The organism is Myxococcus sp. AM009 (assembly GCF_013372605.1).
GTDB classification, from domain to species: Bacteria; Myxococcota; Myxococcia; order Myxococcales; family Myxococcaceae; genus Myxococcus; species Myxococcus vastator.
On record NZ_JABXEP010000047.1, the window covers coordinates 1 to 51,785 of the forward strand.

Below are 51,785 nucleotides of genomic sequence, written 5' to 3' on the forward strand. Positions count from 1 at the left end.
CTCGCGCGCGACGTCCATCCCCCGCGCCGCACCCGCCCACACCGGGATGTGCACTGCTTCACGGCATGGCAACCCGGTGGCGGGATATCGCCGCGCCAGGCCACATCTCCTCCGGGCCAGGGGATGCGTGCGATACGCTGCGGGGCCACCGTCTTGCGGGAGGAGCAGGCGCCATGAGCTTCACCTTGAACGTCAACGGCCGCGAGCACGCCGTCGACGCGCCCGAGGACACGCCCCTCCTCTACATCCTGCGCGACGAGCTGGGACTTCACGGGGCCCGGTATGGCTGCGGCGTGGGCCAGTGCGGCGCATGTACGGTGCTGAGCAATGGCTCGCCGCTGCGCGCCTGCGTCGTGCCGGCGGCCACCCTGCGCGGCCGGAACCTCACCACCGTGGAGGGCTTGCGCGCGCCGGATGGGACACCGCATCCGCTCCACGACGCCTTCGTGGCCGAGCAGGCCGGCCAGTGCGCCTACTGCATCCCCGGCATGGTGGTGACGGCGGCGGCGCTGCTGAAGGAGAAGCCACGGCCCACCGAGGCGGAGATTCGCGCGGCGCTGGATGCCAACCTGTGCCGGTGCGGCTCACACAACCGCATCGTCCGAGCCATTCAGCGCGCCGCGGAGGCGCTGGCACGATGAGCCTCCGCCCGAGCCGCCGCGAGGTGCTCCAAGGCGCCCTGGTGCTGGCCTTCGCCTTCACGGGCCCACGCGCCCTGGGCGCGGCACCGGGAGGCGCCGGGCTCCCCGGGAGCCTGCGGCGCACCCGCGGCCTCGACGCGTGGCTGCGCATCGGCGCGGACGGCGTCGTCACGCTGAAGACGGGGAAGGTGGAGCTGGGCCAGGGCATCCTGACGGCGCTCGGGCAGCTCTGCGCGGACGAACTGGACGTCAGCGTCTCGCGGCTGACCTTCCTCTCCGGCGACACCGAGCTGTCCCCATACGAAGGCACCACCGCGGGCAGCAACTCCGTCTCCCAGAGCGGCACCGCGATACGCCATGCCGCCGCCGAGGTTCGCGCCATCCTGCTGGACCTGGCCAGCAAGCAGCTGGGCGTCCCAGCGGAGCAGCTTCGCGTCCGGGACGGCACCATCCGGGTTGGCGGCGGGAAGGGCGCCTCCATCACGTACTGGAGCCTCGTCGGCGGGAAGGCGCTGAACCGGGAGGCGACGGGCACGGTGAAGCCCAAGCCGCCCATCGAGCGCCATCATGCGGGCCGCTCGGTTCCGCGCGTGGACCTGCCGGGCAAGATTTCCGGTGAGGCGAGCTTCGTGCACGACCTCCGGCCCGCCAACCTGGTGCATGGCCGCATCATCCGCGCGCCGTCCCAGGGCGCCTCGCTCACGGAGGTGGATGCCGCCAAGGTGGAGCAGCTGCCGGGCGTGCGGAAGGTGGTGCGTGACGGCGACTTCCTGGGCGTCATCGCCACCAAGGAGTGGCAGGCCATCCAGGCCGCGGCGGCGCTCGCGCGCAGCGCCCGCTGGCGCGAACAGGCCACCCTGCCCCCGGACCCATACACCTGGCTGGTGGAGCAACCCAGCCAGGACAGCGTCATCGAGGAAAGGGTCCGGCCCACCGACGTCGCGCCCACGCACACCTTGGAGGCACGCTACCTGCGGCCATACCAGATGCACGGCGCGATTGGCCCGTCCTGCGCGGTGGCGGCGTGGGACGGCGAGCGCCTCACGCTGCACACCCACAGCCAGAGCGTCTTCGAGACCAGCGCGGCCATCGCCAGGATGCTCCGCCTCCCGGTGGGCCAGGTCCACGGCAAGCACCTGCCCGGCTCCGGCTGCTACGGCCACAACGGCGCGGACGACGTCGCCGCCGATGCCGCGCTGCTCGCGCGCGCCCTCCCCGGCCACGCCGTGCGCGTGCAGTGGTCCCGCGAGGACGAGCACGCCTGCGAGCCGTATGGCTCCGCGATGGTGATGCAGGCGCGCGCGGGCGTGGACGCGGAAGGCAACGTGCTGGACTGGGACTACGCGCTCTGGTCCACGCCCCACAGCACCCGGCCTGGAGGCCACCCAGGGAATCTGCTGGCGGGGCGTTCGCTCGCGGCGCCCTTCCGCATGCCCATGCCCGGGAATGGCGGGCCGCCGAACTACGCCGCGGACCGGAACGCCATTCCGCTCTACGACTTCCCGGGCCGGAAGGTGACGACCCACCTCGTCACCCGGATGCCCTTGCGCGTCTCCGCGCTTCGGGGCCTGGGGGCCTACGGGAACGTCTTCGCCATCGAGTCCTTCATGGATGAGCTGGCCCACGCCGCGAAGGTGGACCCGGTGGCCTTCCGGCTCCGGCAGCTCCACGACGCGCGCGCGAAGGCCGTCATCCAGAAAGCGGCGGAGCGCTTCGGCTGGACGTCCGCGCCCAGGGCCCAGGGCCATGGGCGCGGCATCGGCTTCGCGCGCTACAAGAACCTCGCGAGCTACTGCGCCGTCTGCCTGGAGGTGCGCGTCGACCCTGGAACTCACGCCATCCAGGTGCTGCGCGCGGTCCTGGCCGCCGACGCGGGCGAGGTCGTCAACCCGGATGGGCTCACCAATCAGCTCGAAGGCGGGCTCATCCAGTCGCTGAGCTGGAGCCTGAAGGAGGCGGTCCGCTACGACGCCCAGCGCGTCACCTCGCGAGACTGGGGCACGTACCCCATCCTCACCTTCTCCGAAGTCCCCCCCGTGGAGGTCGCGCTCATCGAGCGCCCTGGGGAGCCCCTCCTGGGCGTGGGCGAGGCCTCCCAGGGCCCCACTTCGGCGGCCCTGGCCAATGCCATCTTCGACGCCACGGGGGCCAGGCTGAGAGAGCTGCCGCTGACGCCAGAGCGGCTGGCGGCGGCGCTCCAAGCGCGCTGAGACGGCACCAAGGAGGCAAGCCCAAGCATGGTCCGCGCGCATGTCGACAACGCTCGACGGAGGCCGCGCGCCATGTGAATGTGCCGCCAAAGCTGAAGGGTGCGGCGATGCACGCCGCAGGAACATGGATGGTCGGGCCGCCATCCCAGCCGGCAACACCGCCGACAGGGTCCGCGTATGTCGACCGCCACGCCACCGGGGCAAGCCCCCCTTCCGCCCGAAGCCTGGGCCCCCCTGCATCGCCTCTCGCGGCTCGCGAGCCGGCCGCTGGAGCGCTTCCTCCACATCGAGGCGGCCAGCGGCATCCTGCTCCTCGTGGCGGCGGCCATCGCGCTCCTGTGGGCGAACTCGCCTTGGGCGGAGAGCTACGCGCACTTCTGGCACACGCCGCTCGGCATCCGAATGGGCGACTTCACGTTCGAGCGCAGCCTCGAATGGGTCGTCAACGACGGGTTGATGGCCATCTTCTTCTTCGTCGTGGGCATGGAGATTCGCCGCGAGGTCCATCAGGGCGAGCTGTCTGAGTTGCGGCGCGCCGCGCTCCCCGCCGCAGCGGCGCTGGGGGGCATGGTCGTGCCAGCGGGCCTGTACCTCCTCCTGGGGGGCGCCCCGGCCACCCGCTCCGGATGGGGCGTCCCCATGGCAACGGACATCGCGTTCGCGGTGGGCATCCTCACGCTCCTCGGAAGCCGAGTGCCCCCCGCCCTGCGCGTGCTCCTGCTCGCGCTCGCCGTCATCGACGACCTGGGCGCCATCATCGTCATCGCGCTGTTCTATTCATCGGGAGTGGCCATCACGGGCCTGCTCGTCGCGGCCCTGGGAGTCCTGGGGGTCTTCGCGATGCAGCGCCTGGGCGTGCGCTCGAAGTGGGCCTACGTCGTTCCGGCGTTCGTCGCCTGGGCGGGCGTCTACTCCGCGGGAATTCATCCGACCATCGCGGGCGTCATCGTCGGGCTCATCACGCCGGTGCGCGCCTGGCTCGGCACCGAGGGCTTCGTCACCGGTGCGCGGAGCGAAATCGAGCACATCGCCCAGGCGCAGCCGGGCACGCTCTCCTCCCATCACCTGTCCGCGACCTTGCGCCGCGTGGACGCCGCGCGACGCGAGGCCATGTCGCCTTCGGAGAGCCTGATTGCCACCCTGCATCCATGGGTGGCGTTCGGCATCATGCCGGTGTTCGCGCTCGCGAACGCGGGCGTGTCGATTTCGAGCGAGCCGCTCGATGCGGCCTCATGGACCGTGGTCGCCGCGGCGGCCACCGGGCTCCTGCTGGGCAAGCCCCTGGGAGTGATTGGGGCCTGCTGGCTGGCGCTGCGCTTGCGGCTGGCGACGTTGCCGCGCGGCCTGAGCATGCGCGACGTGCTGGTGCTGGGGTGCACCGCGGGCATCGGCTTCACCATGGCCCTGTTCATCGCGCAGCTGGCCTTCACGGACGCGAAGCTGCTCGCCGCCGCGAAGCTGGGCGTGCTGGGCGCGAGCGGCGCCGCGGCCATCCTGGCGCTCCTCCTGGGCCGGCTGCTCCTCAGTACCGCGTCGAGGCCCGGCGCCGCGACGTCCGTGGAGGAGGCGGAGCGCTCGACGGTGATGTGACAGGCTGCGCTGGTGACGGGCCCGTGCCGCCCAGCCGTTCACTCAAGAAGTCGACGAACACGCGCGTCTTCATCGGCAGGAAGCGCGCGTGTGGGTACACGGCCCAGACCCAGCTGTCCGCCACGCGCCACGACGCCAGCACCTCGACCAGGCGGCCCGCCTCCAGGTCCGCCCCCATCACGAAGTCCGCGAGCAGCGTGATGCCGCAACCGCCGAGCGCCGCCTGCCGGAGCGCCTCGGCGTTGTCGACGCGGAGGAGCGGCTCCACTGCCACCTGGGTCCGCCGTCCGCCCCGCGTCAGGACCCAGGGGACCTCCTTCATCTGCGGCGCGAACTGGAGGCAGTCATGTCCACGAAGGTCCGCCGGCGTGCGCGGCGCCCCGTTGCGTCGCAGGTATTCGGGTGACGCGCACAGGCGGCGACGGTTCAGCGTCAGGCGCCGCGCCACGTAGTCGCCGCTGCGCAGGTCGCCAATCCGAACGCCCACGTCGATGCGTTGTTCGACGAGGTCGATGTAGCGGTCCTCCATCGTCACTTCCAGGCGGAGCAACGGATAGCGGCGCATGAACTCCGGCAGCAAGGGCGCGACGCGAAGCTGGCCATAGAGGTTGGGCAGCGACACGCGCAGCAGGCCGCGAGGCTGCGCGGAGAACGCGGACACCGCCGCGTCGGCCTCATCGGCGCGAGCCAGCACATCCAGACAGCGCTCCAGGTACAACGCGCCAACCTCGGTGAGCGCGACACGCCGGGTGGTCCGCTGCAGCAGCCGGCAGCCCAGCGCCCGCTCCAGTTGCGCGATGCGGCGGCTGAGCGCGGAGGCGCTGAGGCCCAGCTCGTCCGCGGCGGCGACGAAGCTGTGCCGGGTGGCGACGGCGACGAAGGCGCGCATGCCGCCGAGGCGATCGGTATCGAGCATCGGCATTGCTGCACCGTACGCAACATCCTGGTGCGATTCATCCCGATTGTGCCGGAGCCCTCAGCGGGTCAGCTTTCCGTTTTCGGTTCCAACGAGGAGCTTCGCACCATGCCCGACTCGCCCCTTCCCCCTCGTGACAACGCCCGGCACCGCCTGCGCGCCTCGGGGCTCGCCCTCCTCCTGTGCTCGACCCTGGCGCAGGCCGCACGGCCCGCGAACGAGGACACGGTTCACCAGCTCGCCCCCGCGGCCGGCTTCATGGCGGGCGTGCATGAAGGCCCGACACGCTTCGGCGACCTGCTCCGGCTCGGGGACTTCGGCACGGGCGCGCTCAGCCCCACGGATGGAGAGGTCATCATCCTCGACGGCGTCGTGTGGCACGCCGACGTCACCGGGAAGCTGCGGCGCCTGCCCGACGATGCGCGAACGTCCTTCGCCACCCTCAAGCGGTTCGTCCCGGACAGGCGGCTCACACTCCCCGCCGTCGCGGACTTCAGCGCCTTCGCGCGGGAGCTCGATGCACGGCTCGGTTCGCGCAACCACTTCCATGCCGTGTGCATCGACGGCCGCTTCCAGCGCGTGAAGCTGCGCAGTGTGCCGCGCCAGAAGCCGCCCTACCCCAGCATGAAGGCCTTGCTTGCACAGCAGCGCGTCTACGACGCCCGTGACGTCACGGGCACGCTGGTGGGTTTCCGATTTCCCACCTATGTCGCTGGGGTCATCATCCCCGGCTGGCACTTCCACTTCGTGGACGCGGACCGGAAGCTGGGGGGCCATGTCCTGGACGTGCGCGCCAGCGCGCTCACCGCCCAGCTCGACAGCAGCCGGTCCCTGTCGCTGGTGTTGCCAGACGACCCGCTGTTCAACGCGGCCCCCATTGACGACGCGAAGAACGCGCCCGCGGCGGCAGGCCCCGGAGCCCCCTGACGCCTCCTGGCGACGCCTCCAGGGCTCGGGCACTATCCCGGCCACGAGCCGCTTTGGCTCGTCGAACCCTGCGGGAGCAAGTGATGCGGACATCGATGACGTGCGTGGGGCTGCTGTTGCTCGTCCTGGGGGGCGCGTGCGCGAGCACCCGGCCCGCCGTGGCCGAGCCCGTGCCGCCCCATCAGACCTTCACCATCGACTCCGCGAAGCTGAAGGAGCCACGCCGCATCACCGTCTACCTTCCGCCGGGCTACGCCACGTCGGCGGAGGACCGCTTCCCGGTGCTCTACATGCCCGATGGCGGCCTGAAGGAAGACTTCCCGCACCTGGCCACCACCGTCGACATGGCCATCCGCGCGGGCGAACTGCGGCCCCTCATCATCGTGGGCATCGAAAACACCGTGCGACGGCGGGACATGACAGGCCCGACCACGGTGGCGACGGACCTGGAGGTCGCCCCTGTCACGGGAGGCTCGGCGACGTTCCGTGCCTTCATCCACGAAGAGCTGATGCCGGAGGTGGAGCGCCGCTACCGGGCGACGCGGGAGCGAGCCATCATCGGCGAGTCGCTCGCGGGCTACTTCATCGTGGAGACCTTCTTCCTCCAGCCGGACCTGTTCGACACCTACCTCGCGCTGAGCCCCAGCCTGTGGTGGAACGCGGAGTCGTTGGTGAAGGGGGCGGGTGAATGGTTCGCGGCACGGCCGGACCTGCGCGCGGGGCTCTATCTGTCCTCCGCGGATGAGACGGACATCGGCCCCGCCGTGGCGAGGCTCCAGGAAGTCCTCCGCACCAGCGCTCCCCCGGGACTCAAGTGGGAAGTCGAACCCCGGCCCGACTTGCGCCACGACAACATCTACCGGAAGAGCTCGCCCAGCGTGCTGCGCAAGTGGCTGCCCCCCGTGGTGGCCGCCGAAAACGCGCCCTGACACAGCGCCCGCGCGCCGCGCGGAAGCCCAGGGCCTCCCCGCGGCACGCTACGTCCGCTGGCTACTGCGGAGGCATCTGGTTCGGATCCATCCAGGCCACCTCCCAGTGGTGGCCGTCCGGGTCGTAGAAGCTCCCGCCGTACATGAAGCCCAGGTCCATGGCCTCCCCCGCGGGGGAGCCACCCGATGCCAGCGCGGTCTTCACCAGCTCATCGACCTCCTCGCGGCTGTTGGCGGACAGCGCATAGGTGCCGGCGGTGCTCTGCGTCGCGTCGTGCAGGGGCTTCTTGATGAAGTCCTTGAAGCGGGTATGCGTGAGGAGCATCACGAACGCGTCCTCGCCCACCACCATGCAGGTGGCGTGCTCGTCGGTGAAGTCCTTGTTGAACTCGAAGCCCAGCTTCGTGAAGAAGTCCACCGACCGCTTCAAGTCGGCCACCGGCAGGTTGAGGAAGAGCTTACGGGGACGGCTGACCTTCATGTTCGCCTCCAGGGCGGGTGGGTTACGAAGGCTTTGACTCCAGCGGCGGACCGAAATCATCGGCCCTTTTTCAGAAAGATTTTCCGCGCCCCGCCTACCGAGGGAGCTCCTGGGGAAGACCGAACCGCGGGAACAACGCCTCCGTATCGAGGAAGTGGGTCATCGCCGCGATGCGCCCACCGGACAGCTCCAGGACGATGAGCGACCACGGCTTGAAGGGCCCGCCGTCACTGCTCGCGTGGTACTGGCCATAGGCCGGTGCGCCACAGGCCTCGGTCCGCACCAGCCGGGAGTCCCTGCAGACCGCCCCCCGCCCGAGGAACCAGCCGCGGATGGACGCGTGCCCCTGGAGCCACAGCGTGTAGGGGGGCATGGACAGGGTGACCTCCTCGTGAAGCAGCGCGGTGAAGGCGTCCATGTCGTAGCGCTCGAACGCGTCCACGTAACGATTCAGCAACAGGGCCTGCGCGTCGGACTGAGGCACCCGGAACTCGGAGTCCTCCAGCCCCAGGTCCGACACGGTCGCCCGGGCACGCTGGAGCGCGCTGTTGACCGAGGCCACCGACGTCTCCAGCGTCTGGGCAATCTCCGTGGCCGGCCAGCCCAGGACCTCGGCCAGCAGCAGCACCGCGCGCTGCTTGGGGGGCAGGTGCTGGAGCGCCGCGAGGAACGCGAGCCGGATGCTCTGGCGCAGCGACACCTGCTCGGAGGGGTCCAGGTCCGAGGGCACGGCCAGCGCGTCCGGAATGGGCTCAATCCAGCTGTTCGCCGGCAGCGGCGTCAGCGGCCCGTCAATGGAGTACGCGGGCCCCAGCTCCATCGGCCGCGCGCGGCGCCCGCTCGCCGACAAGGCGTCCAGGCACACGCGGGTGGCGATGGAGTACAGCCAGGTCCGTGGAGACGCACGGCCCTCGAACCGGTCCATCGCGCGCCAGGCGCGCACCATCGTCTCCTGGACGGCGTCGTCCGCCTCCGCGACAGAACCCAGCATGCGATAGCAATGGCCGATGAGCGCCGAGCGGTGCTCCTCGAAGCCGAATGCCTGCTTCCCAGAATCCGGAAGGTCCCTCATCAATGGGCTGTCTATCAGGCCCATCAGGTCGTGTCAGGGGCTCGGGCAGGCGGCCCCCGTGTCAATCCATGCGCGGATGAGCTCACCGAACGCACGCTGAGTGCCTGGCACGGGCTCCAAGCCAGGGCCCGGGTCCCAACCCCACCCCACCAGGACGTCCTCGGCCATGTGGTGATGCAGCGCCTCCAGGGACTTCCCGCCGTTTCGCGCGGGGTCCTTGAGCTGCTCGCAAATCTTCCCCAGGGGCACGCCCACCCACGCCATCTCCGCTGGCGCCAGGGCCCACTTCGGATTGCCGGGCACGCTCCGCAGCGTCGTGCCCACCAGCGGCGTGTTGCGCGCCTGGTGGCACGAGGTGCAGGGCAGCCCGGGAGTGCCATGTCCCGCGGGCCCGCCCGTCACGGCGGGCACGTGCCGACGCTGGTCCATGCCCTGCAGGGGCACGCCATCGGCCGGGTGGCAGTTGACGCAGCGCGGGTGCGCTATCACACGCCCCGCCTCGACGAAGAGCGCGGCGGAGCGCTGCTTCTCATCCGTGATGGCGGCGAACGCGGACACGGGCTGGAGTGACGGCCCCGCATCCCGCGCCTGCGCCGCCTGCGGTCCCGAGACCTCCGGTGCGCTCTTGGTGGACTTGCAGGCCGCCGCCGAGAGGACGGCGCCCAACACGATGACGGAGCGCCCCGGGTGTCTCATTCGCGCTCCAACTCTCTCATGACAGCCTCCGCGGCGCGGCGGCCCGACACCAGCGCGCCGTCGATGGAGGCATTGTCACGGTGGTCTCCACACACGAACAGTCCCGGTGACAGCCGCACCGGCCGGTGAGGCGGCTCCAGCACCTCCGGAGGCTGCGCGGGCAGCGCAAGCGGAAGCGCGTAGGTGCGCAGGTGCCGCCAGGCGGACACGGCCGGACCGAACCAGTCCGTCAGCTCCGCGAGCACCTCGGCGCGCAGCGTGTCCAGGTCCGGCGTGGCGCCGACCACGGACACGGACACGAGCGCCTGTCCCCGCGGCGCATACGCCGGTGACACCTCGCTCATCACCGCCACGTTGTTCACCCGGCCCCGGCCCTCGCCATTGAGCAGCAGCCACGGCCCCTCCACGGGCGGCTCCGGCGCGGCGAAGTAGAGGCACGTCACCCGGTTCATCACCGGCGGCACCATGCCCGGCAGCAGCCCCACCGCGCTCGCCGGGTCCGTGGCCACCACCACCGCCCTGGCGCCAATCAGCTCTCCGTCCGCCAGCCGCACGCGGTGCCCCCACACGTCCGCCACCGGCGCGCGCATCCGCAGCACGCCCGGCGGAAGGCGCGCCGACAGCTGCTCCGGAATGGCGCCCATCCCCGCCTCCGGCACCGCCGCGTACCCGGACGAGAACATGCGGAAGACGAACTCCAGGAAGCGGCTGGACGTGGTCAGCTCCCGCTCCAGGAAGATGCCCGCGAAGAAGGGGCGCAGGAACGACTCCCGCAGCGCCTGCGTGAAGCCCAGCTCGTCCAGATAGCGCCGCGACGTGCGAGACGGCCGCTGCCACACGTCCTCCACTTCACCGGAGAGCGCCAACTGCCGCAGCTCCAGGATGCGCAGCTTGTCCCCGAACGTCCCCACGGGCGCGAACAGGTGCGCCAGCGCCTCCACGGGGCGGCGCAGCGGGTCCGCCACCGTGTGCAGCTTGCCACCCCGCCACACCTTGGCGCCGGGGATGAACCTGCGCAGCGACAGCGCCCCCAGGTCCAACGTGCGCCGGCCTTCCGGATAGGCAGACAGGTACACCTGGAAGCCTCTGTCTAGCAGGAAGCCCTCATGGACATCCGTGCGCACCCTGCCCCCTGGTGCGTCACTCCCCTCCAGCACCATCACCTTGACCCGTGAGGCGACGAGCGCCCGCGCGCACGCCAGCCCCGCGAGACCCGCACCGACGACGATGACCTCCGGAGTCGACACGCACGCGCCTCCACACTTCCTGCTCAAGAAAAGCGTCCACGCTCGCTTGATAAGCGTGGGAGGCGCAAGGGAGACTCGGAGGCGGTTGCGGGCAACCGACACTTGATGCAGAAACACCGGCTGTTGCCCGTCCCACCCGTCTAACCCGGCGCCGGAATGCTCCCGGCCCACCAACACCCCTCGGAGCGAGAGAAAGCAGGCAGCCCCATGTTGATCGTGATGCGACCCGACGCGACGGCCCAGGACATCGAGCGTGTGAACGACGAGATCCGCCGCCGTGGCTGGCAACCGCACGCGATTCCAGGGGGCACCCGCACGGCCGTTGGCATCACCGGGAACCCGGGCGCGGTGGAACCAGAGCCCTTCCGCGTGCTCCCTGGCGTCGCTGACGCCGTGGCCATCTCCCAGCCGTTCAAGCTCGTCAGCCGCGAGGTGAAGCCGGACGACACGCAGCTGCGCATCGGCGACCTGACGGTTGGCGGCTCGGCCTTCCACGTCATCGCCGGTCCGTGCTCCGTGGAGTCGCGCGAGCAGATCCTCTCCACCGCCCACGCGGTGAAGAAGGCGGGCGCCACCATGCTGCGCGGCGGCGCGTTCAAGCCGCGCACCAGCCCCTATGAATTCCAGGGCCTCAAGGGTGACGGGCTGGCGCTGCTGGCCGAGGCGCGCCAGGAGACGGGCCTGCTCGTCACCACCGAGGTGAAGGACACCGCGACGCTCCAGGCCGTCGCCGACGCCACGGACATCCTCCAGATTGGCGCGCGCAACATGCAGAACTTCAGCCTGCTGGAGGCCGTGGGCGACCTGCGCAAGCCGGTGATGCTCAAGCGCGGCATGAGCGCCACCATCAAGGAGTTGCTGATGGCGGCCGAGTACATCGTCGCCCGCGGAAACACGCAGGTCATCCTCTGCGAGCGCGGCATCCGCACCTTCGAGACGATGACGCGCAACACGCTGGACCTCAACGCGGTGCCCATGCTCAAGGCGCTCTCGCACCTGCCCGTCTTCGTGGACCCGTCGCACGGCATCGGCGTGCGCAAGGCGGTGCCGGCGATGATGCGCGCGGCGACGGCCGTGGGGGCGGACGGCATCATCGTCGAGGTACACCCCGACCCGCCGCGCGCGAAGTCGGACGGTGCCCAGTCCCTGGACTTCTCCGAGTTCGAGAAGTCCATGAACGAGGTCCGCGCCATCGCCCAGGTGATGGGCCGCGAAGTCGTCCGTCTGGGATAGGCCATGACCCTCAAGGAAGCGCTGGGCAAGGTGGTGGGCCGGCGCGACCTCACCCGCGAGGAGATGACCCGCGTCATGGGTCTGATGCTCGCCGGGGAGGCTTCGCCTGCCCAGGTTGGCGCGCTGGCGACGGCGCTGAAGATGAAGGGTGAGACGGAGGATGAAATCCTCGGCGCGGCGGAGGCCATGCGGGCCTGCGCGGCGAAGCTGTCCCCGCGCGCCGACGTGGTGCTCGACACCTGCGGCACCGGCGGCGACGGCGCGCACACCTTCAACATCTCCACCGCGGTGGCCTTCGTGGCCGCCGGGGCGGGCGTGACGGTGGCCAAGCATGGCAACCGCGCGGTCTCCAGCCGCTGTGGCAGCGCGGACGTGCTGGCGGCGCTGGGCGTCTCCATGGAGCGTCCGCACGAGCGCGTGGCGCGGGACATCGACGAGCACGGCGTGGGCTTCCTCTTCGCGCCCTCCCACCACGGGGCCCTGCGGCACGTGGCGCAGGCGCGGCGGGACATGGGGTTCCACAGCGTGTTCAACCTGCTGGGGCCGCTGACGAACCCGGCGGGCGCGCGCTACCAGCTCCTGGGGACGTTCGACGGCAAGCGCGTGGAGCAGACGGCCCGCGTGCTGGGCCGGCTCGGCAGCCGCCGCGCGTGGGTGGTGCACGGCCATGACGGGCTGGATGAAGTCTCCCCGTGCAGCGCCACGGAGGTCGCGGAGCTGCGCGAGGACGGCACGGTCCACACCTTCACGGTGTCGCCCCAGGACGCGGGGCTGGACGTGGTGCCTCGCGAGGCCATCGCGGGGGGCGACGCGGCGGAGAACGCCCAGCGGCTGCGCGCGCTGCTGGATGGCGAGCGCTCCGGGCTGCGCACGGCGGTGCTGCTCAACGCGGCGGCGGCGCTCGTCGTCGTGGGACTGGCGGCGGACCTGCGTGACGGCGTGCGCAAGGCGGAGCACGCCATCGACTCGGGCGCGGCCCGGAACAAGCTGGCGGCCCTCATCGAGGGGGGCTTGTCATGAGCCAGGCAGGAACGTTGGACCGCATCATGGCGCGCAAACGCCAGGAGCTGGCGGCGCGGCCTCCCATGGCGCCTCGCGCCCGGCCCACCCCCCGCGACTTCGCGCAGGGGTTGGTGACGCACCGCTCCGGGCGGCCGCTGAGCGTCATCGCGGAGGTGAAGCGCAAGAGCCCTTCGGGCGGGGACTTCCCCCACGCCGACGTGGTGGCGGTGGCCCGGGCCTATGAGGCCGCGGGCGCCAGCGCCATCAGCGTGCTGACGGATGGGCCGGACTTCGGCGGCGGCCTGGAGGACCTCGTGGCCGTGCGGGCGGCGGTGTCGCTGCCCGTGCTGCGCAAGGACTTCCTCGTGGCGGCGCGCGAGGTGGAGGAGAGCGCGCTGTGGGGCGCGGACGCGGTGCTGCTCATCGCCGACGCGCTGGAGGACGGCGAGCTGCGGGAGATGGTCGCCACGGCGAGAGCGGTGGGCGTGGCCGCGCTGGTGGAGGCCCACACGGAGGCGCACGCCGAGCGCGCGCTGGCCGCGGGCGCGAAGCTGGTGGGCATCAACAACCGCGACCTCGCCACGCTGAAGACGGACACGGGCACGGCGCTGCGGGTGATGCCGAAGCTGCGCTCCCGGGCCCGCGTGCTGGTGGCGGAGAGTGGCCTCAAGTCCCTGGCGGACCTGGAGGCGGCGCGGGAAGCGGGCGCGGACGCTGTCCTGGTGGGCGAGTCCCTGCTTCGAGCGCCCGACCCTGGACACGCGCTGCGGCGGCTGCTCGGGGTGGAGGACGCGGCGCCATGAGCGTCCGCGTGAAGGTGTGCGGCGTCACGCGCCTGTCCGACGCGCGGGCCGCGTGGGAGGCGGGCGTGGACGCGCTGGGCCTCAACTTCTACCCGAAGTCCCCCCGCTACCTGGACCTCCCCACGGCGGCGGCCCTGGCGCGCACGCGGCCGCCCCTGGGCACGGTGCTGGGGGTGTTCGTCAACGCGGCGCCAGACACCATCCGGGAGGCGGTGCGCGCCTGTGGCCTGACGGCCGTGCAGCTCCATGGGGACGAGCCCCCGGAGGCCTGCTCGGGGTACGGCGTGCCCGTCATCAAGGCGCTGCGAGTCACGGGTCCGGAAGACGTGGCCCGGGCCCGGACGTATGTGGGCGTAGGAGACGTCGCGGGGCTGCTGCTGGACGGCGCGGCCCCGGGCTATGGCGGCGGCGGCGTGGGCTTTGACTGGTCGCTCGTCGCGGGGCTGGCGGGGAGCGGCGTGCCCGTGCTGGTGGCGGGAGGCCTGCGGCCCTCCAACGTGGCCGAGGCGGTGCGCGCGACGCGGCCGTACGGCGTGGATGTGGCCAGCGGCGTGGAGTCCGCCCCTGGCATCAAGGACGTGGAAGCGGTGCGCGCCTTCGTGCGCGCCGCGAAGTCCATCAACCTCTGGGAGTGACAGACATGACGACGGAGACTGTCGCCGGCCGCTTCGGGCGCTACGGCGGACGCTACGTTCCGGAGACGCTGGTCCCCGCGCTGCAGGAGCTGGAAGAGGCCTACGCCGCGGCGAGCGCGGACCCGGCCTTCGGCGAGGAGGTCGCCCGCGTGCTGCGCGAGTACGTGGGCCGCCCCACCACGCTGACGCCCGCCCGGCGCCTCACGGAGGCCTGGGGCGGCGCGAACGTGTGGCTCAAGCGCGAGGACCTGGCGCACACCGGCGCGCACAAAATCAACAACACCGTGGGGCAGGTGCTGCTCGCGAAGCGGATGGGCAAGCAGCGCATCATCGCGGAGACGGGCGCGGGCCAGCACGGCGTGGCCACCGCCACCGCGTGCGCCCTCTTCGGCCTGCCCTGCGAGGTGTACATGGGCGCGCTGGACGTGGAGCGGCAGGCGCTCAACGTCTTCCGCATGCGCGCGCTGGGCGCGGTGGTGCGGCCCGTGGAGTCCGGCTCGCGCACGCTGAAGGACGCGATGAACGAGGCCATGCGCACCTGGGTGTCGCAGGTGTCGGACACGCACTACGTCATCGGCAGCGCGGCGGGGCCGCATCCCTATCCCACGGTGGTGCGCGACTTCCAGGCCGTCATCGGCCGCGAGCTGCGGACGCAGGCCCAGGCGGCCTTTGGCGGCCTGCCGGACGCCATCATCGCGTGCGTGGGCGGCGGCTCGAATGCCATTGGCGTGCTGCACCCGTTCATCGGTGACGCCAGCGTGCGGCTGGTGGGCGTGGAGGCGGGAGGCCACGGCCTGGAGACGAAGCAGCACGGCGCGTCGCTGACGCTGGGGACGGAGGGCGTGCTGCACGGCTCGCGCTCGCTGGTGCTCCAGGACGAGGACGGCCAGATTCAGGAGGCGCACAGCATCTCCGCGGGCCTGGACTATCCGGGCGTGGGCCCGGAGCTGGCGCACCTGGCGAAGACGGGGCGCATGGAGGTCCGCGTCGCCACGGACGACGAGGCGCTGGCGGCCTTCTACGAGGTGGCGCGCCTGGAGGGCATCCTCCCCGCGCTGGAGACGTCCCACGCCTTCGCGCGCGGCCGGGAGCTGGCGCGGGAGCTGGGGGCGGGCAAGCACCTGGTCATCAACTGCTCGGGCCGCGGAGACAAGGACGTGGCCACGATTTCCGCGCGGGGCGTGCCTCCGCCGGTGGGGGTGAAGGCGTGAGCGGCGAGATTGCACAAGCCTTCGCCCAGGCGAAGGCGCGAGGTGAAGGCGTGCTGGTGGCCTACGCCATGGCGGGCGACCCGGACCTGCCCCGCTCGGTGGACGTGTTCGCCGCGCTGGTGGAGGGCGGCGCGGACGTGCTGGAGCTGGGCGTGGCGTTCAGCGACCCCATCGCCGACGGCCCCGTCATCCAGGGCGCGGCGGAGCGGGCGCTCAAGGCCGGCTCCACGCTCAAGCGAGTGCTGGACCAGGTGGTGCCCGCGGTGCGCCAGCGCTGCCCCCAGACGCCGCTGGTCATCATGACGTACGTCAACGTCATCATGGCCATGGGCGAGGCGCGCTACGCGAAGCTCGCCCGCGAGCGCGGCGTGTCGGGGACCATCCTCCCGGACCTGCCCCCCGAGGAGAGCGCCAGCCTGCGCGCCACGTTCGACGCGGAGGGCCTCGACTTGATTCCCCTGTGCGCGCCCACCACGCCCCCAGCGCGGGCGCGGGCCATCGCGAAGGAAGGCCGTGGCTTTGTCTATTGTGTGTCCGTGTCCGGCGTGACGGGCATGCGCGCGGAGCTGCCGCCGGACCTGTCACAGCGGTTGGAGTTGGTGCGGAGGGCCGCGCCCGTCCCCGTGGTGGCGGGCTTTGGCATCTCCACGGCGGAGCAGGCACGCACCCTGTCTGCCCATGCGGATGGCGTCGTGGTGGGCAGCGCGCTGGTGCGTGCCGCGCACACAGAGGGCCCCGCCGCGGCGAAGGCGCTCTGCGCCGACATCAAGCGCGGGCTGCGCCGCTGAGGCCTGGCCGCTTCGCCCCAGCTTAATTCGATTTTCGGGAATAATTCGCCATCCCTATAAACACTCCGGAGCGCCCTGGACACCCGCATCGGGCGGGCTCGTCCGCGGCGCCATCCATCCGGAGGCAATATGTTGCAACGGCGAAGGCCGTCTTGGAGCGGTGCGTTCCTGCTGACAGCGGGGCTGCTGGCAGGGACGGGCTGTGGGGGCGACGCAGCTCCCACCGAGCCTGTCCCCACAAGAAGTCAGTCCCAGCGCCAGGGCTTTGGCCCCGACCTGGTGATACGAGAGCTACGGGGCCCCGCGAGCGTTCGGCTCGGAGAGACGTTCACCGCCACGGTGCGGGTCTGCAACGACGGGACAGCGCTCGCCCAGGGGCCCTTCGGCGCGCTCGAGCTGGGCCTCTATCTCTCCACGGACGACACCCTGTCCTGGCCCGACCCGGGCCTGCCGCCGCCCCTGGACCAGGTGCTCGTCGCCACGGTCCAGATGAACGCGCTGGAGGCGGGGCAGTGTGAGACGCGGGGCCTCACCGGGTACGCCACGCCGCCCGCGCAGGGCCAGGGGGACGGCGCCTACCACTTGGGCGCCATCATCGACGTGCAGCAGACCGTCGTCGAGCTGGACGAAGCCAACAACGTCGGCGTGACGGTGCTGGGCGTGGGGACGCGGCCGGACCTCGTCGTCACGGAGGTCCACGCGCCCGCCAGTGCCCGAAGCGGCCAGGGCATCACGACGACCGTCAAGGTGTGCAACCAGGGCACGGCGATGTCGGAGCAGGGGTCCGTGGACCTCTACCTCTCCTCGGATGACACCGTGTCCTGGCCCGTCCCGAACCCGCCGCCCACCTCGGGCCAGCTCCTGATTGGCTCGTTCCCCATGCCGGAGCTGTCCCAGGGCCGGTGCGCCCTCCGCGAGGTGTCCTCCCTGGTGACGCTGCCGCCCGGCGCCTCACCCGGGCAGCCGCTCTACCTGGGCGTCATCGCCGACGCCCAGCAGAGCACCCCGGAGCTGCGCGAGGACAACAACATCACCGTGAGCGCCCCCATCGGCGTGGGGGACGCGCCGGACCTCGTCGTCACGGAGGTCCACGCGCCCGCCAACACCGGGGGCAGCCACCCGCTCATGGCCACCGTGAGGGTTTGCAACCAGGGCACCCAGCCCGCGCCCACCAGCGCCGTCGAGCTGCACCTCTCCGTGGATGGCGCCTTCGCCATGCCCGGCGCTGGCACGCCGCCTCCACCGGGACAGACGATGGTGGGCCAGACGGGCCTGCCTCCGCTCGGCCCTGGCCACTGCGCCACACGCGACGTGCTGGCCGATGCGGCCCCGCCCCCCGGCGGCCCGCTCGACAGGGTCGTCTTCCTGGCGGCCCTCGTCGATGCCGCGCAGAACGTCCCGGAGCTGCGCGAGGACAACAACGTCTTCGTGAAGGGCCCCCTCGGCGTGGGGCAGGCGCCTGACCTCGTCGTCACCGCGATGACGGCCCCCCCGAGCCTGAGCCCCTGGGGCTCCGCCAACGCCTCCGTCACCGTCTGCAACGAGGGTACGGAGCCGACCTCGATGGTCGACGTCGAGCTGTTCCTCTCCATGGTGCCGACGCTGGACCTGCCGTCCTATGTGTACAGCCACCATGGGACCCAGGCCTCGATTGGCTTGCTGACCCTCCCCGGGCTGGACCCGGACCAATGCGTCACTGGCGACGTCGTCATCCACGCGGGCCGACCCCACGACGCGCCCCCCGGAATGGAGTCCTTCTACCTGGGCGCCATCGCCGGCACGGCGTCGAACGTCCCGGAGCTGCGCGAGGACAACAACACCTTCGTGAGCGGACTCATGGGCGTGGGCGAGCGCCCCGACCTGGTCATCACCGCGCTGAAGGGGCCCGCCAACGTCGGGACAGGCACCTTCCCCGTCACCGCGACGGTCTGCAACCAGGGCACCCAGAGCAGTTACTCCGACGTGCTGGAGCTCTATCTCTCCACGAGCACGTTCCTGAACGCGCCAACGCCGGAGGGTGGCCCCACTTTCGAGCCGTTCATGCGCACCCCCATTGGGATGCTCACGCTCCCACCGCTGGACCCCGGCGAGTGCAGGGCGCTCTCCGGGACCGCGGTGGCCCAGTCCCCAGGAGGGAACTGGAACACGGCCTACTTCCTCGGCGGCATCGTCGACCCGTGGTCGGCGGTGCAGGAGCTGCGCGAGGACAACAACACCTTCATCGGCGGCGTCATCGGCGTGGGTGACGGCCCCGACCTCGTCGTCACCGCCCTCACCGGCCCGGCCAGCGTGCGGAGGAACGAGCCGTTCTCATCGGCCCTCACCGTCTGCAATCAGGGCACCGCGCAGTCCAGCCCCAGCCAGGCACAAGTGTTCCTCTCCACCGAATCCAGCCTGCTCTTTCCGGACTGGACCAACCCGGGCGCCCCGCTCCCGGAGGGCCAGACGCCCGCCGGTGAGCTGAACATTCCCTCGTTGAGCGCCGGCCAATGCTTCACGGGCAACGCCTCCGGCTCTGCCTACCTCCCGCCCGCCGTTCCAGGCGAGGTCTTCCACCTGGGCGCCATCGTCGACGTGTGGAGAGACGTCGAAGAGCTTCGCGAGGAGAACAACACCTTCGTCAGTGGCCGCATCGGCGTGGGTGACGGCCCCGACCTGGTCGTCACCGCCCTCACCGGCCCCGCGAGCGTGCAGCCCAATGACGCCTTCACCGCCACCGTCACCGTCTGCAACCAGGGCACTGCTTCCTCGTACTCCTCGGACCTGGAGCTGTTCTTCTCCACGACGGCAGGCCTGGCGCTGCCTCGGTGGAATGGCCCCGGCGCCCCCTTCCCGGAGACGCAGGCGCCTGCCGGGATGTTGCCCGTCCCGTACCTGGAAGCCGGCCAGTGCGTCACGCTGGCGGTCCCGGGCCACGCGCAGCAGCCTCCCGCGGCGACGCCCGACCAGCCCCTCTACCTGGGCGCCATCGTCGACGGGTGGGGAGGCACGCTGGAGCTGCGCGAGGACAACAACACCTTCGTGAGCGACCTCGTGGGCGTAGGCTACGGGCCCGACCTCGTCGTCACCGCCATCCAGGCCCCCGCCAGCGTGTTGCCCAACGACACGTTCCACGCGACCGTCACGGTGTGCAACCAGGGCACGGCCCCCTCGGCCGGCAACGACGTGGAGGTGCACCTCGCCTCGGAGCCGGCGTTGGTCATGCCCCGGTGGAACAGCCCCGGCAATCCCCTGCCGGCCACGCAACAGCCTGTCGGCGGCATGAGCGTGCCCTCATTGAACCCCGGCAGGTGCTTCACGGGGAGCGCCAGCGCCACGGCCAGCCGGCCTCCCGCGGCGACGCCCGGCCAGCCGCTCTACCTGGGCGCCCTGGTCGACGCGAATCGCTTCGAGCAGGAGTTGCGTGAGGACAACAACGTCTTCGTCAGCGGCCAGCTCAGCGTGGGCGAAGGCCCCGACCTGGTCATCACCTCCGTCACCGGCCCCGCGAGCGTGGCGCGCTACGATGCGTTCACCGCCACCGTGTCGGTCTGCAATCAGGGCACGAGCGCGTCGTCCTCCACCCTGGTGGAGGTCTACCTCTCCACGGAGGACACCCTGCACCTGCCGTCGTGGAATGAGCCGGGCCCGCCCATGCCGGACACCCAGCAGGTGGTTGGCGAGCTGAGCCTCCCGTCGCTGCAAGTGGATGACTGCGTGACGTTGAACATCCCCTCCTGGGCGCAGCGCCCCCCGGCGGCGGTGGCGGACGGCCCGCTCTATCTGGGCGCCACCGTCGGCGCACATGCACCGCACGACGAGCTGCGCGGAGACAACAACACCTTCGTGGGCGGACTCATCGGCGTGGGGTACGGCCCGGACCTCGTCATCACCACCGTGAGCGCACCGGCGAGCGTGCCGTCCAACGGCACCTTCACCGCCACCGTGACAGTCTGTAATCAGGGGACGCAGTACTCGAACGGCACCTCCCTGGAGCTGTTCTTCTCCACGCAGGCGCGGGTGGTCATGCCCCAGTGGAATGGCTCGGGAATGCCCTACCCGAACACCCAGATGCCCCTTGGCTACGTCAACGTGCAGCCACTGAATCCAGGGCAGTGCGTCACGGAGCCCGCCTCAGCCTGGGTGACGCTGCCCCCCGAGGCGTCGCCCAATCACCCCCTGTACCTGGGCGCCGCTGTCGACACCTCTCAGATGGAGGCGGAGCTGCGCGAGGACAACAACACCTTCGTGAGCGGACTCATGGGCGTGGGCGACCGGCCCGACCTGGTCATCACCTCCCTCTCCGGCCCCACCTCCGTGAGGACAGGCAGCGCCTTCACCGCCACCGTGCGCGTGTGCAACCAGGGCACCACCACCGCCAGCAACACCGCCGTGGACCTGTATCTGTCGAGCAGCGACACACTCGAGCTCCCACCTCAAGGCGGACCGGGGGCCCCCCCCGAATCACAGACGGTCATCGGCGCCGTTCAGGTCAACACCCTGGACGCCGGGCAGTGCGTCACGCGCAATGCCTCGGTGACGGCCTACACGCCTCCGGACTCGGGCCCCACCGGGTTCTTCTACCTGGGCGGCATCGCCGACCCCTGGAATCACCAGGAGGAACTGCGCGAGGACAACAACGTCCGCGCGGACCGGCTCATCATCGTGACGCAGTAGTCACTGCCGGAGAACATGCCCGGCCGGGCGCACCGTCGTCCGGCCGGGCAGCCTGCAACCCTGAACGAATGCCAGCCGCCCTCTTGTAATTCCTACACAGCCGCGACCTGACGCTCCGCGCTGGCGTCAGCGCCTCCTGCCATCGAGTTCCACCCGGCGGACACAAACCTGACCTCCAGGCCATTCTCCCGCCGTCCCGAAGGCATTCACAGACAACGCGACTCAACATCCAAGCACCCTCCAAGGCACGCGCACCAATCTCCAAGAATCACAATAAACAAGAGAATAACTGGCACATCGACTGCAGCCCGCCGGCTCCCGTCCCCCTGCAATCACGGACGTGGAGACCTCCATGATGGATAGGAAGTGGCTCCGGCTCCTGTTCATTGGGGCCGTCTGGGCCTCGAACGCCTGGGCCAACAACCTCCGCTCCGAGCAGCTCGTGAACGGACGAAAGCAATACACGGTCGGCACCTACCCGGAGACGCTGCGCTTCACGCTCACCGTCGCCAACATCGACCTGGAGCGCCCCTCCGAGCTGCGCTCCGCGACCGCGCCCCTGCTGAAGGACTGCACGCGCTCGCCCACGCCCCCCCTCGTGGTCCCGGAGGGAGGACACGTCACGTACCAATGCGAACTCACGCTGGAGAGCTACGACGCGTGTCTCACGTTGGGGATACATGATGCGAATCCGGTGACGCCCAACCACGAGGTCTCCTTCACCAGCACCTTCAGCATCGGCTGGGACGCGGGCGCCAGCCAGGCGGGGACCAACGTGCTCTGCCTCCCTCGGCCCGACCTGTTCTGCGACGACACCGTCTACCTCTCCACGGCCTCGCGCTCTCCGGAAGGACGGCCCGCGGCCCCCTCGCGGCTCTACATCTTCGACCCCGCCACCGGCACGCTGACGCTGCAGGGTGAAGCAGCACTCCCCTACAACGCGCTGGCGTTCAACCCCTTCGACAACAGCCTGTACGCCATCGCGTCGGACGGCGTCAGCGCGCCCCGCTTCATCCGCGTCGACGCCACGGGCGCTTCGAGCGTCATCGCCCCGCTGGACACCGAGGCGCCTCAGTCGGCCATCTGGACCGCGGGCGCCGTCCTCAAGGATGGCGCCTACGCCGGCTTCGAGCCCAGCACCCATCGCCTCATCCGCGTCAACCCCAGCACCGGAGAGACGCTCTCCGAGCACGTGGTCAGCGCCCCGGGAGACTTCCAGGTGGCGGACTTCGCGATGAGCCCCCGGGACGGCCTGCTCTACGCCTTCAACAACGCCACCCAGCGGCTGACCACCATCGACCCGCGCACGGGCGTGGCCACGGACCATCCCTCGCCCGCGCGGATTGACGGCGAGCTCGCGGAGGACCCGCACATGAGCGCCGCCGTCTTCACACGCGACGGCGAGCTCTTCCTCCATGGGACCAGCGGCCCCGACACCCGCAGGGCCAGCGGCTTCCATGCCGTGGACGTGATGACGGGCAACCTGACCACCCTCCTCACGCGGGCGGTGCCGCAGCTCGCGAACGGCGCGATGTGTGGCTTCTACCTCTGGGGCTCGCCTCGCCCGCAGCCGACGACCCGGGGCCGCGGGTTCTTCGGCGCCAGCGAGAGCGCCCTCCTGGAGTGCCTGGCATACGGCCCCATCTCCCTCGGCGCCCTCGGCGAAGTCTCCACCCTCCCAGGTGCCCTGGGCATCCTCTGGGCCAACCCCGCCATCGCCTCGGACAACGCGCGCCGCACGGCCACGGAGTCCTTGAAGGTCCGCACGGCGCGCGAAGCGCTGACGGCGGTCTGCAACGAGCGCGTCTTCAACACGCGCGCGCCCACCCTGTCCGCGCTGGCGAGTCCGGCCCCGCTCGACCCTGGCCGGATGGAGCAGCTGCGACAGCGGCTGGAGCGGCACAACCATTCTGGCAAACGGACGGCGATTCCGCTGCGAAAGAGAATCTTCGCGGTGGACCCGCTGCGGGCCATGGAGCACGCCGAGGAGCCTCGGTTCTGAGAGGGAGCGCGGTCATGAAGATTCCATCCAAATCCAGGTGGGTTCCGGGCCTGCTCGTGGCGCTGGGGACAGGTGCCTGCGACAGCAGCGAAGACGATTTGATGCGAGCGTTGGGAGACCCCGTGCTGGACGCCTTCGAAATCCGCATGCGGGGCCAGGACGCGGCACAGTACGAGATGGTCCTGCTGGGCATGGGCCAGGTCGAGGTCACGTCCTTCGGCGAGCCCATCCGCTTCGAGCCCTCGCCCAACGCGCGCGCCATGGACCTGTCGAAGACGGACCAGGCCCACCTGATGGGGCGCTTCTTCCTGCCCAGGTACGTGAAGCAGGTGGACATCACCGTGCGCCTGGACGACGTGGGAGCGTTCAAGGAAGACCGCCTCGCGGGTCTCATCAACGCCCAAGCCGGAACCATCCAGTTCTCGACGACGCGCGGCGCCCTGGAGCAGCGCTCACGCGTCGTCATCCACCTGCACCTGAAGGACAGCCTCTTCGACGGCAGGGGCGGAAAGACGCTCCTACCGTCGACATACATCGCCCACTGAATGTCCCGGCACCCCGAGGCCCCTCGGGCTTTCGCCTGCGCGCGGGCCCGGGCCCTGCCAGAATGCGCGCCATGAAGACCCCCGGGAAACAGGTGGTACTCGTCCGGCACGGAGAGACGGAGTGGAGCCACAACGGCCGGCACACAGGGCGGACGGACATTCCGCTCCTGGACTCCGGAAGGGAGATGGGCCGCCTTCTGGGCGCGCCGCTGAAGGCCTGGCGCTTCGACGCCGTCTACACCAGCCCACTGAGCCGCGCGGCGGACACCTGCGCGCTCGCCGGTTACGACGACCTGGCCCAGCCGCGCGAGGACCTCATGGAGTGGGACTACGGCGACTACGAGGGGCGCACCGGCGCGGAGATTCGCGCGGAGCGGCCCGACTGGACCATCTGGAAGAACGGCGTCCCCAACGGCGAGACGGCGGCGCAGGTGGCCACGCGCGTGGACAGCGTCATCTCCGACGCGCTCCGGACGGACGGGGACGTGCTCATCTTCGCCCACGGGCACCTGCTCCGCGTGCTCGCGGCGCGGTGGCTGGGCCTGCCTCCGTGGGAAGGCCGCCTCTTCCTGCTGAGCACCGCGTCCATCAGCGTGCTCGGACACGACGGCGACAGGCGCCGCCCGGCCATCGTGTCGTGGAACGACACCACGCACCTGCGCGCTTGAGCTACAGCCGCCCCTCCAGGAAGTTGCGCACCAGCGCCGGCCCATCCGGTGTGAGCACGCTCTCTGGATGGAACTGAACGCCCACCACGGGCCGCTCGCGGTGGCGCAGCGCCATGATGAGGCCATCCTGGCTCCACGCGGTGGCCTCCAGCTCAGCGGGCAGGGACGGCGCCTCCACGATGAGCGAGTGGTAGCGCGCCGCCGCGAAGCCCGCGCTGAGCCCCGCGAAGAGGCCCGTGCCGCCATGCTGGATGTGCGCCGCCTTGCCGTGCACCGGCGCTGGCGCGCGCACCACCTTGCCGCCGAAGGCCGCGCCAATGGACTGGTGCCCCAGGCACACGCCCAGCACTGGCACGCGTGACTGGGCAATGGCCGCCACGCTGACGCCCGCCTCGTGCGGCGTGCAGGGCCCCGGCGAAATCACCAGGTGGGACGCGCCCGAGGCCGCCACGCCTTGAGCATCCAGGTCGTCGTTGCGCACCACCTTCACCTCGGCCCCCAACGTGTACAGGAGCTGCACGAGGTTGAAGGTGAAGGAGTCGTAGTTGTCGATGACCAGAATCACCGGCCACCTCCCTCGCGCGCCAGCCGCAGCGCGGCGGCCATGGCGCCCGCCTTGGCTTCCGTCTCGTCCGCCTCCTTCGACGGCACGGAGTCCGCGACCACTCCCGCGCCCGCGGTCCACATCGTCCGGTCTCCGTCCACGAAGAAGGTGCGCAAGGCAATCGCCACGTCCAGCGTGCCGCAGAAGGACAGGTAGCCCACCGCGCCCGAGTAGGGCCCGCGCCGCTGGACCTCCAGCTCGTCGATGATTTGCATCGCGCGAATCTTGGGCGCGCCCGACACCGTGCCCGCGGGGAAGGTGCTGGCCAGCGCGTCCAGCGCGTCGTACTTCGCGTCGAGCTTGCCGCGCACCTGCGACACGATGTGCATCACGTGGCTGTAGCGCTCGATGAGCATCATGTCCTCGACGCGCACCGAGCCAGGCGCCGCCACGCGGCCCACGTCGTTGCGCCCCAGGTCCACCAGCATGATGTGCTCGGCGCGCTCCTTCTCGTCCGCGAGCAGCTCCTTCTCCAGGGCCAGGTCCTCGGCCTCGGACGCGCCGCGCCGCCGGGTGCCGGCGATGGGCCGCACCACCACGTCCCCGTCACGCACCTGCACCAGCAGCTCCGGCGATGCGCCCACCAACGCGCGGGCCTCGCCCAGCGCCACCAGGAAGAGGTACGGCGACGGATTCACCCGCCGCAGCGCGCGGTAGAGCGACAGCGGCGGCGGCGCGCCCCGGGACTCGAAGCGGCGCGCGAGCACGACCTGGAAGATGTCTCCGGCGCGGATGTACTCCTGCGCCCGAGCCACCGCCGCCTCATACCCCGCGCGCTCCCAGCACGCGGTGGGCGCCACGTCCCCACGCATGCGCGGCGCCGGCGCGTAGGCCTCCGGAGGCAGCGGCTTCAGCAGCCGGTCCGCCATGGCCCGCGCGCGCGCCTCCGCGTCCTGCAGCGCGGCGGCCACGCTGCCGTGCAGCGACGGCCGGGCAATGGCGGTGGCCTTGAGCGTCCCGGTGCGGGTGTCGTGCGTGACGAAGTCCTCGCACACCAGCCACTCCGAGTCCGGGAAGGAGAGGTCGCTGGAGTGCCGGTCCGGCACCGTGGGCTCCAGCCACGAGAAGCAGTTGTAGCCCATGTACCCCACGAGCCCGCCCAGGAAGGGCGCTTCACCGGGGAGCCGCGCCACGGCCAGCTCGCGCCAGAGCTGGCGCAGCACGTCCAGGGGCTTGCCGTCCCGACGCTCCTCGTTCGAGCCCCGCCACAAGGTGGCGCCGCCGCGGTCCAGCCGCACGCGGCCCGCGGGCTCCGCGCCAATGTGGCTGTAGCGGCCGAACCGCTCGCCGCCGTAGCACGACTCGAGGATGAAGCCGCGCGAACCACCGCCCAGCTTCAGGTAGGCCGACAGCGGCGTGTCGAGGTCCGCCGGCAGCTCCACCGACACCGGCACCGCCTCGCCCTGCTCCGCGCGCCGTCGGTAGGCTGACTTCCGCTCCTGTGCATCCATCGTCGTTGACTCGCTTCCCACCGCGCATCACGGCAGGGGGGAACTGGGGTTATCCCCCGTCCAAGGGGAGTCCTCCAAGCGGTCCGATATTCCTCTGCATCCGTCGCGCAAGCCCCCCCGGCCAGCGGGTGCCCGAAGAGCAGCCCGGGGAGCTCCCGCCGGTGAGGCGAAGTCCCACCCCCGGTGGTCCGCCTCCGAGCCCCTCGCTATCTGAATGGGACTTTGCGTGCCGCGCCTTCCGCTCCATTGATGACGGTGACGCCTCAGGGGCTCTACTGCGCTCCCGGCGGCTTCCACGTCGACCCCTGGCGTCCGGTGGACCGGGCGCTCATCACCCACGCGCATGGTGACCACGCCCGCGGTGGCAGCCGCCACTATCTGGGCGCCCGGGCAGGCAAGGGGCTGCTGCACCGGAGATTGGGCGCGGACGCCACCATCGACACGCTCGACTACGGCGAACGGTTGAGCATCAACGGCGTCACCATCAGCTTCCATCCCGCGGGCCACGTGCTGGGCAGCGCGCAGCTGCGCGTGGAGCACGGCGGGGAGACGTGGGTCGTGTCCGGTGACTACAAGCGCGCGCCGGACCCCACGTGCGCGCCCTTCGAGGTCGTCCCCTGTCACACCTTCATCACCGAGGCGACGTTCGGCCTGCCCATCTTCCGCTGGGACGCGACGGAGCAGGTGGCCGAGGACATCCTGCGTTGGTGGGACGTCAACCGCGCGCTGGGCCGCGCGGCGGTGCTGTTCTGCTACGCGCTGGGCAAGGCGCAGCGGCTGCTCGCGGAGCTGGCGAAGCGGACGGACCGCACCGTGTTCGTCCACGGCGCGCTGCACGCCCTGGTGGACGTGTACCGGGACGCGGGCGTCCGCATGCTGCCCACGCAATGGGTGTCCGAGGTGGAGAAGGGCACCTCGTTCGCGGGAGCGCTGGTGCTGGCGCCGCCGAGCGCGAGCGGCTCCACGTGGATGCGCCGCTTCGGTGAGTACGAGACGGGCTTCGCGTCCGGCTGGATGCGCATTCGCGGCAACCGCCGCCGCCGGGGCTTCGACCGCGGCTTCGTGCTGTCGGACCACGCGGACTGGCCGGACCTGCTGCGCACGGTGAAGGACACCCAGGCGGAGCGCGTGCTGGTGACGCACGGCTACACCGAGCCGCTGGCCCATTACCTGCGCGAACAGGGCGTGGACGCCGCGCCCCTGGCCACGCCCTTCGAAGGCGAAGCGGAGGACTGACGCGTGCGGCGACTGGCGGACCTCTATGAAACGCTGGACCAGACCACCTCCACCAACGCCAAGGTGGAAGCGCTCGCGCGCTACTTCCAGGAAGCGCCCCCGGAGGACGCGGCGTGGGCGCTCTACTTCCTCACGGGCCAGAAGCTGAAGCGGCTGCTTCCCACGAAGCTGCTGGTGGGGTGGACGCAGGAGCTGACGGGCATCCCCGGCTGGCTCTTCGAGGAGGTCTACGCCTCCGTGGGCGACCTGGCGGAGGTGATTGCCCTGCTGCTGGACGCACGCGAGCGCCCGGCGCGGACCGAGGAGCTGCCCCTGTCCACGTGGCTGGAGCAACGCCTGTTGCCGCTGCGTCAACTGGATGCCGCCGGGCAACGCGAGCAGGTGGTCTCCTGGTGGCACGCCATGCCCCGGCGCGAGCTGTTCCTGCTCAACAAGCTGCTCACCGGCGAGCTGCGCGTGGGCGTGTCCTCCACGCTGGTGGTCCGCGCGGTGGCGCAGGTGGCGGGCCTGCCCGCGCCCAGCGTGGCGCACCGGCTGATGGGGACATGGACGCCCTCGCCCACCTTCTTCCGGCAGCTCGTGTCCCAGGACGAGTCGGACGGCGACAGCTCCCGGCCCTACCCCTTCTACCTCGCGTCACCGCTGGAGCAGCCACCCGGAGACCTGGGCGACCGGGCGGAGTGGCTGGTGGAGTGGAAGTGGGACGGCATCCGGGGCCAGCTCATCCGCCGCGAGGGCGGCGTGCACCTGTGGAGCCGGGGCGAGGAGCTCATCACCGAGCGCTTCCCTGAAATCGCGGACGCCTCGGCGGCGCTGCCCGAGGGCACGGTGCTGGACGGCGAGGTGCTGGCCTACGCGGACGGAGCGCCCCTGCCCTTCGCCCTGCTCCAGCGGCGCATCGGCCGGCAGAAGCTGACGCCCAAGGTGCTGGCCGAAGCCCCAGCGGCCTTCATCGCCTACGACGTGCTGGAGCTGGGAGGCGAGGACCTCCGGAGCCAGCCGCTGCGCGAGCGGCGCGCGAAGCTGGAGGCGCTGTTGAAGGACGTGCCGCGGCTGCCTGTCTCGCCCGTCGTGCCAGCGGCCACCTGGGAGGACCTGGCCACCGCGCGGGGCGAGGCGCGAGCGCGCAACGTCGAAGGCTTCATGCTCAAGCGCCTGGAGTCGCCGTACCTCACCGGACGCAAGCGGGGCGACTGGTGGAAGTGGAAGATTGACCCGTTCACGGTGGACGCGGTGTTGCTGTACGCGCATCCGGGCCACGGCCGGCGCGCGTCGCTGTACACCGACTACACCTTCGCGGTGTGGAACGGCACGGAGCTCCAGCCGGTGACGAAGGCGTACTCCGGCCTGACGGACGCGGAGATGGGCCGGCTGGACCGGTGGATTCGCGCGCACACGCGGGAGAAGTACGGCCCCGTGCGCTCGGTGGAGCCCGAACAGGTCTTCGAGCTGCACTTCGAGGGCATCCAGTCCTCGCCGCGTCACAAGTCGGGCGTCGCGCTGCGCTTCCCCCGAATCGCCCGCTGGCGGACGGACAAGAAGCCGCGGGACGCGGACACGCTGGACTCGCTCAAGGCGCTGCTCCATGCCAGCGGGTAGGCCTCGCTCGCCGCGGGCGCAGCTTGCCGCCAGTCGCAAGGCCCTGCGCGCCTGGTTCCGCGCGAAGGGATGGACGCCCTATCCGTTTCAAGAAGAGGCCTGGGCCGCCCACGCGCGCGGCGAAAGCGGACTCCTCCACGTCCCCACTGGCGCGGGCAAGACGTACGCGGCCTACCTGGGCCCGCTCGCGGACGTGGCGGCGCATCGACAGCCCGGGCTTCAGCTCCTCTATGTGACGCCGCTGCGCGCGGTGTCCCGGGACGTGGAGAAGGCGCTGCGGGAGCCCCTCACCGTGCTCGACGCGGACATCACCGTGGAGAGCCGCACCGGCGACACGTCCTCCTCGGTGCGCCAGCGTCAGCGGGAGCGGCTGCCGCAGGTGCTCATCACCACGCCGGAGTCGCTGTGCGTCCTGCTCACGCATGAGCGGGCCCCGGAGCTGTTCGCGTCGCTGCGCTCCGTCATCGTGGACGAGTGGCACGAGCTGCTCGGCTCGAAGCGGGGTTCGCAATTGGAGCTGGCGCTGGCCCGCCTGCGCCACTTCGCCCCGGGCCTGCGCACCTGGGCGCTGTCCGCCACGCTGGCCAACCTGGACGAGGCCGCGCGTCACGCCGTGGGCACCGGCCTGACGCCCACGATTGTGAGCGCGGCGCTGGAGCGGCCCGTCGTCGTGGAGACGCTGCTGCCCGAGTCCGTGGATGCGTTCCCCTGGGCGGGCCACCTGGGCTTCTCCATGCTCGCCCGCGTGGGCGCGTGGCTGGACCCGGAGCGCTCCACGCTCATCTTCACCAACACGCGCTCCCAGGCCGAGCGCTGGTTCGAGGGCCTGCGCTTCGTCCGTCCAGAGTGGGAGCACCTCATCGCGCTCCACCATGGCTCCATCGACCGCGAGGAGCGCGAGCGCGTGGAGAGCGGCCTCAAGGAAGGCTCGCTGCGCATCGTGGTGTGCACCTCGTCGCTGGATTTGGGCGTGGACTTCGGCCCGGTGGAGCGCGTGGTGCAGGTGGGCAGCCCCAAGGGCATTGGCCGGACGATGCAGCGCGCGGGCCGCGGCGCCCACCGTCCCGGCGCCACCTGCCACATCCTCTTCGTCCCCACGCACGCGCTGGAGCTGGTGGAGATGGCCGCCGCCAAGGACGCGCTCCTGCGCCGCGAGGTGGAGGCCCGCACGCCTCCGAGCAAGCCGCTGGACGTCCTGGCGCAGCACCTGGTGACGTGCGCCATGGGCGGCGGCTTCACGCCCGATGCCCTGCGTGACGAGGTGCGCACCGCGGCGGCCTTCGCCAGCCTCACTGACGAGGCGTTCGCGTGGACCCTGTCCCTGGTCCGCGAGGGCAGCCCCACGCTGCGCGCCTACCCGGAGTTCCGCCGCGTGGTGGAGCAGGAGGGACGCTGCGTCGTCGCGGACGCGCGCGTGGCCCGCATGCACCGCCTCAACATCGGCACCATCACCTCCGACGCCGTGGTGCAGCTGCGCTACTGGAGCGGCGGGCGCCTGGGCAGCGTGGAGGAGTCCTACGTCAGCCGCCTCAAGCCGGGCGACACCTTCATCTTCGCGGGGAAGAAGCTGGAGTTCAGCCGCCTCCAGGACATGACCGCCTACGTGCGGCCCGCGAAGACGAAGGTCACCCAGACGCCGCGCTGGGGCGGCAGCCGCCTGCCCTTGTCCAGCTCACTGGCCGCCGCCGTTCGGCGCACGCTGGACACCGCGCGCCATGGCGACGTCACCTCGGACGAGCTGGCCGCGGCCTGGCCCGTGCTGGACGCGCAGGCCCGCCTGTCCCGCATCCCCGCGGCGGACCTCCTGCTGGCGGAGGCGTGCCAGACGCGCGACGGGCACCACCTCTTCCTCTACCCCTTTGAAGGACGGCGGGTGCACGAGGGACTGGCGGCGCTGCTCGCGCTGCGGCTGACGCGCCTGCGCAAGGCCACCTTCACCCTGTCGGTGAATGACTACGGCCTGGAGCTGCTCACGCCCACGCCCTTCCCCTTCGAGGAGGCGCTGCGCCCCGCCCTCTTCACCCGCGAGCGGCTGGAGGCGGACGTCCTGGAGAGCGTCAACGTCGGCGAGCTGTCGAAGCGCCAGTTCCGAGACATCGCCCGCATCGCCGGGCTGGTGCCGCCGGGCCTGCCCGGCGCGCGCAAGTCCTCGCGACAGGTCCAGGCCAGCGCGTCGCTGCTGCACGACGTCTTCATCAAATACGACCCGGACAACCTCCTGCTCGTCCAGGCCCGCCGGGAGGTGCTGGAGCAACAGTTCGAGGAGGGGCGCCTGGCGCGGACCCTGGAGCGGCTTCAGGCCGCGCCCCTGGAGCTCATCCAGGTCCGCCGGCCCACGCCGTTGGGCTTCCCCCTCGTCGTCGAGCGCATCAGCGCGAGCCTGTCCAGCGAGTCCCTGCTGGAGCGGGTGGAGCGGTTGAAGGAGCGATGGACTCGCGAAGATGCCAGGTCCGCATAGCGGGCACCCTGCTGGAGCTGCTCCCGGAGCGCGCCCTGTACTGGCCCGACACCGGCACCCTGGCCGTGGCGGACCTCCACTGGGGCAAGACGGAGAGCTTCCAGCAGCACGGCATCCCCCTGCCCACGGGCGTGCTGGAGGACGACCTGACCCGCCTGTCCGCGGCGCTCACCTCCACCGGTGCCCGCCGCCTGCTCCTGCTGGGCGACCTCATCCACTCCCGCCAGGGGCTCACCCCCGCCGTGGTCGAGCGGCTGGCCGTGTGGCGGGAGTCCCACGCCTCCGTGGCGTGCGTCCTGGTGCGGGGCAACCATGACCGGCACATGAAGACGCTGCCCGAGCGCTGGCGCCTGGACGTCCGCGAGGCCGCCATCGACGAAGGCCCGTTCCACTTCGCCCACCATCCGGAGCCCGTGTCCGGCCGCTATGTATGGGCAGGTCACCTCCACCCCATGGTGCGGCTGGGTGGGAAGCGCGACACACTGCGACTTCCCTGCTTTCAGGTGGGACACGGCGTGGGCGTGCTCCCGGCCTTCAGTGCCTTCACCGGTGGACCCAACGTCTCCCGCCGCGCGGGCGATCGCATCTTCGCCGTCGCCGGCCCCGCAGTCGTCGAGGTGTAGGATGAGCTACGCCAAGCGTCGCAAGATACTGGGTATCATCGAAACGGATAATACCTTCGAGCGCGCCGACCACCGGGGCCGCGAGGCGTGGCTCGGCAAGTGCCTGCACTGCAACGCGCACTTATGGGTCGGCTTGGATGGCGAGCCGATCAGCCGCGCCACCATCGAGCACATCCTCCCGAAGACGGCCGGGGGCACCGAGGCGCTGACCAACCTGGGCCTGGCCTGCGCCCGGTGCAACCAAGGCAAGGGCTCCCGGCATGACGCCCGTTATCACCGGGACGCCCGCGCCCGGCAACGCCCACGCCTCGCCTTTCGTTCCCGTCACTGCTTCTGTCGAAGCCCCCTTGCCCATGGTCCTGGTATGAGCGGCCCTCTCTTCCCACGTTGGACGAACACGGTGTCGCGGCTGTCAGCCGCGGCGCTCCTTGCCGTGCCCGCCATCGGCATCGGCGGTCTCATGGCCTACGTGCGCTCGCCGTACGTCACTGGCCAGCAGCGGCCCGTTGAACAGCCGATCGAGTTCGATCACCGCCACCACGCGGGTGATGAGCAGATTGACTGTCGGTACTGCCATTGGACGGTCGAGGAGTCGCCCTCCGCGGGCATCCCCTCCACCACGGTGTGCATGTCCTGCCACGCACAGGTCTGGAACAAGAGCCCGTACCTCACCGAGGTCCGCAAGGCGTTCTTCTCCGACCAGCCAATCCCCTGGGTCCGCGTGCACAACCTGCCGGACTTCGTCTACTTCAACCACTCCATCCACGTGGCCAAGGGCGTCGGCTGCGCCACCTGCCACGGCCGCGTCGACCAGATGGCCGCCGTGGAGCAGGCCGCGCCGCTCACCATGGCCTGGTGCCTGGATTGCCACCGCAATCCGGAGCCCCACCTGCGTCCTGCGGAGTTCATCACGTCCATGACGTGGACCCCGCCCGAAGACAAGGCCAAGGCCGCTGAGCTTGGCCGCCAGTTGGCAGAAGCGTACGACGTCCACTCGCGCGAGAGCTGCTCCACATGCCACCGATGAACACGAAGCGCGACGGCGCCCCGTCGCAGGACACCCCCTCCTCCTTCGCGCTCCCGGTCGTCACGGACCGGCCCGCCGCCGCGTCCGACGTTGTCGGCGAGGCGCTCGAGCACGCGGCCGCCAATGCCTCCTCCTCCGAGCCCGGCTATGGCCAGACGTACTGGCGCAGCCTGGAGGAGAAGCTCGGCGCGCCCGACTACCTGGAAGAGACGCGGCCGGAGTTCCCCGCCGGCGCGGACCTGGCGCCCACCGGCTTCGCCCGCCGCGAGTTCATGCACCTGCTGGGTGCCTCGCTGGCCCTGGCCGGCGCCACCGCGTGCAGCACCCGTCCGGTGGATGAGCGCCTCCTGCCGTACACCAAGACGCCTCCCGAGCTCGTCCCGGGCAACCCGCTCCACTACGCGTCCGGCATGACGCTGGCCGGTCACACCTCCGGCCTGCTCATCACCGCCCGTGAGGGTCGCCCCGTGAAGATCGAGGGCAACCCGGACCACCCGGTCAACCAGGGCGCCGCGGGCCCCTGGGAGCAGGCGTTCCTGCTGTCCCTGTACGACCCGAGCCGCGCCCGCGTGCTCCGTCAGGGCAAGAGCCCCCGCGCCCTTCGCGTCCTGCGCGAGGAGCTGGCCAACCGCGCCAACAAGGCCTCCGCCGGTGACGGTGGCAGCCGCGTGCGCTTCCTGTCCGAGCCCGGCAACTCGCCGCTGACCGGCGACCTGCGCAACCGCATCCTGAAGAAGCTGCCGAACGCGCGCTTCCACAGCTACACCGCGCAGACGCACGACACGCAGGCAGAGGCGGCCCGCGCGCTCTTCGGCGGACAGCCCGTCACGGCCATCTACGACTTCGCCCAGGCGGACATCGTCCTGGCGCTGGACGCGGACTTCCTGGAGAGCCGCCCGGAGAACCTGGCCTACGCGCGCCAGTTCGCCAACCGCCGCGACCCGAACAACGGCCCGCTCAACCGGCTCTACGTGGCCGAGGCCCGCTTCTCCATCACCGGCGGCATGGCCGACCACCGCCTGCGCGTGAAGTCGCAGGAAGTGCTCGCGGTCGCCGCCGCGGTGGCGCAGGCCGTGGGGGGCCCCGCCGCTTCGCTGGCTGGCGCCGCCGCCAGCAAGGCGTCGCTGAAGGCGGACCACGACAAGTGGGTGCAGGCGGTCGTCGCGGACCTGCGCGGCGCGCGTCCTGGCCGCAGCCTGGTGGTCGCGGGTGAGCGTCAGCCGGCCGCGGTCCACGCGCTGGCCCACGCCATCAACGCCGCGCTGGGCAACACCGGCACCACGGTGAAGTACGTGCAGTCGTCCATCGCGGAGCAGGAGGGCCTGAGCCAGGTCCGTGCGCTGGTGGAGGACCTCACGGCCGGCCGCGTGGACACGCTGGTCATCACCAGCTGGAACCCGGTGTTCTCGGTTCCGGCGGACACGGGCCTGAAGGAGCTGCTGGACCCGGCGACCAACCCCAACCGTGGCAACCTCACCGTCCTCTACACGGGCCTCTACGAGGACGAGACCAGCCAGTACGTCGACTGGTTCGTCCCCGCGGCGCACCCGCTGGAGACGTGGAGCGACGGCCGTTCGTTCGACGGCACCGTGGCCATTGCCCAGCCGCTCATCCAGCCGCTCTACAACGGCGTGGCGGAGTCCGAGCTGCTGGCGATGTTCCTCGACGAGCCCTACCGCCCCGCGTACCAGATGCTGCGCGACTACTGGCAGGGTCAGGCCGAAGGACAGGGTGACTTCGAGGCCCGCTGGGAGAGCTGGGTGTCGGATGGCGCCATCCCCGGCACGCAGGCCGCCCCGGTGCAGGGCGCTCCGGACTTCGGCGCCGCCTCCGCGCTGGTGACGGGCTACTCGGCTCCCGCCGCGGGCGAGCTCGAGATCAACTTCGTCTACGACTACAAGATCTTCGACGGCCGCTTCGGCAACAACTCCTGGCTGCAGGAGCTCCCGGACCCCATCACCAAGATGACCTGGGACAACGCCGCGCTGCTGAGCCCGGAGACCGCCAAGGGCCTGGGCCTGGAGCCCGGTGACCTGGCGGAGCTGAGCTACGGCGGCCGCAAGCTGACCGTGCCGGTGTGGATTACGCCGGGCCACGCCAACGACACCGTGACGATGTCGCTGGGCTACGGCCGCGACGGCCTGCACGAGCAGGTGGCCAAGGCGGTGGGCTTCAACGCCAACGCCGTGCGCACCCTGAAGGCGCCCTGGTTCGACGGCGGCGCCACGCTCACCAAGGTGCGCGGCAGCTACAAGTTCAGCCTGACCCAGACGCACTGGCGGATGGAGAACCGCCCGCTGGCGCTGGACATGCCGCTGTCCGAGCTGAAGAACCCGTCCACCGCGACGGAGCACACGCTCCACCGCGTCAAGGGCGAGCTGAAGTTCGGCGTCCAGGACAACCTGCCGGCCTTCGACTACGACAAGGGCCCCAGCAACCCCCAGGGCTACAAGTGGGGCATGGCCATCGACCTGTCCCGCTGCACCGGGTGCAGCGCGTGTGTGATTGCCTGCCAGGCGGAGAACAACATCCCCGTCGTGGGCAAGCAGCAGGTCTCCGTCAGCCGTGAGATGCAGTGGCTGCGCATCGACCGCTACTTCGAGGGCAGCGAGAGCGACCCCCGGATGGTGATGCAGCCGGTGATGTGCGTGCACTGCGAGAAGGCCCCCTGCGAGTACGTCTGCCCGGTGAACGCCACCGTGCACTCGGACGAGGGCCTCAACGACATGGTGTACAACCGCTGCGTCGGCACCCGGTACTGCTCGAACAACTGCCCGTACAAGGTGCGCCGGTTCAACTACCTGCACTACACGGCGGACAAGACGGCCACCGAGAAGATGCTGATGAACCCGGACGTCACCGTCCGCAACCGCGGCGTGATGGAGAAGTGCACGTACTGCGTCCAGCGCATCGAGCGCGTGCGCATCGACGCCCGCGTGGAGAAGCGCGTCATCAACGAGAAGGAACTGCAGACCGCCTGCCAGCAGACCTGCCCGACGCAGGCCATCACCTTCGGTTCCCTCAACGACAAGCAGCAGCGCGTCACGCAGCTCCACGAAGATGAGCGCGCGTACAAGCTGCTCCACGAGCTGGGCACCCGCCCGCGCACCGCGCACCTCATCCGCGTCCGAAATCCCAACCCCGCCCTCGAGCCCGCCGCGTCCGCCGCCGCGAACCAAGGGAGCCACTGAGCCATGGCTGAAACCGCTGCCAACGCTGCCCTCGATCCGCTCGAGCCGCGGCCCCTCGTCGCGCCGCACCATGACGACGCGTCCCTGAACGAGACGCTGCTGGACCATGTCTGGCGCAAGCCGGGCAAGGGCTGGTTCATGCTCTTCGGCCTGTCGCTCAGCGCCCTGGGCCTGCTCGTCATCGGTGTCACCTACACGCTGGCCCGCGGTATCGGCGTGTGGGGCAACAACCAGCCCGTCGGCTGGGCGTTCGACATCATCAACTTCGTCTGGTGGGTCGGTATCGGCCACGCCGGTACGCTCATCTCCGCCATCCTCCTGCTCTTCCAGCAGAAGTGGCGCACGAGCATCAACCGGTTCGCCGAAGCCATGACGCTGTTCGCCGTCATGTGCGCCGGCCTGTTCCCCCTGCTGCACACCGGCCGCCCCTGGTTCGCCTTCTGGCTGTTCCCCTACCCCAGCACCCTGGGCGCGTGGCCGCAGTTCCGCTCGCCGCTGGTGTGGGACGTGTTCGCCATCTCCACGTACCTCACGGTGTCCGCGCTCTTCTGGTTCGTGGGCCTCATCCCGGACCTGGCGGCGCTGCGTGACTCGTCCAAGACGAAGCTGCAGCGGACCCTCTACGGCCTGTTCGCGCTCGGCTGGCGCGGCTCCGGTCGGCACTGGCACAACTACAAGATCGCGTACCTGCTGCTGGCCGGCCTCTCCACGCCGCTCGTGGTGTCCGTTCACACCATCGTTTCGTTCGACTTCGCCGTCTCCCTGCTGCCCGGCTGGCACACCACCGTCTTCCCGCCCTACTTCGTGGCTGGCGCCGTGTTCAGCGGCTTCGCGATGGTCATCACCCTCATCGTCCCCGCCCGCAAGTACCTGGGCCTGCGGGACGTGATTACGGACCGGCACCTGGAGAACATGAACAAGGTCATCCTGGCGACGGGCCTGCTCGTCTCCTACGGGTACCTGATGGAGCACTTCGTCGCCTGGTACTCGCAGAACCAGTACGAGATGTGGACCTTCTACGTGAACCGCGCCACCGGCCCCTACGCCGGGGTGTACTGGCTGATGATTGCATGCAACGTCATCACCCCGAACATCTTCTGGTTCAAGAAGGCCCGCACCAACATCGCCATCATGTGGGTCGCGTCCATCGCGGTGAACATCGGCATGTGGTGTGAGCGGTTCATCATCATCGTCACCTCACTGAGCCAGGACTTCCTGCCGTCTTCCTGGGGCATCTACACGCCGACGTGGGTCGACTGGTGCATCTACGTGGGCACCCTGGGCCTGTTCGGCACGTTGTTCCTCCTCTTCCTGAAGTTCGTGCCCGCGGTCGCCATCAGCGAGGTGAAGGAGCTGCAGTTGGAGCTCAAGCACGCCGCTCACGCCCACCACGGCGCCGACACCCACGGAGCGCACTAGAGCCATGGAAGCCACCGTTCTCGAATCCTGGGTCCTGGCCGAGTTCCCGACGCCGGACGCCCTCGTGGATGCCACCCGCCAGATGCGGGAGAAGGGCTTCGAGGGAATGGACACCTACTCTCCGTACCCGCTTCACGGCGGCTCGGAGGCCCTGGGTCTGCCGCCCTCGCGCGTGCCCTTCATCGCCCTGTGCGGCGGCCTGACGGGCGTGGCCACGGCGCTGGCCATGCAGACCTGGATGAACACCATCGACTACCCGCTCAACATCGGCGGCCGACCGCTGCTGTCGCTGCCGGCGTGGGTCCCCATCACGTTCGAGCTGGGGGTGCTGTTCGCCGCCTTCGGCATCTTCTTCGGTCTGCTGGGGCTCAGCCGCCTGCCCCAGCCGTACCACCCCGTCTTCGAGTCCGAGGACTTCCGCACCGCCTCCACGCACGGCTACTGGCTGAGCGTTCCCCAGGCGACGGGCACGGACGCGGCGCCGGTCATGAATCAGCTCAAGGCCCTGGGCGCGACCCAGGTGACCCTCGTCACGGGAGAGAAGGAATGAGGTGGCTCATCCCCGCCGCCGGACTCGCCGCGCTCACGGGCTGCAACGTCAGCTCGGAGTTCCTCCAGCGCATGGAGCACCAGGCGAAGTACGAGGTCTACGAAGCGTCCGACTTCTGGGCGGACGGCCGCGCCATGCGCACGCCTCCCGCGGGCACGGTTCCGCGTGAGCGCTTCGACAGGCTCCCCGAGCTCAAGGACCCCATGCAGCGCCAGGTGGCCCTCACCGGCCGCAGCGACGGCCAGCCGGTGGCCCACCTGCCCGTCACGGTGGACCAGAACCTGCTGACCCTGGGTCAGAAGAAGTACAACATCGTCTGCTCGCAGTGTCACGGCGTGCTCGGTGATGGAAACAGCATCGTCGCGGAGAACATGGCCCTGCGCCTGCCTCCCTCGCTGCTGGACCTGGAGAGCAAGCCGGACGGCCACTTCTACATGGCCATCAACGAGGGCTACGGCGTGATGCCGTCCTTCTCCGGTGAGCTCGACCTGCGCGAGCGCTGGGCCGTGGTCGCCTACGTCCGCGCGCTCCAGACGGCCCGCAATACCCGCACGGACGGCCAGCAGCCCGTTCCGCAGGAGAACCGATGAGTCCCCCCGTCACCAACTCGCACACGAGCTTCGAGCCCTACAACGGCACGCCGAAGCTGATGGTGCCCGCGTTCGCCGTGGGCGTGCTCGGCCTGCTGGCCACGCTGGGCGGCTTCTTCGCCACGGACGCCAAGGGTGAGACGGCCCACGCCTACCTGATTGGCTTCACCTACTGGGTGGGCATCAGCGTCGCCTTCCTCATCATGCAGGCCATCTTCCACACGGCGAAGGCCAAGTGGCTCATCGTGCTGCGCCGGACGATGGAGACGGCCTCCGCGGTGATTCCGGTGTTCTTCGTGCTGGCCCTGCCGCTGCTGGCCATGGCCGCCTACCTCTACCCCTGGTGGCCCGGCTCCGAGCTGACGAAGGGCTACTCCGGCCTGGAGCTGGAGCACCTGAGCCACAAGCAGCACGGCTACCTGAACAACCACCTGCCCATTGGCATCGGCGTCCGCCACATCATCTACTTCGGCCTGTGGACGTTCGCGGCCTGGCGGCTGCGGACCTGGAGCCTGAAGCAGGACACCCTGGGCGGGCTCGACTTCACGGTGAAGCAGCGCAAGTTCTCCCCGGGTGTGCTGCCTTTCCTTGCCCTCACCATCACGTTCGCTTCTTTCGACTGGCTGATGAGCCTCACGCCGCTCTGGCAGTCCACCATCTTCGGCGTCTATTACTTCGCCGGAAGCTTCCTGGCGGCCTTCTGCATCCTGACCATCGTCACGGTGAACGCTCAGGGCAAGGACCTCTACGGCAGCGTCGTGAAGCTGGACCACTTCCACAACCTCGGCAAGCTGATGCTCGCCTTCACCGCGTTCTGGGCCTACATCGCCTTCTCCCAGTTCATGCTGGTGTGGATCGCGAACATCCCGGAAGAGGCGCCCTGGTACGGCCTGCGCATCTTCGGCGCGTGGCGGCCGCTGTCCATCTCCCTGTTCTTCCTGCACTTCCTGTTGCCCTTCTTCATCCTGCTGTCGCGCAACCTGAAGCTGCAGCCCCGGAAGCTGGCGGTGGTGGCGGTGTACCTGCTCGTCATCCACGCGGTGGACCTGTACTGGCTGGTGTGGCCGGCCTTGACGGGTGACGCCGGCCCGACGTTCCACTGGTCGCTGCTCACGGCCTTCTTCGGGGTGGGCGGCATCGCGGTGGGCACGGCCCTCCTCCTGGCGCGTGGCCAGTACACGCTGACGGTGAAGGACCCCTACATCGCCGAGTCCTTGAGGTACGTGCAGCCATGAAGAAGACCCAGGTTGAGCTCGAGTCGCGCGTCATCGTCGGCGCGCACGGTGTGGCGGCCGAAGAAGACCACCTGGTCATGGGCAAGGTGGTGGGCATCGGCGTGGGTTCGCTCGTCATCTTCGCGGTGGGCATCGTCTGGGCCTATTACATCCAGGTCCGGACCATGGCCGACATCCAGCCGGACGGTCCGCCGCCGCGTCCCGCGGCCATGGGCCAGTACGAGGTGGGCATCGTCAACCAGCGCCTGTTCGAGCAGGACTGGCACGCCGAGGACAAGCTCAGCGGCCAGGACCAGGCGCTGCGCGCCGGCTGGGGTGACCAGCCGGGGGTGAAGCAGCACCCCGCCATCGACGCCGCGATGAAGACGGTCATCGAGCAGAAGCGCAACCCGCCCCCCGCGCCCGCTCCGGAGACGGCTCCCGCCCCGGAGCCCGCTCCCGGGCAGACGCCTCCGTCGCCGCAGCAGTAGCCATCACCGCTCCCCTGTCGTAAGAGCCGTCCTGCAATGATGTCCACCTGCTCCTACATCCTTCCGCGCGCCTGCCGCGCGGGCTTGCTCGCCGCGGCGGCGCTGGTGCTGGCCGTCTCGGTGCCGGCCTCCGCCATGCCGGGTGCCGGGAAGACGCCCCGGGCCATCCTGGAGGCGCAGCGGGACCTGCCGCCCCCCATCCAGGGTGTGGACGTACAGGAGCACCTGGGGGAGCTGGTGCCCATGGACACCCGCTTCCTCGACGCCTCCGGGCGCGAGGTGCGCCTGGGCGACGTGGTGCCGAAGTCGCTGCCCACCCTGCTCACGCTCGTCTATTACAACTGCCCCATGCTCTGTAACCTGGTGCTCAACGCCCAGGTGCAGTCCATGAAGGAGCTCGGGCTCGAGCTGGGCAAGGACTACGAAGCCGTCACCGTCAGCATCGACCCGGAAGACACCCCGGCCCAGAGCCTGGAGCGTCGGCGGCGGCACCTGCAGTCCATGGGCAAGCCGGAGACGGCCCCCTGGCACTTCTTGACGGGGACGGACGCGGAGGTTCGCCGGCTCGCGGACGCCCTGGGCTTCAAATACACCTACGACGAGAGCACGAAGCAGTACGCCCACGCGGCCGTGGTGCACGTGCTCACGCCGGAGGGCAGCATCTCCCGGTATCTCTACGGGACGACGTTTCCTCCCTCGGACATGAAGCTGGCGTTGCTGGAGGCGGCCAATGGCCGCGTGGGTACCAGCTTCGATCAGATCATCCTGTCCTGCTTCAAGTATGACACCGCCAGTCGGCGGTATGGCTTCTACATCTTCGGGTTCATCCGCCTGGGCGGCATTGCCGTGTTCTGCGCCCTGGCGACGATGCTGATCTTTTTCTGGAGGCGCGAGCTGAAGAAAGGCGCGGCGGCATGAGCGAGCTTCTCAACGATATCCTGTTCCTCCCGGAGGCCGCGTCCACGTTCGCGGAGCGCATCGACACGCTGCATCACTTCGTCGTGGGTACGACGATGGTGATGTCGACGGCGGTCGGTCTGGCGGCCCTGTTCTTCTTCTTCCGTTACCGCCGCCGCCTCCCGGCGCAGGCGACGGAGTACGTCGTCCCCACCCTGAAGACGGAGTTCCTCTTCGTCTCCGTTCCCCTCGTGTTCTTCCTGGCCTGGTTCGGTATCGGGTTCCGGGACTTCACGTGGGTCACCACGCCGCCCAAGGACGCGATGGACGTCTACGTCATGGGCAAGCAGTGGATGTGGAAGTTCTCCTACCCGGAGGGCCCCAACGGGGTGAACGTGCTGCACGTGCCGGCCAACCGCCCGGTGCGTCTGCTCATCACCTCGCGTGACGTGCTGCACTCCTTCTACGTGCCGGCCTTCCGCATCAAGATGGATGCGCTGCCGGGCCGCTACACGCAGATCTGGTTCGAGGCGACCAAGCCGGGCACGTACCAGGTGCTGTGCACCGAGTACTGCGGCCTGTCGCATTCGAAGATGCTGGCCGAGGTCGTCGTGCTCCCGCAGGAGGAGTACGAGAACTGGATCCAGGAGCAGCGCCGCGGCCGCCTGCAGGACCGTCAGGACGCGCTGGCGGACAACTCCCTGGTGCCGCCGGTGGCGCGCATGGTGGAGCAGGGCCAGGTGCTCGCGGGCACGCAGGGCTGCCTCAAGTGCCACTCGGTGGACGGCTCGCAGCACATCGGCCCCACCTTCCTGGGCATGTATGACCGCGTGGAGCAGCTCGAGGACGGCCAGAGCATCCGCGTGGACGAGGCCTATATCACCCAGTCGATGATGGACCCGGGCGCCCACCTGGTGGCGGGCTACCAGAACGTGATGCCGACCTACCAGGGCAAGCTGCAGGGCCCGGAGACGGCCGCCATCGTCGAGTACATCAAGTCGCTTCGCACTCCGAACGTCCGCGAGGGCGCCTCCGAGGGACCCGCCTATGACGCCATCCAGTAGCATCGCAGCCCCGGGCGCCACCCCCGCGCCCGAGGAGCATCACGACCATCACCCGAACTACCTGGTCGACGGCACCACCATCAAGTCGTGGCTGCTGACCGTTGACCACAAGCGTATCGGGCTCATGTTCTTGTTCTGGGTCCTGCTGTTCTTCCTGGTGGGCGGCATCTTCGCGCTGCTCATCCGGGTGGAGCTCTTGACGCCGGGCCCGACCATCATGGACGCGATGACGTACAACCGTACGTTCACGCTCCATGGCCTGGTCATGATCTTCCTGTTCATGATTCCGGCCATCCCCGCCGTCTTCGGCAACTTCATGTTGCCGTTGATGCTGGGCGCCAAGGACGTGGCCTTCCCCCGGCTGAACCTGCTGTCGCTCTACATCTACCTGGCCGGCGCGCTGTTGGCGCTGTGGGGCATGCTCAACGGCGGCCTGGACACGGGCTGGACGTTCTACACCCCGTACAGCGCGCACACGACGACCACGGTGGCGCCGGTGCTGTTCGGCGCGTTCATCATCGGGTTCAGCTCCATCGTCACGGGCATCAACTTCATCGTGACGTGCCACACCATGCGGGCGCCGGGCATCACCTGGTTCAAGATGCCGCTGTTCGTGTGGGCCATCTACGCCACCAGCTGCATCCAGGTGCTGGCCACGCCCGTCATCGGTCTGCTGCTGTGCCTGGTGACGGTGGAGAACCTGTTCGGGTTCGGCATGTTCGACCCGGCCCGCGGCGGTGACCCGGTGCTCTTCCAGCACCTGTTCTGGTTCTACAGCCACCCGGCCGTGTACATCATGGTGCTCCCCGCCTTCGGCGTGATGAGCGAGGTCGTCGCGACCTACAGCCGCAAGAACATCTTCGGCTACCGCGCGGTGGCGTACTCCAGCCTGGGCATCGCCTTCGTCGGCTTCTTCGCCTGGGGCCACCACATGTTCGTGTCCGGCCAGTCCACCTTCACGGGCGGTCTGTTCGGCGTGCTGACCATGCTGGTGGGTGTGTTCACCGCCATCAAGGTCTTCAACTGGGTGGGCACCGTCTACAAGGGCGCGGTCGACTTCAGGACGCCCTTCGCCTACTTCTGCGGCTTCCTGTTCTTCACCGTGTTCGGTGGCATGACGGGCATCGCGCTGGGCACGGTGTCGCTGGACGTCCCGTGGCACGACACCTACTTCGTGGTGGCGCACTTCCACTTCATCATGGTGGGCGCGACCATCATGGCCTTCCTGGCCGCCCTCCACTACTGGTTCCCGAAGATGTTCGGGCGCACGTACCACGAGGGTTGGGGCCTGGTGTCCGCGGCGCTCATCATCCTGGGCTTCAACGCCACGTTCATCCCCCAGTTCCTCCTGGGCAACAACGGCATGCCGCGCCGCTACTACGAGTACCCGGAGCGCTTCCAGGCGCTGAACGTGGCCTCCACGGCGGGCGCGTCCCTGCTGGCGTTCGGGTTCATCATCATCGCGATGTACCTGACGTACGCCCTGGTCTACGGCAAGGCGTCCGGCAAGAACCCGTGGCGCAGCAAGGGCTACGAGTGGATGTCCGAGTCGCCGCCGCCGACCCACAACTTCGTGGGGCCGCAGCCGGTGTTCCCGGAGGAGCCCCACTTCTACGTGGACCCCAAGAAGGCCGAGGTGCCCGATGCAGTCTAGCTCTCACGCCGCCGGGGGCGCCCTGCCCGTCCCCCGGCTCGCCGGCCACTTCGCGTCGCTGGAGGTGCAGAACCACGCCGCGCGCCTGGGCATGTGGCTGTTCCTGGCGACGGAAATCCTGCTCTTCGCTGGCCTCTTCATCTGCTACGGCGTCTACCGCTTCCTCTTCCCGGAGGCGTGGGCCGCCGCCAGCCGAAGCCTGGACCTGACGCTGGGCACCATCAACACGGTGGTGCTCATCACCTCCTCGCTCACCGCGGCGCTCGCGGTGCACTACGCGAAGGAGGGGAAGAACAAGATGGTCGCGGTGCAGATTGCCCTCACCCTGGTGATGGCCGTCGGCTTCCTCGTCATCAAGTACTTCGAGTACCACCACAAGTTCGAGATTGGCACGCTGCCGGGCCGCTTCTACTCGTATGAGGGCATCCAGCTTCCGGGCGTGCCCCTGTACTTCACGGTCTACTTCTGCTCGACGGCCCTGCACGGTCTGCACGTCGTCATCGGCATGATCGTGCTGGCCTTCTCCATGGTCCGCGCGCTGAAGAAGGCTGACTTCGGGCCGAACAACTACACGATGGTCGAGCTGGGCAGCATGTACTGGCATCTCGTCGACCTGGTGTGGATCTTCCTCTTCCCGATGCTGTACCTCGTTTGAAGGGTTCCTCCACCATGGGCATTGCCAACGAATCCCGGGAAGAAGAACAGAACATGCGCGAGGAGCACCACGGAGCGGGCCGTTACTGGCTCATCTGGGGCCTGCTGCTGGTGCTGACGGTCGTCACGGTCCTCACCGGCCGCATCCACATCCCCACGTGGGGCCTGGTGCTGGCGCTCGTCATCGCCTCCACCAAGGGCACGCTGGTGCTGCTGTACTTCATGCACCTGATTGACCACCGCGGCGCCAACCGGCTGGTCTTCGCCGTCTCCATCCTCTTCGTGCTGCTGATGCTCGCCATTCCGCTGGTGGACCTGGGCACCCGCTACCGCGGCGCCACGCCTCCGGGCTCGACGTACAGCGACCTGCAGGCAATCGACATCGGCGCGGACGCGGAGGAAGGCCGCTACGGCGGCGGCCTCCGCAAGGAAGGGAAGATGGGCGAGGAGTCCGGCGCGCCCAAGCAGTAAGGCAGCCGGGGCGGCCCACCGCCCCACGCCACCCGCACGCGGCGCCGAGGGACTCCCCCGGCGCCGCGTTGCTTTTGCGGGCTACAGCATCACTTCGAAGTTCAGCGCCAGCGCGGTGTCGGTGGACACCTTGCCCGGGGGCGGCGCGCTGTCGTGCTTCACCAGGAAGCTGGTGCCCAGCGACAGCTTCTTGGTGAGCCCCACGGACAGCTGCGTCTGGCTGTTGAAGAGCATGCGCGAGTCGCCGATGACGCTCACCAGCACCTCCACGTCCTCCTTGAAGGTGACGTTCTGCGCCAGGCCGTAGCGGAACACCGCGCCGAAGCGGGGGCCGCCCAGGTCGACGTCCGGCAGGTCCATCCGCGTGGGGTAGTACTGGAAGCGCGTCTCGTTGGCGTAGCGGAAGGCGGCGTCCGTGCGGAGGTAGGACTCGCGGCCCTTCTCCTTCTTCTCATCCCACCACAGCACGCCCAGGCCGCCTTCGCCGAAGGTGCGCGACTCCACGCTCTTCACGTGGTCCGTCTCCGCGCCCGCCAGCAGGTAGCCGCTGATGACCTCGGTGAAGCGCCGGTCGCCGCGCAGCTCCAGGCCCGCGTTGAACGCCACCACCTGGGACACGGCCTCCTCGCCCGTGACTTCGGGCGGACGGCTGCGGCCATAGGAGCCGTAGGACTTGATGGCGTAAATCCAGTTGTCCGTCGTGCGCTGGGCGCTGGCCAGGCCGCTCACCGTCAGGGTGGAGGCATTGCCCGTCAGCGAGATGAGGCCCAGGCCGACGGTGACGTCCCACTCGCCCTGCTTCTTGTCGGTGGCGGGCGCCGGGGCCGGGGCCGGGGCCGGGGGCGGCGCGGTGACGGCGGCGGCGCGCTCGGCGGCCTCGGCGGCGCGGACGCTGGCCTCGGCGGCGCGCTCAGCGGCGATGGCGGCGCGCTCGGCGGCGGCGGCGGCGCGCTCCTCCACGCTGAGGGGCGCGGCGGGCGCGGCCTCGGCGGCGGGAGCCGGCGGCGTGGAGGGAGCGGGCGCAGGCGTCTGGGCCTGCAGGGACGTGGCAATCAAGAAGGCAGCGGAAAGCATCGAATCTCCAGGTCAACGGCGCCGGCGAAAAGCCTGCCGCCTTCCTGCTTCAAAGGCCCTCCGCGCTTCAATGGCTTAATGGTCAAATTCGGACACGTCCCGCGCCGCCACACCGGGTGGGTCCGTTCCCACCGCCTCGCAGGTGGCGCTTGAAAGAAGAAGCCCCATGCCCCTGCGCCCCGCACCGCTCCTGCTGCTCTGCGCCCTGCTCGTCCCCGCCGCGGCCTCCGCCCAGCGCGTCACCGTCCCGGTGGACGTGGGGGTGGGGCCCGCGGCCTTTGCCTTCTTCGGCCCCGTGTTCGAAGACCAGCCCATCCACACCGGGCTGAAGCTCTCCGTGGAGGCGGTGCTGGACAAGGCGTGGCTGAAGAAGAACCAGCGCCGCGTGCCCCCGCGTTACCGCAAGTACGCCAAGAGCCTGGATGAAGTCCGCATCTCCCCGTCCATCCTCATCCCGGACGCGCTCATCATCTCCCCCAAGCTGCGCGACACCGGGATGTACGGCGCCACCTGGAAGCCGCTGTCACTGGGGGTGCCGCTGACGTCCAGTCCGGCGCGGCTGTCACTCGGCGCGGGGCTGCTGCTCACGTACGTCTACATGCACTCGGACACGCTGCCCGACACGCACTTCGTGCGGCCCGGCGCGGAGGTGGGCATCGACCTGGAGCTCCAGCTCTCCAAGAGCTTCCTGCTGGGCGTGGGCTGGGAGTCCGCGTTCTACGTCCCGCAGGAGCTGGGAGGCCTGGGCCTGCCCGAGCGCCTGCGCGATGGCATCTTCCACGTGGGACAGGCCTACCTTCAGCTCCACTTTCGCTTCCCCTACACGGTGCGCCTGTAATGCGGAGGGCAGGCAGGCCTCACGGGCCCTCCAGGGCTGCTGCGAAGCGCCGCGCGCGCGGCTACCCTGCCACGCCATGCATCTGGTCGTCGCCAACGAAGCACAGCAGGCCGAGAGAGACCGCCACACCTACGCCGCCTGGGGCTCGCCGCTCACCGTCGAGCAGTTCCTCGAACGGGAGCAGCGGCTGCGCGCCCACGCCTGGAGCCGGGACACCCTGCGCACCTGGCTGCTGTGCGACGACGCCGGCCGGGTGCTCACCTCGTGCGAGACGTTCCGCACCCCCAGCTACCTGCGCGGCCCCGACTGTCAGACGACGCGCGGCGACAGCTTCGTCATCGCCAGCGTCTTCACCGAGCCGGCCCTGCGCGGGCACGGCCATGCCACGCGGCTGATGGACCGGGTGGCCGCGGAGCTGGAGCGCACGGAGCCGGACGCCCAGGCCGCAGTGCTCTACTCCGACGTGGGCGCTCGCATCTACCGGCGCTCCGGCTACCAGGAGGTCCCCGCCTGGGACTGGCACCTGCCGGTGGGCAATGGGCCCGTGACGCGCAAGGTGGACGCGCTGCTGGAGGACGCGGACGTGCCCTCGGCGCTCGATCGGATGTGGCGGCCGGAGGTGCCCTTCTACCTGTGGCCGGACGCCACGCAGGTGGACTGGCACCTGGAGCGCGAGCGCATCTACGCGGAGCTGCTGCGCCGCCCTCGTCCCCGGGCCTGCGGCGCGGTGGTGGGCGCGTCCACGGCGCTGTGGGCGATGGTGGCCCGCCACGGAGAGCTGGTGGTGCTGATGTTGGACGCGCGCTCCGAGGACGACGCCGCCGCGCTACTGGAGGCCGCGGGGGCCCAGGCGCACAAGGCCGGGCTGTCCAAGGTGGTGCTGTGGGAGGAGCCGGGCACCATGCCGTGGGTGGCCCGGCTCCCCGAGGCCAGCCGCGAGGCCCGGGACGGCTCGCTGCCCATGGTGCGGCCCCTGCGCGAGGGACTGCCCGCCGCCGTGGACATCCCCTTCGCTCGCGCGCTGTGGGCATGAGCGTCCGGCTAGGATGCGCGAATGGCCCGCAGAACCCGCATCATCGAGGGCACGTGGAACTGCACCTCGTGTGACACGAAGTCGATTCGCGCCCGGCACAAGCGCTGCCCCCAGTGCAACAACCCGCGCGAGCTGACGGGCAAGGAGTCGGCGTTCGACTTCGGCGGCGTGGACGCGGCCAGCGGGAAGTCGCTGCGTGAGGGCGTCACCGACGCGTCGGCGTTGGCGCTGGCCCAGGCGGGAGAAGACTGGTTCTGCGCCTTCTGCGGCGCGGCCACGCGGGGCGACACGACGCGCTGCAAGCACTGCGGCGCCGAGCGCACCGACGACGCGAAGGCCGCCCCACGCCAGGCCTTCGACGAGCCACCACCGCCGCCGCCGCCACGTCCCGCGAAGCCGAAGCGCAAGGCGCGGCTGCTCCTGGCCTGGGGCTCGCTGTTCCTCTGCTGCCTGGGTGCCGGCGCCTTCGCGCTCTGGGCCAACACGACGCATGAGCTCCCCGGCGAGGTGACGGGCACGGCCTGGAAGCGCATCGTGGTGCAGGAGCGCTTCACCCGGGTGACGAAGCGGGGCTGGCGCGACGAGCTGCGCGCCGTCACGCCTCGCATGCCCGTCAACGGCACCGGCGAGGTGGCGGGCGTGGCCAACATCCGCGACTGCGTGTCCATCCAGCGAGGCACCCGCCGCGTCCCCGACGGCACGGAGCGGGTGTGCCGGACGAAGTCGCGCAAGGTGGCCTGCGGCTCGGAGGAGAAGTGCCGCCGCAGGGACATGGGCAACGGCTTCATGGAAGAGGTGTGCGAGGACGTGACGAGGTACTGCCGCGAGTCCTACGAGGACTGCCAGGACGAGACGCGCTACCGCCGGGAGCCCGTGTACGCCGACCAGTGCACCTACGACACCCATGAGTGGAAGCCGCTGACGCGCCGGGAGGCGTCCGGCACCGACGATGCGCCGCGCTGGCCCGAGCTGGCCGTGGGCGCCGCGGACCGGCTGCGCCGCGAGGAGACGTACACGGTGCGGCTGCGCTACGAGGACGACGGCGCCCATGAGCACGTGCTGAAGCCGCGGGGCGAGCGGGCGTTCCTCGCCTGGAAGAAGGGCCAGGGCGCGCGCCTCACCGTGACGAACCTGGGCACGGTGAAGACGGTCGTGCCCCTGTGAGTGACGCCACCCCCAAGCCCGTGGAGTGCACGCGCTGCGGCGCCTGCTGCGTGGCGCCCGACATCGCCGCGCTGGACAAGCCGCTGGGCCTGCGCTGCCCGCACCTGCGGGAAGACAACCTCTGCGACGTGTACGAGGAGCGGCCCGCCATCTGCCGCGACTACCGGGCGGATGAACTCTGCACCCTCATCGAGGCGCCCACGCTGGAGGAGCGCGTGGAGAAGTACCTGGGCCTCTTCGGGCTCCAGTCGGAGGCCCGGGCCTCGCGCGAGCAGGGCTGTGCTTCCATGCGCATGGCCCGCCGCGTGGCCAGCCTGCCCCGCCCCGGCGGCGCGAAGGACTAGCGCGACTGGTGGCAAGAGCGCTTGTCGTCCCCGCGCACGGGCGTTATCCCCCGGCCGTGCGATTCCAGCCCACCCAGCCCTTCGTGCCCGCGCCCGGCCTGGCGAATGAGCACGCGCAGACCATCTACGCCTCGCTCGTGCGCCCCACCCGCGTGCCCGCGCTGCGGCGCGAGCGCCTGGAGCTGCCGGACGGCGACTTCGTCGACCTGGACACCTTCGACGGCGCGGCGGGCGCGCCCCACGTCGTGGCGCTGCACGGCCTGGAGGGCTCGTCCCGCGCGGGCTACGTCACCGCCATCCTGCGAGGCGCGCGGACGCGCGGCTGGGGCGCCACCGCGCTCAACTTCCGCTCATGCAGCGGTGAGCCCAACCGGCTGGCGCGCTCGTACCACTCGGGCGACATCGATGACGCGCTCCGGGTGCTGAACGAGACGCGCGCCCGCGTCACCGGCCCGCTGTTCGCGGTGGGCTTCTCCCTGGGCGCCAATGTGCTGTGCCGGCTGCTGGAGTCGCTGGGCGACGACGCGCCCGTGGAGGCCGCCGCGTCCGTCAGCGCGCCGTATGACTTGAGCGCCTGCTGCCGCAAGCTCGACACGGGCGGCCCCTTCCACCGGCTGTACCGCGAGCGCTTCCTGCGGACGCTGAAGCAGAAGGCGCGCGACAAGCTGCGCCACTTCCCGAGCGCCTTCGACGGCCGGGCCATGGAGGCGGCGCGCACCATCCGCGCCTTCGACGACGCCGTCACCTCCGCGCTGCACGGCTTCCGCGACGCCGCCCACTATTACGCGGAGTCCTCCGCCGGTCCCCGGCTGCACGCCATCCGCAGGCCCACGCTGCTGCTGAGCGCCGCGGACGACCCGATGCTGGAGCTGCCCGTCATCCCGCCCGCCGCCGCCGACAATCCCCACCTGAGCGTCGTGGTGACGGCGCACGGTGGACACGTCGGCTTCGTCGGAGGCCAGGTGCATAGGCCCCACTTCTGGGCCGAGGCGCAGGTGCTGGCCTTCTTCGACGCGGTGCTGTCCTAAGCCGCGCGCGGGCTGAGGCAGCGGCCTCGGCTCAGCCGAAGGACCACAGGATGCCGAGCTTTGCGGTGGGCTCGATGTTGCTCAGGCTCCAGCCGTGGAAGTTCGCGGGCTCCAGCGCGGCGCGGAACTGCTCGTCCACGCCGACGATGCCAGGGCTGTAGAGCCGCATGATGCTGAAGCCGCCGCGCACGAAGAAGGTCAGCCGCTTCGGGGCCTGCCATTCGAAGCCCAGCAGGGCGCTCGCGTAGGAGTAGCCCACGCGCTCCAGTGAATGGATGGGCATCTGCGTGCGGTCCACGATGCGCCGCTCCAGGCCCGCACCATTCGCGGGCCGCGCATGCCCCGCCTCCAGCGTCAGCGCGGGCGTCAGGCTGCCCTTCCAGGGCAGCAACGTGAGCCCCACGCGCGCTCCGGGACGGACCCCATTGTGCGTGCCGCCCACGTGGAGCCGGAGCATTCGCATGGGCCGGAAGGAGAGCGACAGGCCCGCGCCCTCAGGGGCGCTGGCGTCCAGCATCAAGCCGAAAGGCGCCAGCCGCTCCGGGTCCTGGGTGCCGCGCCGCTGGAGCCCCGAAGCCGCCGCTGTCTGCGCCGTCAGCAGCACCCCGACCACTGCCAGCGCGGATACCACCCCCATGCACTGCCTCCCGTGACGCATGCCCCGTCCCGCCCGTCCTCCCACCCCGCCGCTGTGACGGGCCTCTCGGGTGAAGCTATTGCTCACTCGCCACCCTGCATCCACGTCCCTGGAGTGTCCTGACTGCCCGCCTGGCCAGCGCTGGGCGGGAGCCTTGCCCCACCGCCGCGCCGGGACCGCGAGCGAGCAAAAAAGCGCGACGGGCTCCGGGAGGCCCCCACC

The 51,785-nt window shown here is 70.3% G+C and carries 45 protein-coding genes and 1 pseudogene; 37 read left to right on the forward strand and 9 right to left on the reverse strand.

What is annotated here, in order from left to right:
• Nucleotides 1–173 precede the first annotated feature (173 nt).
• The 3 genes from HV824_RS14090 (at nt 174) to nhaA (ending at nt 4,441) form a co-directional block, all read left to right on the forward strand.
• Entirely contained in the window at nt 174–641 is a 468-nt protein-coding gene (locus HV824_RS14090; protein WP_176419360.1) for a (2Fe-2S)-binding protein, read from the forward strand.
• Nucleotides 638–2,851: a molybdopterin cofactor-binding domain-containing protein gene (locus tag HV824_RS14095; RefSeq protein ID WP_176419361.1), complete on the forward strand. Its 2,214-nt coding sequence runs from the start codon at nt 638–640 to the stop codon at nt 2,849–2,851. The genes HV824_RS14090 and HV824_RS14095 overlap by 4 nt, the downstream gene beginning before the upstream one ends.
• Before the next feature lie 177 nt (nt 2,852–3,028).
• The gene (gene nhaA, locus HV824_RS14100; RefSeq protein WP_176419362.1) at nt 3,029–4,441 is read left to right on the forward strand and encodes a Na+/H+ antiporter NhaA; all 1,413 of its coding nucleotides are present in this window, start codon (nt 3,029–3,031) and stop codon (nt 4,439–4,441) included.
• Here nhaA and HV824_RS14105 read toward each other — a convergent pair.
• Nucleotides 4,374–5,357: a LysR family transcriptional regulator gene (locus tag HV824_RS14105; RefSeq protein WP_255208024.1), complete on the reverse strand. Its 984-nt coding sequence runs from the start codon at nt 5,355–5,357 to the stop codon at nt 4,374–4,376. The genes nhaA and HV824_RS14105 overlap by 68 nt on opposite strands.
• 108 nt (nt 5,358–5,465) lie before the next feature.
• Between HV824_RS14105 and HV824_RS14110 the strand changes: the two genes are divergently transcribed.
• Nucleotides 5,466–6,284, forward strand: coding sequence for an acetolactate decarboxylase (locus HV824_RS14110; RefSeq protein ID WP_176419364.1), 819 nt, complete (start codon nt 5,466–5,468; stop codon nt 6,282–6,284).
• Nucleotides 6,285–6,367: 83 nt separating this feature from the next.
• Nucleotides 6,368–7,213 carry an alpha/beta hydrolase gene (locus HV824_RS14115; protein ID WP_176423496.1) on the forward strand — a complete coding sequence of 282 codons (846 nt, stop codon included), beginning with the start codon at nt 6,368–6,370 and terminating at the stop codon, nt 7,211–7,213.
• Nucleotides 7,214–7,274: 61 nt separating this feature from the next.
• Here the strand turns inward: HV824_RS14115 and HV824_RS14120 are convergent, their stop codons facing one another.
• From HV824_RS14120 to HV824_RS14135, 4 genes are all read right to left on the reverse strand, one after another.
• Nucleotides 7,275–7,694 (reverse strand): VOC family protein, encoded by a 420-nt coding sequence (locus tag HV824_RS14120; protein WP_176419366.1) that lies wholly within the window; start codon nt 7,692–7,694, stop codon nt 7,275–7,277.
• A gap of 94 nt (nt 7,695–7,788) precedes the next feature.
• Entirely contained in the window at nt 7,789–8,766 is a 978-nt protein-coding gene (locus HV824_RS14125) for a sigma-70 family RNA polymerase sigma factor (protein WP_176419367.1), read from the reverse strand.
• A 33-nt stretch (nt 8,767–8,799) separates the two neighbouring features.
• Nucleotides 8,800–9,462: an Isoquinoline 1-oxidoreductase subunit gene (locus HV824_RS14130; RefSeq protein ID WP_176423497.1), complete on the reverse strand. Its 663-nt coding sequence runs from the start codon at nt 9,460–9,462 to the stop codon at nt 8,800–8,802.
• Nucleotides 9,459–10,709: an NAD(P)/FAD-dependent oxidoreductase gene (locus HV824_RS14135; RefSeq protein WP_176423498.1), complete on the reverse strand. Its 1,251-nt coding sequence runs from the start codon at nt 10,707–10,709 to the stop codon at nt 9,459–9,461. Before HV824_RS14135 ends, HV824_RS14130 begins: the two co-directional genes overlap by 4 nt.
• A 207-nt stretch (nt 10,710–10,916) precedes the next feature.
• Between HV824_RS14135 and aroF the strand changes: the two genes are divergently transcribed.
• The 10 genes from aroF to HV824_RS14185 all read left to right on the forward strand — a co-directional run bounded on the left by aroF (nt 10,917) and on the right by HV824_RS14185 (nt 24,252).
• Nucleotides 10,917–11,942: a 3-deoxy-7-phosphoheptulonate synthase gene (gene aroF / locus HV824_RS14140; protein WP_176419370.1), complete on the forward strand. Its 1,026-nt coding sequence runs from the start codon at nt 10,917–10,919 to the stop codon at nt 11,940–11,942.
• A gap of 3 nt (nt 11,943–11,945) precedes the next feature.
• Complete coding sequence (gene trpD, locus HV824_RS14145) at nt 11,946–12,962, forward strand: anthranilate phosphoribosyltransferase (protein ID WP_176423499.1); 1,017 nt, start codon at nt 11,946–11,948, stop codon at nt 12,960–12,962.
• The gene (locus tag HV824_RS14150; protein WP_176419372.1) at nt 12,959–13,747 is read left to right on the forward strand and encodes an indole-3-glycerol-phosphate synthase; all 789 of its coding nucleotides are present in this window, start codon (nt 12,959–12,961) and stop codon (nt 13,745–13,747) included. The genes trpD and HV824_RS14150 overlap by 4 nt, the downstream gene beginning before the upstream one ends.
• The gene (locus HV824_RS14155; protein ID WP_176423500.1) at nt 13,744–14,382 is read left to right on the forward strand and encodes a phosphoribosylanthranilate isomerase; all 639 of its coding nucleotides are present in this window, start codon (nt 13,744–13,746) and stop codon (nt 14,380–14,382) included. Before HV824_RS14150 ends, HV824_RS14155 begins: the two co-directional genes overlap by 4 nt.
• 5 nt (nt 14,383–14,387) lie before the next feature.
• Nucleotides 14,388–15,593: a tryptophan synthase subunit beta gene (gene trpB / locus HV824_RS14160; RefSeq protein WP_176411464.1), complete on the forward strand. Its 1,206-nt coding sequence runs from the start codon at nt 14,388–14,390 to the stop codon at nt 15,591–15,593.
• Entirely contained in the window at nt 15,590–16,381 is a 792-nt protein-coding gene (gene trpA / locus HV824_RS14165; RefSeq protein WP_176419375.1) for a tryptophan synthase subunit alpha, read from the forward strand. Before trpB ends, trpA begins: the two co-directional genes overlap by 4 nt.
• Nucleotides 16,382–16,660: 279 nt before the next feature.
• Complete coding sequence (locus HV824_RS14170) at nt 16,661–21,037, forward strand: CARDB domain-containing protein (RefSeq protein WP_368738058.1); 4,377 nt, start codon at nt 16,661–16,663, stop codon at nt 21,035–21,037.
• Between the two features lie 352 nt (nt 21,038–21,389).
• Entirely contained in the window at nt 21,390–23,039 is a 1,650-nt protein-coding gene (locus tag HV824_RS14175) for a hypothetical protein (RefSeq protein ID WP_217917380.1), read from the forward strand.
• 14 nt (nt 23,040–23,053) lie between these two features.
• Entirely contained in the window at nt 23,054–23,584 is a 531-nt protein-coding gene (locus HV824_RS14180; protein ID WP_176419377.1) for a hypothetical protein, read from the forward strand.
• A 62-nt stretch (nt 23,585–23,646) separates the two neighbouring features.
• A complete protein-coding gene (locus HV824_RS14185; protein WP_176419378.1) occupies nt 23,647–24,252 on the forward strand; it encodes a histidine phosphatase family protein in 606 nt (201 codons plus the stop codon).
• Nucleotide 24,253: 1 nt separating this feature from the next.
• On the opposite strand, the gene HV824_RS14190 is transcribed toward HV824_RS14185, so the two are convergent.
• Both HV824_RS14190 and HV824_RS14195 read right to left on the reverse strand, forming a co-directional pair.
• On the reverse strand, nt 24,254–24,817 hold the full coding sequence (locus HV824_RS14190) for an aminodeoxychorismate/anthranilate synthase component II (protein WP_163779614.1): 564 nt from the start codon (nt 24,815–24,817) through the stop codon (nt 24,254–24,256).
• A complete protein-coding gene (locus tag HV824_RS14195; protein WP_176423502.1) occupies nt 24,814–26,307 on the reverse strand; it encodes an anthranilate synthase component I family protein in 1,494 nt (497 codons plus the stop codon). Before HV824_RS14195 ends, HV824_RS14190 begins: the two co-directional genes overlap by 4 nt.
• Before the next feature lie 183 nt (nt 26,308–26,490).
• Here HV824_RS14195 and HV824_RS14200 point away from each other — a divergent pair, with 183 nt between their 5' ends.
• From HV824_RS14200 to HV824_RS14280, 17 genes and pseudogenes are all read left to right on the forward strand, one after another.
• Nucleotides 26,491–27,543 carry a ligase-associated DNA damage response exonuclease gene (locus tag HV824_RS14200; protein WP_176419380.1) on the forward strand — a complete coding sequence of 351 codons (1,053 nt, stop codon included), beginning with the start codon at nt 26,491–26,493 and terminating at the stop codon, nt 27,541–27,543.
• Between the two features lie 3 nt (nt 27,544–27,546).
• Nucleotides 27,547–29,142 (forward strand): ATP-dependent DNA ligase, encoded by a 1,596-nt coding sequence (locus HV824_RS14205; RefSeq protein WP_176419381.1) that lies wholly within the window; start codon nt 27,547–27,549, stop codon nt 29,140–29,142.
• Nucleotides 29,129–31,600, forward strand: coding sequence for a ligase-associated DNA damage response DEXH box helicase (locus HV824_RS14210; RefSeq protein ID WP_176419382.1), 2,472 nt, complete (start codon nt 29,129–29,131; stop codon nt 31,598–31,600). The genes HV824_RS14205 and HV824_RS14210 overlap by 14 nt, the downstream gene beginning before the upstream one ends.
• Nucleotides 31,570–32,223, forward strand: a complete 654-nt coding sequence (gene pdeM / locus HV824_RS14215) for a ligase-associated DNA damage response endonuclease PdeM (protein ID WP_176419383.1) — start codon at nt 31,570–31,572, stop codon at nt 32,221–32,223. The genes HV824_RS14210 and pdeM overlap by 31 nt, the downstream gene beginning before the upstream one ends.
• Before the next feature lies 1 nt (nt 32,224).
• Nucleotides 32,225–32,521 (forward strand): annotated as a pseudogene (locus tag HV824_RS14220) (HNH endonuclease); the annotation flags it as partial.
• A 66-nt stretch (nt 32,522–32,587) separates the two neighbouring features.
• Nucleotides 32,588–33,250, forward strand: a complete 663-nt coding sequence (locus HV824_RS14225) for a cytochrome c3 family protein (RefSeq protein ID WP_163779600.1) — start codon at nt 32,588–32,590, stop codon at nt 33,248–33,250.
• Nucleotides 33,247–36,441, forward strand: a complete 3,195-nt coding sequence (locus HV824_RS14230) for a TAT-variant-translocated molybdopterin oxidoreductase (protein ID WP_176419392.1) — start codon at nt 33,247–33,249, stop codon at nt 36,439–36,441. The genes HV824_RS14225 and HV824_RS14230 overlap by 4 nt, the downstream gene beginning before the upstream one ends.
• 3 nt (nt 36,442–36,444) lie before the next feature.
• On the forward strand, nt 36,445–37,860 hold the full coding sequence (gene nrfD, locus HV824_RS14235; protein ID WP_176419385.1) for an NrfD/PsrC family molybdoenzyme membrane anchor subunit: 1,416 nt from the start codon (nt 36,445–36,447) through the stop codon (nt 37,858–37,860).
• A gap of 4 nt (nt 37,861–37,864) precedes the next feature.
• Complete coding sequence (locus HV824_RS14240) at nt 37,865–38,410, forward strand: DUF3341 domain-containing protein (RefSeq protein WP_176423503.1); 546 nt, start codon at nt 37,865–37,867, stop codon at nt 38,408–38,410.
• Nucleotides 38,407–39,000, forward strand: a complete 594-nt coding sequence (locus HV824_RS14245) for a cytochrome c (RefSeq protein WP_176419387.1) — start codon at nt 38,407–38,409, stop codon at nt 38,998–39,000. Before HV824_RS14240 ends, HV824_RS14245 begins: the two co-directional genes overlap by 4 nt.
• Entirely contained in the window at nt 38,997–40,235 is a 1,239-nt protein-coding gene (locus HV824_RS14250) for a hypothetical protein (protein ID WP_176419388.1), read from the forward strand. The genes HV824_RS14245 and HV824_RS14250 overlap by 4 nt, the downstream gene beginning before the upstream one ends.
• Nucleotides 40,232–40,705 carry a hypothetical protein gene (locus HV824_RS14255; RefSeq protein WP_176423504.1) on the forward strand — a complete coding sequence of 158 codons (474 nt, stop codon included), beginning with the start codon at nt 40,232–40,234 and terminating at the stop codon, nt 40,703–40,705. The genes HV824_RS14250 and HV824_RS14255 overlap by 4 nt, the downstream gene beginning before the upstream one ends.
• Before the next feature lie 36 nt (nt 40,706–40,741).
• Nucleotides 40,742–41,623, forward strand: a complete 882-nt coding sequence (locus HV824_RS14260) for an SCO family protein (RefSeq protein WP_176423505.1) — start codon at nt 40,742–40,744, stop codon at nt 41,621–41,623.
• Nucleotides 41,620–42,666 (forward strand): cytochrome c oxidase subunit II, encoded by a 1,047-nt coding sequence (gene coxB, locus HV824_RS14265; protein ID WP_163786617.1) that lies wholly within the window; start codon nt 41,620–41,622, stop codon nt 42,664–42,666. Before HV824_RS14260 ends, coxB begins: the two co-directional genes overlap by 4 nt.
• Nucleotides 42,650–44,320, forward strand: a complete 1,671-nt coding sequence (ctaD, locus tag HV824_RS14270; RefSeq protein ID WP_176421326.1) for a cytochrome c oxidase subunit I — start codon at nt 42,650–42,652, stop codon at nt 44,318–44,320. Before coxB ends, ctaD begins: the two co-directional genes overlap by 17 nt.
• The gene (locus HV824_RS14275) at nt 44,310–44,975 is read left to right on the forward strand and encodes a cytochrome c oxidase subunit 3 family protein (RefSeq protein ID WP_176421325.1); all 666 of its coding nucleotides are present in this window, start codon (nt 44,310–44,312) and stop codon (nt 44,973–44,975) included. Before ctaD ends, HV824_RS14275 begins: the two co-directional genes overlap by 11 nt.
• Before the next feature lie 14 nt (nt 44,976–44,989).
• Nucleotides 44,990–45,445 carry a cytochrome C oxidase subunit IV family protein gene (locus HV824_RS14280; RefSeq protein WP_176421324.1) on the forward strand — a complete coding sequence of 152 codons (456 nt, stop codon included), beginning with the start codon at nt 44,990–44,992 and terminating at the stop codon, nt 45,443–45,445.
• Nucleotides 45,446–45,526: 81 nt separating this feature from the next.
• Here the strand turns inward: HV824_RS14280 and HV824_RS14285 are convergent, their stop codons facing one another.
• The gene (locus HV824_RS14285; protein ID WP_176423506.1) at nt 45,527–46,519 is read right to left on the reverse strand and encodes a DUF481 domain-containing protein; all 993 of its coding nucleotides are present in this window, start codon (nt 46,517–46,519) and stop codon (nt 45,527–45,529) included.
• A gap of 166 nt (nt 46,520–46,685) precedes the next feature.
• Here HV824_RS14285 and HV824_RS14290 point away from each other — a divergent pair, with 166 nt between their 5' ends.
• The 5 genes from HV824_RS14290 to HV824_RS14310 all read left to right on the forward strand — a co-directional run bounded on the left by HV824_RS14290 (nt 46,686) and on the right by HV824_RS14310 (nt 50,926).
• A complete protein-coding gene (locus tag HV824_RS14290; RefSeq protein WP_176421322.1) occupies nt 46,686–47,357 on the forward strand; it encodes a hypothetical protein in 672 nt (223 codons plus the stop codon).
• Nucleotides 47,358–47,433: 76 nt separating this feature from the next.
• Nucleotides 47,434–48,390 carry a GNAT family N-acetyltransferase gene (locus tag HV824_RS14295; RefSeq protein WP_255208026.1) on the forward strand — a complete coding sequence of 319 codons (957 nt, stop codon included), beginning with the start codon at nt 47,434–47,436 and terminating at the stop codon, nt 48,388–48,390.
• A gap of 21 nt (nt 48,391–48,411) precedes the next feature.
• Nucleotides 48,412–49,554 carry a hypothetical protein gene (locus tag HV824_RS14300; RefSeq protein ID WP_176423508.1) on the forward strand — a complete coding sequence of 381 codons (1,143 nt, stop codon included), beginning with the start codon at nt 48,412–48,414 and terminating at the stop codon, nt 49,552–49,554.
• Nucleotides 49,551–49,898: a YkgJ family cysteine cluster protein gene (locus HV824_RS14305; RefSeq protein ID WP_368671061.1), complete on the forward strand. Its 348-nt coding sequence runs from the start codon at nt 49,551–49,553 to the stop codon at nt 49,896–49,898. The genes HV824_RS14300 and HV824_RS14305 overlap by 4 nt, the downstream gene beginning before the upstream one ends.
• 56 nt (nt 49,899–49,954) lie before the next feature.
• Entirely contained in the window at nt 49,955–50,926 is a 972-nt protein-coding gene (locus HV824_RS14310; protein WP_176421328.1) for a hydrolase, read from the forward strand.
• Nucleotides 50,927–50,957: 31 nt separating this feature from the next.
• On the opposite strand, the gene HV824_RS14315 is transcribed toward HV824_RS14310, so the two are convergent.
• Nucleotides 50,958–51,563, reverse strand: a complete 606-nt coding sequence (locus HV824_RS14315) for a hypothetical protein (RefSeq protein WP_163787556.1) — start codon at nt 51,561–51,563, stop codon at nt 50,958–50,960.
• Between the last annotated feature and the right edge of the window lie 222 nt (nt 51,564–51,785).

Bases quoted from the DNA above. Each gene is read 5' to 3' on its own strand.
- HV824_RS14130 (WP_176423497.1), bottom strand. From the start codon at position 9,462: ATGAGACACCCGGGGCGCTCCGTCATCGTGTTGGGCGCCGTCCTCTCG.
- HV824_RS14125 (WP_176419367.1), bottom strand. From the start codon at position 8,766: ATGAGGGACCTTCCGGATTCTGGGAAGCAGGCATTCGGCTTCGAGGAG.
- HV824_RS14175 (WP_217917380.1), top strand. From the start codon at position 21,390: ATGATGGATAGGAAGTGGCTCCGGCTCCTGTTCATTGGGGCCGTCTGG.
- HV824_RS14115 (WP_176423496.1), top strand. From the start codon at position 6,368: ATGCGGACATCGATGACGTGCGTGGGGCTGCTGTTGCTCGTCCTGGGG.
- HV824_RS14285 (WP_176423506.1), bottom strand. From the start codon at position 46,519: ATGCTTTCCGCTGCCTTCTTGATTGCCACGTCCCTGCAGGCCCAGACG.
- trpB (WP_176411464.1), top strand. From the start codon at position 14,388: ATGACGACGGAGACTGTCGCCGGCCGCTTCGGGCGCTACGGCGGACGC.
- HV824_RS14120 (WP_176419366.1), bottom strand. From the start codon at position 7,694: ATGAAGGTCAGCCGTCCCCGTAAGCTCTTCCTCAACCTGCCGGTGGCC.
- HV824_RS14315 (WP_163787556.1), bottom strand. From the start codon at position 51,563: ATGGGGGTGGTATCCGCGCTGGCAGTGGTCGGGGTGCTGCTGACGGCG.
- HV824_RS14195 (WP_176423502.1), bottom strand. From the start codon at position 26,307: ATGGATGCACAGGAGCGGAAGTCAGCCTACCGACGGCGCGCGGAGCAG.
- HV824_RS14095 (WP_176419361.1), top strand. From the start codon at position 638: ATGAGCCTCCGCCCGAGCCGCCGCGAGGTGCTCCAAGGCGCCCTGGTG.
- HV824_RS14230 (WP_176419392.1), top strand. From the start codon at position 33,247: ATGAACACGAAGCGCGACGGCGCCCCGTCGCAGGACACCCCCTCCTCC.
- HV824_RS14280 (WP_176421324.1), top strand. From the start codon at position 44,990: ATGGGCATTGCCAACGAATCCCGGGAAGAAGAACAGAACATGCGCGAG.
- HV824_RS14255 (WP_176423504.1), top strand. From the start codon at position 40,232: ATGAAGAAGACCCAGGTTGAGCTCGAGTCGCGCGTCATCGTCGGCGCG.
- HV824_RS14300 (WP_176423508.1), top strand. From the start codon at position 48,412: ATGGCCCGCAGAACCCGCATCATCGAGGGCACGTGGAACTGCACCTCG.
- HV824_RS14155 (WP_176423500.1), top strand. From the start codon at position 13,744: ATGAGCGTCCGCGTGAAGGTGTGCGGCGTCACGCGCCTGTCCGACGCG.
- HV824_RS14210 (WP_176419382.1), top strand. From the start codon at position 29,129: ATGCCAGCGGGTAGGCCTCGCTCGCCGCGGGCGCAGCTTGCCGCCAGT.
- aroF (WP_176419370.1), top strand. From the start codon at position 10,917: ATGTTGATCGTGATGCGACCCGACGCGACGGCCCAGGACATCGAGCGT.
- HV824_RS14295 (WP_255208026.1), top strand. From the start codon at position 47,434: ATGCATCTGGTCGTCGCCAACGAAGCACAGCAGGCCGAGAGAGACCGC.
- HV824_RS14245 (WP_176419387.1), top strand. From the start codon at position 38,407: ATGAGGTGGCTCATCCCCGCCGCCGGACTCGCCGCGCTCACGGGCTGC.
- trpD (WP_176423499.1), top strand. From the start codon at position 11,946: ATGACCCTCAAGGAAGCGCTGGGCAAGGTGGTGGGCCGGCGCGACCTC.
- ctaD (WP_176421326.1), top strand. From the start codon at position 42,650: ATGACGCCATCCAGTAGCATCGCAGCCCCGGGCGCCACCCCCGCGCCC.
- HV824_RS14150 (WP_176419372.1), top strand. From the start codon at position 12,959: ATGAGCCAGGCAGGAACGTTGGACCGCATCATGGCGCGCAAACGCCAG.
- HV824_RS14185 (WP_176419378.1), top strand. From the start codon at position 23,647: ATGCGCGCCATGAAGACCCCCGGGAAACAGGTGGTACTCGTCCGGCAC.
- HV824_RS14105 (WP_255208024.1), bottom strand. From the start codon at position 5,357: ATGCTCGATACCGATCGCCTCGGCGGCATGCGCGCCTTCGTCGCCGTC.
- HV824_RS14275 (WP_176421325.1), top strand. From the start codon at position 44,310: ATGCAGTCTAGCTCTCACGCCGCCGGGGGCGCCCTGCCCGTCCCCCGG.
- HV824_RS14250 (WP_176419388.1), top strand. From the start codon at position 38,997: ATGAGTCCCCCCGTCACCAACTCGCACACGAGCTTCGAGCCCTACAAC.
- coxB (WP_163786617.1), top strand. From the start codon at position 41,620: ATGAGCGAGCTTCTCAACGATATCCTGTTCCTCCCGGAGGCCGCGTCC.
- HV824_RS14180 (WP_176419377.1), top strand. From the start codon at position 23,054: ATGAAGATTCCATCCAAATCCAGGTGGGTTCCGGGCCTGCTCGTGGCG.
- HV824_RS14290 (WP_176421322.1), top strand. From the start codon at position 46,686: ATGCCCCTGCGCCCCGCACCGCTCCTGCTGCTCTGCGCCCTGCTCGTC.
- nhaA (WP_176419362.1), top strand. From the start codon at position 3,029: ATGTCGACCGCCACGCCACCGGGGCAAGCCCCCCTTCCGCCCGAAGCC.
- nrfD (WP_176419385.1), top strand. From the start codon at position 36,445: ATGGCTGAAACCGCTGCCAACGCTGCCCTCGATCCGCTCGAGCCGCGG.
- HV824_RS14260 (WP_176423505.1), top strand. From the start codon at position 40,742: ATGATGTCCACCTGCTCCTACATCCTTCCGCGCGCCTGCCGCGCGGGC.
- HV824_RS14110 (WP_176419364.1), top strand. From the start codon at position 5,466: ATGCCCGACTCGCCCCTTCCCCCTCGTGACAACGCCCGGCACCGCCTG.
- pdeM (WP_176419383.1), top strand. From the start codon at position 31,570: ATGGACTCGCGAAGATGCCAGGTCCGCATAGCGGGCACCCTGCTGGAG.
- HV824_RS14090 (WP_176419360.1), top strand. From the start codon at position 174: ATGAGCTTCACCTTGAACGTCAACGGCCGCGAGCACGCCGTCGACGCG.
- HV824_RS14225 (WP_163779600.1), top strand. From the start codon at position 32,588: ATGAGCGGCCCTCTCTTCCCACGTTGGACGAACACGGTGTCGCGGCTG.
- HV824_RS14240 (WP_176423503.1), top strand. From the start codon at position 37,865: ATGGAAGCCACCGTTCTCGAATCCTGGGTCCTGGCCGAGTTCCCGACG.